Genomic DNA, 56900 nt, shown 5'->3' with positions numbered 1-56900 from the left:
TGATGACATGACGTTTCGAGCCGGTTTCGATGCTGCCGACCTATCGTGGGTCGCCCTTCTGATCCCACGCGTACGAATTGTCGAACAGCGCCTACAGCCAGTCGAGTATGTCCGCAGCATGCGGATCGACCGGCAGTACCTCGTGCAGGCCTTGCCGAACTCCCGCCTCGCGCCACTCGGCCAGTCGCCGGAAGCAGGCCATTCCGCAGCCGAAATCCTGCTCTTGTGGCACGAACCTCCAACGGTCCCCGCTCTACTGTCCGAACAGGAGGCAGCGCACCATCTGCCGGTCGTGTCACCATTTCGATCCCAGCGGGCGACACCACTGCGCGAGCCGGGCGACAGCGGCCCGATCTAGTCCCAGAACCCGTCCAGAATCATCCATAGCAGCTGGTGGCCCTTTCACATGGCAAATCAACTAGGGCCGCCGTCCACGAGAGACTGGTGATCCTAGATCGTCTTGTGAGGCGATCCATGAGATGCGGCAGATCCGCTAATTGCCTAGGCAGTCGTTCACATGAACCGCTTACCTCCCCCAGGAAGCGTTACTAAGGCCAGGCCCGACTTGGAGCAGCCGACTGCCCCAACCTGATTGGAAAGACACTTCGAGGTGAACCATGCAGCCCGCGATCAAGAAGCTCAGGGCTCTGCGTTCGGAACACGGTGAACCTGATGCTACGTAACGAAGGCAATGACGAGGTTGTGCAATTCACGACCGGGCTAACTCGCTGGGCCCTGGGAGCCGATGCCTAGAGCGGCGGCGGTCGAGGTAGCGTGACGAGCCGCCCGGCAATCAACGGCGATCCCACGGCCGAAGGGGCGAACGTGGACGAGGCATCAATGATCCTTCCCCGTGGGAGTTTTCTTCACCGGAACGACTTCTCCATACACGATTCTCAATCTCCGCGCACCCTGTCAAGGGCCCGGCGCAATGACCGCAATCATGAAGAAGTGGCGCGATGACGCGGCCCGGCTGGTCGTGTCGTTCGGCGACACCGGCGAGTTCGGCTGGCTTTGACCGCCGGTCCGGGTCAGCGGACAAAGCCGGTGGCGGCAAACGCCTCCGCGCCCGTCGCGTTCGCGGCGGACCCGCACGGGCCGGACCGACAACACTGTGACCGCCCCGACATGACCCGGTGCGGGATCCAGATCGACGATCTGCGCCGTCCCGACGAGGTCCGGGCGGTCGATGAAGCCGGTCAGCCGGGCCGGGCCGCGCGGCGCGGCGCCCACACTGTCAGGTTCGACATCGGGATCCGCAGCCCGTCGCCGGTCGCCTTCAGCACCGACTCCTTGCGCGTCCAACAGTGGAAGAATGCCTGGGTCCGGGCCGGCCGGCCGTGAACAGCGCGGAAGTCCGCGCGCTCGGCGTCGCTGAGCACCAGTCCCAGCATGCTGTCGACGTCGACGCCGGCGATCACCTGCACGACGTCTACTCCGACGGCTGCGTCCGCGCACAGCGCGACCGCCACCCGGTCGCCGGCATGCGTGAGGGAGACGTTGAGCGTGCTTCCGACGACTCCAGGGCGTCCGTGCGGCCCTCGGCAGTCCGGGCACTCGCGGCGAAGCTTGACCTTCCGCGGATCGTCATCGGCCGACTCGGCAACCGCGACCTTGAGGAACGCGGTGGCCGTCGTGAACCGCCGTCGCGCCGCGACCCGGCGGAGGACCCGGCGGTGCAGGCGACCGCCCAGACGATCGCCGCTAACCATTTCGGATAGATGAGGCCCGTACGGCCGTTCCGCGCCAGTTCTCGTCGATCGCGTCGGTCACCCATCGCAGCACACGATTAGCAGGTCGCCTAGCGTACGCCGGCACGTGGAGACCCGGGCCGCGGGAGACCAGCGAGGATGGACTGCTGCGCAGCCCATCAAGCGAGTCATCGGATCCGCATTGGTGGCGAAATTGCCAGCCATGTCGTTGGATGGACTCATGGGGCCCCTCCCCGAGGTGTGCGTGGCCCGCACTACCTGTCCTAGGGCGGCCGTAAGCCTACCGCCACGACGGTGCGCCCCACCGGCGCTGCGATCAATACCGCCGCTACGGGGCCCGACGGGCCGCGTTCAACCGGGTGCAGGACCGCCAGCGCCGAGCGTCGTCCCGGTGTGGGAACGCCTGGAACGGATTCGTACGGGTTCTCGGCCCGCAAGCCGACGTCGGCAAGGTCATTCGCACTCACGTTCTGCCTGCAGCGGCCTGAACCCGTGTCCGGGAGGCGTGCGACATGGTCTGGCTCAGAGTGGCCGCCCGCGCGTCCGTCCCTGGCGCCATGGATCCGGCGCCTTACCGGTTCGTCGCAGCTCCTTGATCCAGCCGTTGGCGATCTGCCGGGGAACCGAGTAGTGCTCGGCGACCCTCGCCGCACTCCCCATCTTCCAGTACTTGACGGGGAAGTCGGGCGGCATGTCGCTTACGTGCTTACCGACGCGTCTGGGCGGCACCTTGTCCGCAGGCGCCGACGTCCGCCCTCCGTCGATTGGCTGCGCAGGTTCGTCTCGTTCTATGTCATGTCTGTCAACGATGTCTGGCACCGAGCCAGGGGTTTCCGCCTCTCCGGATAGCCGAAACGCAATCTCGATAACCTGTCGAAAGTCCAGCTCAGCCAGCGTCTGCGGCACGGCGGAGCCACCGTCGTCAGGCCGTACCGAAATCTCCCGGAGGGTAGGGCCAGCTGAGGCCAGGTCCACAACGACCCTTATCTGCCCGCTGCCGCCAACCCGCTCAACTGTGATGAGGTACTCGCTCATCAAAGCTCTCCTTTATGCGGTGAGCCCGACCACGGGCAGCACACTGTTACGATGGTTTACCGTTCAGCTTCCGCAACCGGCCTATCCAACCCTTCGCGGTGTGCCGCGGAACCCCGTAGTGTTCGGCGACGCCGGTGACGGTACCAGCGGCCTCGTACACGGCCCTGAGCTCTTCCGCATCAGGCATGCGCCGGTAGGCGCGGCCCGACCCCGTCCCCTGATGGCGCGGCGCCTCTGCGGGTTGCACCGCGGCAAGCCGGCCATCATCCGCCGAACCGTCAACCGACTGCTGAGTGTCGGACCGCCTGCGAGTCGTAACCCGACCGCCAGCGGGCGCGCTGGGACCAACGACTCCAGCCGCCGCGCCGGCCCCCACTGCCGAACTACTGGCACGCGAGGCTCCCGCGCCCCCAATTAGTGCCTGCCCGATCGCCTCAAGATCTATCTCAGGCAGCGAGCTGACAGTCAAACCGGCCGGGCCACTGCTGCGCATCGTTATCTCAGCGATCCGGTACACGCCGCCGCTGGCTTCAACCCTGATCAGGAGTTGAACCGCACCAGCAGCTTCATCGTCATCCGTTGATATAGCGACACGAAAAACAGTCATCCCGACATATTAGTCCTTCGCCTTGCGGGTGCCGGAAATGACGTCCGCCCTGGTCATGGCGGTTTGACGGCCAGGACGAGATCTTGTGCACCTCGACCTGTCCAGGCTGCTCGTATCGGTGACCACCACTGGGCGAGGATGCCTGGTTGTGCTCCTACGACTGGCGTTCCTCGGCATGACCAACGCGCTGGCGATGCTGCGGCTGCTGCCTATGAGCGATCGGGCCAAGGACGCGGAAATTCTGGCCCTGCGACACCAGATCGCCGTCCTCGAACGGCAGATGCACGGCCACAAGGTCCGATTCGCTCTCGCTGATCGTGCCTTGCTCGCCGCTCTGCTGCACCGACTCCCCCGCGACGTGCTGCGCCGGATCCGGTTGTTGGTTCGTCCCGAGACCGTGCTTCGCTGGCACCGTGACCTGATCGCTGCCCGGCACGCCCGCATCTCCCGCCCGAGAAGGCTCGGCCGGCCGCCGACAGTCCGCTCGATCCGCGTGCTGGTGCTGCGCCTGGCTCGGGAGAACAACTCGTGGGGGTACCGGCGCATCCACGACGAACTGCTCGTCCTCGATGTCAAGGTCGGCGCGTCCACCGTCTGGGAGATCCTCAAGGAGGCCGGTATCGATCCGGCACCCCACCGCACCTCCCACACCTGGGCTGCGTTTCTGCGGTCCCAGGCCGAAGCGATCATCGCCGCCGACTTCTTCGAAACAGTGACGCTGACCGGCGCCAGGATGTACGTCCTGGCGACCATCGAGCACGTCACACAACGGGTTCGGATCCTCGGCGCGACCGACCACCCGACCGCCGCCTGGGTCACCCAAGCGGTCCGCAACCTCGGCATGGACCTCCACGACGCCGGCTGCCAGGCCCGTTTCCTGATCCGCGATCGGGACGGCAAATACCCGGCGCTGTTTGACACGATCCTCGCCGACAAGGGATCAGGGTCGTCCTCACCGGCGTCCAGATGCCCCGGATGAACGCGATCCTGGAACGCTGGATTCAGACCTGCCGCCATGAGCTGCTCGACCGCATGCTGAACTTCAACCAGCGCGACCTCCTGCACGCCCTTCGGCAATACGAGTGGCACTACAACGAGCACCGAGCCCACCGCGGGATTTCCAACGCACGGCCGCTGCGTCCGCTGCCCAGACCGATCACCAACCCAGACACGATCACGCACCTGACCATCCGCCGCCGCGACCGCCTCGGCGGACTCCTCCACGAATACGAGCATGCCGCCTGAACTGCACGGACAGGGTTTCCGGCACCCGCAGGGCGGGCGGCCGGAGGGCCGGCGGCCGGGTCAGTCGCGGGCGGTGAGCTCGACCCGCAGCGTGTTCAGGTGTTGCTGGAACGGCGAGCTGGCCTGCCAGTCCGGTGTCGCGTCGACCAAGCGCAGGTCCGGGAAACGATCAAGCAGGATGCGGAAACACTCGTCTGCTTCCATCCGGGCCAGCGCGGCGCCCAGGCAGTAGGACGCGCCCATGCCGAACGCGGTGTGCCGGTTGGGGGTACGGGTGATGTCGAAACGGTCGGGTTCGTCGAACACCTCGGGGTCGCGGTTGCCGGCCACCATGGCGAGGTAGATGATCTGGTGCGCCGCAATGGGCACGTCGCCGATCACCACCGGTTCGGTGGTCGTCCGCACGACGCTCCCGCCCGGGCCGTCGCAGCGCAGCATCTCTTCCACGGCTGACGGGGTCAGCTCTGGCTTCTCCTTGAGCAGGTCGAGCTGCTCGGGGTTCTGGAACAGCAGGAGCAGCCCGTTCGCGATGAGGTGGGCCGTCGTCTCGTGGCCGGCGAACAGCAGCAGCACGCAGTTGGCGACGATCTCGTCCTCGGTGACCAGGCCGTCCTTCTCGGCGGCCGCGAACGTGCTCAGCACGTCCTCGCGCGGCCGTTGCCGGCGCTCCGCCAGCAGTGGCCGCAGGTAGTCCTGCATCTCCAGGATGCTGCGCTGGCACTGGCGCAGCCGGGCCAGGTTGGCGATCTGGAAGACCGCGAGGACGTCCCGCGACCAGGCCTGGAGCAGCTCGCGGTCGCGGATCGGCATGCCGAGCATCTCGGCGATGACGTTCGCCGGCAGCGGGTACGCAAGGTCCTTGACCACGTCCATCCGGCCCTGCGGCGCCACGGCGTCGAGCAGCTCGTGGGTCAACTCCCGTACCCGCGGGCGCAGCGCGTCCACTGTGGCGCGCGTGAAGTACCGCTTCAACAGCTGCTGGAAGCGGACGTGGTCAGCGGTGTTGGTGTGCCCCATCCACATGTCGATCGAGGCGCGCAGCGGCAGCAGCTCGTCCTGCTCGGCGGGACTCAGCCGCCGGAGACCCTGGGCCATGTTCGCGTTGGCCAGGCGGCGGTCCTTCATTCCGGCGACGATGTCCGCGTGCCGGGTGACGAGGTACGCGTTGAGCTCCGGGACCCAGGTCACCGGGGTTTCCGCCCGAATCCGGTGGAACACGCGGGTCGGGTTTTTCCGCGCCTCGGGGGTGAACAAGCTGTTCTGCCGAATCGTCCTGTTCATATCCTCCATGCAGTGATTATGACGTGGGACGTACGCCGGCGCCATGCCCGCCAGCCGCGGGCCCCTGTCGCTCGACCGGCCGGAAAGTTCCCAGCAAAGCACAGGAAATTGGCGGGAACCAGGTCGCGGCGGGTATCGACTAGGGCCTTTCCTGCCGATCATGGAAGCCAGATGATGGCGGCGATCAGGACGAGGCTGGCCCGGTAGAGGGATGCGCGTTTGGCGTAGCGGGTGGCCAGGTCACGCCACTGCTTGAGGCGGTTGAAGCAGCGTTCCCCATCGCCGGAGGGCTTGTGCGCACGGCCTGATCTCTCTTCCAGCCACAGCGAGAAGCTAGGCCCCGACCATGACTGCGTGCCCTTCGTGGTCAAGTCGACGGTACGCCAGAGGTTCACCGGGGGGGTTGACGCAGTCCCATGAATGTGTCATCTCAGTCAGGAACTTCGCCGATCGGATCGTCTTGCCACAGACTGGTCAGGGTTGAAGGAGAAATAGGACCGGTAGACACCTGACTGATCCGGGTTGAGGCCAACTCGCGCGACTCCGTCATCTCTGGTCGCGTTGGTGGTGTTGGCGTAGCCCCACCGCACCCTTGTTGATCGTCGTCCACGGATCGATGACTACCGGATACGCCGCCTCTGACCCCCGCAGCAGCGACAGGTCGGGTCGGATCACGAGGTCCGCCCCCTCCATCCTCGTCGCCAACTCCGCCTTGCGCGCCAAATCCGGCGCCGCGCGCACCACCTCGCGCCTCTCCTGCGCGGCAACCTCCGACAGCTCAAGACTCTTCGCCGCCCGGGCGGCCGGAATCAGCCCCGACGAATCCCACATCAGCGCACTGCCGGTTGACACCACCGCCCGGCCTGACGCGTCTACGACGTCAAATCCGCCGCTGGGACGAGGACGCCTCGCCAGAGAGCCGGTGGTTCTCAGGCCGAACCGCAACTCGTCCAACGCGGGATTCTTCGCTGCCTGCGGTGACGTCACCACAAGCACCCAGGTGAAACCGTCGACCAACGCCCGCAGACGCAAGTCCACACCCGGCAGTACCGATCCGTAGACAGCCGTGTCACCCTCCAACCGCGGCGTCGGCAACGCGCCCGGCCACGCCAACTCAACATGTCCGCCCTCGATCGCTAGGCGTACAGCGGGGCCTGCCCCGCCCGCAGAGAACGCAACGGCGGCCAGTGTGGCCATCGGCGTCAACGTACCGTCAGCGGCCCGCTGCAGCCTGGTGTCGATCTTCTGCCAGCCACCGCCCCGACGGTCCTTCGTCCATTGCGGCACGGCGTACGACTCCATGGCCAGGGCGCCCCTTGGGTCCGCCATGACTCGCGAGGTCTCTGTCTTCAAGCTCGTGACTTCTACCGAGGAGCCCAATCGCTTCGCCGCAGCGAGTGCTTCGGACTCGTCCAGGCTGGCCACCTCCGTCGTGCAGGGCGCCGCAGCCGCAGCCGGCACCGTCTCGAACGGCACTGTCATCCCGGCGGCCAGCGCCATCACAACAGCGACACCACGCGCCTGCCATCTGAGACCTCCGACCATTCTTCGGGGACGCTTGTCTGACCTCCTACTTGTTCATAAAGATGACCGAGATCGTCCGACCACAGCGCGGCCGGCAATCGGCTGCGCCGGCGTGCCACATCCACGGACGGGTATGCGCCGATCGGGATGGGTGCAGCATCAGCTGCCAAGAGATCTACCGTCCGGGCGTGTCCCCGTCAGCGGACGCTGGTCTCGATAGGACTCGCCACGGGTCCCCCATCCGGAATCAGGACGGTCTCGTCTGCGCCGGAGATCAAGGTCGATCGCATGTAGTGAACCACAGTGATCCTTGCCAATGGGCCTGCGCGTCCCTTAGTCGACCGTGTCACGGGAAGCTGTCCGGCGTGCAGCGGGCGCCAGCCCTGGATCAGTGTGGGATATCGTGCGCCAGCGACCGGACGAAGGAAGTGGCGCATGGCGAGAACGAAGCTCATCGACCCGCGGCGCACCGTGCTTGTCGCGGTCCTGGCTGCGGCGGGGCTGCTTGCAACGACCGCGTGCTCACGACTCGCCGATACCGTCCCCGCGACCAGCGGAGACCCGTCACACTCCCCCGTTGCGATGCGACTCGACAAGCCGGAGAAGCTGTTGGGCAGCTGGAACGAGTCGGTCGACCGACGGCTGCGCAAGCCAGCCATGGAAGATACCGATGGCTTCAGGAAGTTACTGAAAGGTGAGCCGACCAGCGCCGTGGGCACCGCCTACACGCCGGTGGAGGAGCAGTACTCGCGAGAGCTGGGAGTGCACCGCCCTGGCGACAACCGCGTCATCCTGGTCAATGGGGTGTCCGGCACTGTCACCGCTCCAGACGCAGCACTGAGTCACGTGTTCGCCGCCCGGCCGGCCATCACCGACGTAGTACCGGTTCCCCCGGGTCCGCTCGGCGGCGTGGCGGGCTGCGGCAGCAGCCAAAGCAAGGACGGCCTCACCAAATTCTGCACATGGGTCGACGACCACACCATCGGCATGGTCACCTTCATAGGCTTCCCTCAGTCCGACGACCAGCACGACATGTTCCGGCAGATTCGGGCAGAGTTCGAACACCGGGCACCCTGACCCGTGGCACCGGCGGGTTCTCGACCATCACCCGCCCATCCGGCCGCAGGTGCGCGACGGCCGATCAGAACAAGCGCCGGCCGCACCCATCCCGTCAAACAACTCGCCGAGCAGCTCTGCCGGGACTGCGAAGATCGGGAAGGCAATCACACGCCCACGGGATGAATCACCAGGCTCGAAGGCCCGTCACCTGAGGAAGATCAGGACCAGAGCCAGCCGGTGATCCTGCCGCACACCGAGGGCTCGTCAAACCGCCCGCCGTAGCAACACTTGGCAACATCTACAGCGCTTGACGCGGAATCAAGAGACCACAATGCCGCTTCATCCGGGATGCAGATGAAACGGCAGGTCAGAGCGTTCCATAGTCAGCTGACCGGCGGCCCACGGTCCGCGCCGTTACCGCCAATAAAGATCATCCGTTACCGAATGTTACCGCCGCCACCTGAGAAGATCTTCATCTCCCCAGGTCAACCGGTCGGGACGGCCGGATTCGAACCGACGACCCCTTGACCCCCAGGACGATTTGGTAAGCGTTCCCGCACGTCACACACGCTATCCCCAAGATCAGGCCGTGCGGTCGACGTCGTGCCGCGCACCATCGCGCAGGCCGTGTGGTCCCCACTTGGTCCCCGGAACGCTGACACGCTCCAGCGACCGCAGCAGGCGGTTTAGGAAGTGTGGACACGGGCGGAAGCGGCTCGGCAAGGAGCTGGTCCGGCCTGCGCTGCCAGGCTGGCGGCCACCTCCAGGAGCCGACCGCCGTTGACCCTCGGCACCCGTGCCAACAGGCACGCAACGGGCACGGCGCGACCGGAGGATTATGAGATCAAGTTGCGTTCTCGACCCGCCTGCGGATACCGGGCTCTAGCAGCGGAAACGGCTCTCGACATCTCACACCACTTCCTCGCCTTCCGTCACCCTCTTGCGGACTGGATGCGGACCGTGCGAGAGCCGCCGGTTCCGCAATAGGTGCACTCCGGATCTCTGCCGTCTGAGGGCCACTGGTAAACGACCTCATCGCCGGTCTCTCGCGCCAAGCGTTCAGCGAGAATCCGGCCGTTGGCACGCCAACGCGCCTGATCTTCGTCGGTCGAGGGCTCCGGTTTGTCGCTCGGTCCACGCCATGCGGCGTGTTGGTGTTGGTCTTGCCAGCTCGCCCAGGCCTGCAGGTCGGCAGCCAGCTCGGCGGAGATCTGTAGGTGCTCGGGGCCAACGGAGGCACACACCTCTCTCGGCGGCCGGCCATGCACCGGGGGCAGCGTGACCCGGGTCCAGACCGGGAAGGCGCCGTAGTCGGTGTCGATGTCGAGCCGGCGCACCCCATCGGGCTGGCCGTGAGGGCAGTGGCGTGAATGAAGCCGGAACGCCTTCATGGGCTTTGACTCAACACGCTGGCAGGGCTGAACGCCAGACGGCACAAGGGCCTTCAGATTAGAAGGAGATCGTGGATGGCTGGTCAGGTGATGGCGCTCCTGGTCAGCCCGTCCGTCGTTGTCGGGCAACGTCGGCGTCAGTGGGCGGCCTTGGCTGCACGAAGGGCTGTACAGCCAAGGCGGCCCCTCATGATCTGCAATCGTTGCTGTCCACCGCTGCTAGAGGCAGATCCAGCAGTAGATGCTTTCCCCGCTCGTGCGTGCTCTGCGGGCCAGCCCAACGAACTCCCGCAAGCGCGACAGCATGACCTCCGGCTGCATGTCGCTGTAGTGGGACAGCTCCTCGATGTGTGACCACCGATCGGCTAGGCCCGGCATGCGGTCGTCCGGGATTTCGGCAAGCGCGTCCCGGGCGCGTTCGCTGAGTACGACGACCCAGGGTCCTTCGAACTCAGGGTCCTCACCGGCGCCGTCCGGCCAGATAAGTCGTTCCCCGATTAGGTGGGCGTCCCACGGCGCGTCGAGGGCGAACGAGACGACCTTGCCGAGGACGACGCGCGGATCGATCCCCTTGCCGTCTACGGCATCCACGACGGCAGAATCTCCCTCTCGCACCACCGGGCCGCCATCGGTAGCGGTCATCAGCTTTGCGACAGCCTCGTCGTCCGAAGCGCGGAAGTAGTCGTAAAGAACCCCCACAGGAGCCTCCCGGTTGGTTGCCATGCCGCCCACTTGTAGGGCGATCGAGAGAACATATAACCCGGCCGCCAGGGGAAGCGGATCTCCTCGTCGGGCAGTCGTCAGACCTTCCAGCCTCCCCGGACGGGGACAAGGTGGAGCGCCTCACCAGCCGAACGACCTTGGCCCCGTCCGGGGCCGCTGGTAGCCCTTGTGGTGCTCGACGAGGGGAGCCGCGGCGGCATCTCTGAGGAGGGCCGGGGTTCGGGGCGGAGCCCCGAGGTCTTCATGCTCTTGTCGCCATCAGCGTGGCCGGCCAGCCCGGCCGATGCCGGCCGAAGGTCGCCAGCAGGCCGGGGCCGGGCCGGCGCGGCCCGCTTGCGGGCCGCCTTGATGCAGATAGCGAACGATTCGGCAGGCATCCCGCATTAACGCTTCAAGACTTGACCAGCGGTCAAGATGCGCTACCGGCCCGACGCACTTGACCGACGTGGTCCCCAGGAAGCCAGAAAGGCCGGCCCGACGTCTCGGACCAGCCATCTGACCTGCGATAACACCTTGTCGGGACGGCCGGATTCGAACCGACGACCCCTTGACCCCCAGACCTCGGCAAGGCGGTCGGGTGAGGACGGCACCGCTGCACAGCGGCCTGATCGGTGTCGTAGTGGCACGGTCCGGTTCCGTCGGTTGCTGTACATCGCTGCTGTACTTCCGCCTCCGCACGACGTGCCATGAACAGGGCCAGCCCACTCCCCTGCCGCCCTCTCCCGACCCGTCCGCTAGAGCTGAGGAAATTTGAACCCCTCACACCTTCTGCCGGGAGAGATCAACGCGAGCCGGACACTTCTGCGGCGCGACCTGCGCAACCCTCACCAAGTCCTTCCAACGTTTGCCACGGCTTGTCGGTCGCGGTTGTGCCGGATCTGCGCCCGATGATCTTCGGCCGCCCCTTGCCCGGCTGCGCCCTCTAGCCATCCCGTCGGCCTTCGTCCGCACACCGTGGAGTGGGTGGGGCCTGCCCGGTCAAGGTGGAGCACCCACCGTCTGAACGACCTTGACCGGGCAGGCCCCACCCACTCGGCTCTGCCCGGACGAAGGTTGTCGGGGTGGCGCCAACCATCCCAGAGCGCCCGAGCGCCCCGCCGGAGGCGTCCGTCCAGACGCGGATCCGCCCTATGCCATGGGCGGCCATCTGCGGGATGCTTGGGGGGTGACAGCCTCCCACGAGCTTTTAGCCTTCCTAGAACAGGTTACGCGGGAGATGGAGGCCGAGTATCGCAGGATCTACAGACGCTCTACCGAGGACCCAGGCACGGCGGGCGACGAGGGCGAATCGAACTGGGCGGGCCTGCTCGCCGATTGGCTGCCTGCTGACCTGCATATTGCAACCAAGGGAAGGATTCTGGCCGCAGATGGAACGGCCAGCCCTCAAATCGACGTTGTTGTCCTTTCCGGCGACTATCCGCGCAAACTCCGCGACAAGAAGCTGTACCTCGCCCCTGGCGTGGTCGCAGCTTTCGAATGCAAGAACACTCTGAGGAAACCTCATCTAGAGAAGTTCTTCGCGAATTCGGTCGCGATAAGTAACTTGGAAACGCAGCACGGAAAGACGACATTGTACGAAAGTACGTGTAACCCGATTCTGTACGGCCTTCTAGCCCATAGCCACGAGTGGAAAAGCAGCGAGGAAGCGTTGGAGAAGATCGACTCTGAGGTCGGACGCCTACACCAGCTCGCTGAACATCCACGACACCTGCCCACACTCATATGCGTGAGCGACCTCCATACTTGGGAGAACCATATCCGCCCCCTCTCAATGAAGAGGGGTGCACACAACTCTCGCGTGGATGCCAAACAAATCGAATTGCGCAACATTGAGGCGGTGAGCTACTTCATGCGCTGGAAGTCATGGAAGGAGACTGGACGCATACGCCAGCGAGGAAAAAATGTGCAGCCAATACCAATAGGGGCGATGCTGTTCTTCCTGCTAAGCCACATGGCAGTCCTCAATCCTAAACGGCATTCAATGGCCAACTACTATTGGCGAGCAGGACTCGATAGCTCCCGGAATACCGTCTCAGCACATGGGTGGGATATCCAAGATATCTACAGCCAATACCTTTTGGGTCTAATCACGTCGGATGACTGGCAGGTTCAATCCGATCGCCGGAACAGCCCATTGATTCCCTGATTTTGCGCCCGACAAAGCCCCGGAACCGCCTTCGACCATGGCGGCCCGGGGCTTCGTCGTATGTCGCGCCGCCGGCGGGGCTGGAACCGCCGGGGTGCCGCCGGCGCTTGCGCCCGGGCGGCGGGGTCCCCGAGCGGCGACCCTCTGGGTCGGCCCCTGGTCGGCGGCGCGAGCGGCCTGCGAAGCGGGCCGCCTTGATCTCGTACAGAAAGTTCTCACAGTCGCAGTAGAGGTCGGAACCAACGTGTCGACATGCTTGGCGCTAATGAGCTAGAGTCCAATTAATCCACAGTCGACGGAGCGCTAGACCAACCCCACCGACCCTCATGACCTGCCATCTATGCCATTACACGCTCAACACCTCACCTTGATTGCGAATACGGACAGAAGTTGCGGAAACCACTTTCATCCGGCTCGTGGTTCAAACGCACGGGCTGGTCCTTAACCATCCTTTGCCTTGCCGGGCTAGCCATCTCTCTACCGGCCAACGCTTGGAACGTTCGCGCAGAAGACTCGGAATTCAACAATCGTGTCGGGTGGGCAAACATCCTCGCGCTATCTGTTGGCGCCATCGGTGTCATCCTGGTTATCGCGGACAGGCTTAGGACGGATCCCGAGCGGGACGCTTCCGACGTGAGGGTGACGCTAGATCGTCTGGCAACAGTCATTCTTCTTCAAGAGGGACGAAGGCTTGCCCATCTTCTAAGCACCGATAGCCTCGATTCACGCCCGGCGTGTGTTAGCTACATCCGGAGCAACTTACCGACACACTCCGCCCGCAGGAAGAACTTGGAAAGCCGCCATGAGGAAGGCAACCTAAACAACGTCGCCGAATTCTATTCGGGCAAAACAAGGGGCAGACTCGTCGTCTTGGGCGAACAAGGAACGGGGAAGACGGTACTTGCAATCACTTTGATTGTCGACCTCTTGAAGGCCCGACGAGCCTCTACGGAAGACCTAGCAGACGGCCACCCGATCCCAATTTATCTTAGTGCGGCTAGTTGGCCGGATGACGTCGACCTGCTGGAGTGGCTGACTAGCCAGGTATGTCAGCGTTTTGGAATAAGCCGTCGGATTTCTGACCAACTCGCTCTCAAGGGATGTCTTCTGCCAGTTCTAGATGGCTTGGACGAGCTTGACGGTGAAGGAGTGTCAGGGCGAGCCGAGAAAGCGACAGCGAGGATTAATGAGTATATTGCAGCAACACCGGGAGCTCGCATCGTCGTTCTCTGTCGGTCGGGAAGCGCCTACTATGAGCGTTTGAGCCGCAAAGTTCGTGACGCAGACGAGATAACTATTCAAAGACTGACTGTCGATCATGCGACCGCTTACATTCGCACTCACTGCCCTAGCGCAGAGGATCACCTTGCCTGGTCTCCCGTTATTGAACGCCTCCGAGCACCCAAGACGTCGCCTCTCGTGGTAGCCCTGTGTACTCCCTGGCGCCTTACTACCGCAGTTAGTTTCTATCTAAGGGGTGGCGACCCCAGAGATCTGTTGCCCCAGAAGCAGGTTGATGCCGCTGGTCGTAGGCCCCGAGCCGAGGCGAAGGCTGCCTACATCGAGCGGTTGGACGAGCTGCTTTATGGCAGCTTCGTAGCAGCAAGATGCGACCTCTACCAAACGCGGCGCTTCAAACCCGAGAAAGCTCAACGGTGGCTTCAGTCGATTGCCATCCTAATGGCACAGCCAGACGGTGGCGGCAAGCCACTCTCGGAGATTATTCTTCATAAGTGGCCGGACGTTTTGGAGGCGCGCAAGGTTGACAGGGCCGGAATGTGGATAATGTGGATGCTTCTCCATATGCCGTTTGCCCTGTACGGCATAGCAACCAATTTAGGATTCGACAGCGGCGACGATCGGCAGTGGTCAGGCTGGGACCAACTGTCATTCGCTGCCAACTGGTTGATGCTCATTATTCTGTCGGTCACCAATGCCCCTTGGCTAGGCAGAATTCCCGCCCGACTCAGTCTAAAGCAGCTACGCACCAGCCGGTCAGTGGTAATCGCAGGGACAGGATTGGTGATGGCGATCACCATGGGGGTATTTGCAATTAAGGCCGTCGGCCTATTCTTCGGCATGGCGATGGGAGTTCTCATCTGGGCGAACGCGCTCATGTTGGCCCTAAGTCGGAGGATTGATTCAGCTGACGCTCTACAGCCGTCCGATCCCGTCCGATACGATGCACTAACATCGCTAATTTCCGCAGTCGCTATCGGGCTCTTCTATGGCTTTTTCGTTTATGAGATGCTTGGACTAGATGCCGGCCTATTGCTTGGCGGCACCGCGTTCTTCGGCTGGTTGTGCGGCTCAACGGTTCCCCGCTACTTGGCTGGACTCTATATCGGCATGACGCGGCATGGGGTCCCCTTCTTCTTTGGGCACTTCCTCAAGTGGGCACATGCTGCAGGACTTCTGCGGATGTCGGGACTAGGTTATCAATTCCGGCATCACGACCTTCAAGCTTACTTGGAGAAGGGCTAGACGGTACAGTGTTCGGCGTGAAGCCCTTACTAGGCCAAGCTGCCGCCATCGCAGAGCAACATCTCGCTGGGGCGCTTCCTCGACGCTGGCAGCATGTCCGACACGTGGCGGCGAAGGCTCGCCGACTCGGCGTACTTGCAGAGTGTGACCAAGAGATGCTGGAGGCTGCGGCTTGGTTGCATGACATCGGACACTCGCCTGGCATCGCGGAAACGGGCTTCCACTCACTTGATGGTGCACGCTGGCTACTCCGCCAAGGTTTCGATTCACGGCTCGCAGGACTTGTCGCTCACCACTCGTGCGCTTCATTCGAGGCGAAGGAGCGAGGATTCGGCGAGACCCTCGATAGCGAGTTTGCCCGAGAAGAGTCTGCTACGGCTGACGCGCTCTGGTACGCGGATATGACAACTGGGCCAGACGGCCAAGAATTTACGATCGAGGAGCGGTTGGCTGAGATCCGGGAGCGGTACGGTCCTGACCATCTGGTGACTCGGTTTTGGCGCAAGGCTGAACCGGTGTTAGTGGAGGCCGCACGACGGACACAAGCCCGAATTTCGGCTCAACCGATGTAGGGCTGGTTCCGGCTTTCGAAACCATGGTCAATGCGAAGCCGCATCGAAGGGTGGATCTCAAGCTTACCCAGCTCTTGCTGCGCGACCCACCTAACGTCCGAGGATTCGTCGCTAGTCGTCGGCGTTCCGCTAACGTACTGGGCACGAAAGCAGATCGAGAACTGCTGCCGCACCTCACCATCGCTGTACTCCACCACGTGGTTCGGGTTGGTATAGATCCCCACCACGCCCGTCACCTCGACCTCGACGCCGGTCTCCTCGCGCGTCTCCCGGACCGCCGTCTCGGCGATGTACTCGCCGAAGTCCTGGGCGCCACCGGGCAGCGCCCACAGGCCGTTGTCGGTCCGCTGGATTAGCAGCACCCGGCCCTGCTCGTCCTGAACGAAGACGGTCACTGCTACGACGATGCTGTTCGGCTTCGGGGCGTTCGGGTTGTTGAAGTGCTCGATCCGGGCCATACCTCCAGCCTCCCACCGTCGGCGGCTCAGTGCTCGGGCCACACGGCCCGCTTCACGCCCAGGACCCGGTTAAAGCTGGCGACGTAGCTGTCGAACAGGTCGCCGCCGCCGAGCCGCCGCAGGTGCAGCACTGGGGCGTACGCGGCCGGCGTGCCGTAGAGGTGGGTGTTGACCAGCATCTCGTCATCGAAGCGGTAGATGGAGTTGTAGAGGATCGTGTCGTGGTAGTAGATCCCGACGTTGGGTAGGTCCCGCAGGTCCTTGTAGAACGCCAGCGCGTTGAGGATCTTGCTGGACATAGCGTGTCCGATGCCTTCGTCGTCCCCACGCTCCGCGATGTGCTTGCCCTCCGGGTCGCCGAATAGCAGCTCGACCTGGGCCCCGGCCAGCGCCTTCTCGCGTAGGGTCGGCACCCATCGGTGGTTGAACTCGGGCAGGAACAACCCGCCGTAGACCAGGACGCCGACCTGCCGGGCGGCCTTCTCCAAGAGCTGCTGCCAGAGGTCGGTCGGAACGGCCCCGCGGCGCGGGTAGATGTGGACGACCTCGGACTGGCTAACCTGCACGGCTCGCTGCGTCGGCAGGGCGTCCGGCCAGAGGTACGACTCGCTCTCGTCCAGCAGCTCCGCAATCGAGTGCCGGTAGCGCGGGTACGGATTCCGGCTCTGGGTGACCCATCGCTCCACGGTCTTCGGATCCACGCCAAGCTTGTCGGCCAGCATGGCCGGCGTCAGGCCCTTCTTGAGCAGCCCGCTGCGAAGACGGTCGTTCGGCATCTCGGCTCCCTGCTGGGCGATAGGACGACTGCGAGGGACGACTAACCCTAGCAAGGACGTCCCTAGTCGTCCATGCCTCGTGGTGAACTCGTCACTACCCATCGACGCACTCTGAACTCACAAGAGCTGCCGTCCAGATAGGACGCGCTTGGCCCGCCGATATGGGCCCTGCTCACGAGACGAAGGAGTCAGTCATGGGACGTCTGCTGCTGGACACGTCGAAGGTGTCGTACGAGGTCTCCGTCAACCCGGTGCCGAAGCTGGACCAGACCGGTCAGCAGAAGTTCGACCGCGAGACCAAAAACCCGATGTGGACGGTGCACCTGTACGCCCTGGCCGAGGGCAGCGCCGAGGTCATCAACGTGACGGTGGTCAGCCCGACGATGCCGCCGGTAACGGTGCGTCAGCCGGTCGTGCCGGTCGACCTGGAGGCGCTGCCCTGGGTCAACGACCGGGACGGCAAGGTCCGTTCGGGCGTGGCGTTCCGGGCATCGGCGCTGACGCCGCTGGACACCGCCGCGTAACGCGGCTCCCGGATCGGCTCTGCAGAAGCGAGAGGTGGACACGGGGTCGCCGTTGATTGGCGTCGGCTGCGACCCCGCGTCCTGTCCAACAACTCCTTGCCCCATCAGAGGGAGGACTTGTCGTGCGCAAGTCTAGTTCGCGGTCCCGGTTCGGCTGGTCGAACCGTGGGGGCAACAACACAGTCACCGTCATCGAAGCGCCGGTTGCCCGCTCGTACCGCCGCCGGGCCATCATCGCGTTCTGGGTCACGCTCGGGGTGGTCGGCCTGCTGGCGGCCACGGTGGCCTCGGAGTACATGCACCCGATCCTCGGTGGGCTGCTCGGCGGTCTTATCGGTGTCGTGGTCGGCGCGGTCGTGTTCGCTCTGATCGTGGCGTGGCCGGTCCTGCGCGTGTTCTGGCACTGGCTGCCGGAGATCGCGCTCGGTCTGGTCGCCGTCTACGGCTGGGTGGTGCTGATGCAGTCAACCCCGCTGTGGGGCTCCCTGCTCGTCGTGCTCCTGGTCGTCGGCGTCCCCGCCGCTATCGGTCCGGTCCGCCGGATGGCCGTCTCGTGGGCGTGGTGCCTGATCGTGCGGCACCGGCTGCGGCTGTGCTTCGCGGCGTTCATCGCCACAAACCGGCAGGGTTCGCTGCCGTTGATCCTGCCCGCTCGGCCGACCCCGGCCGGGGAACGCGTCTGGGTGTGGCTGCGGCCGGGCCTGTCCGTGCGGGACCTGGAACAGGACGGCCAGGTGCAGAAGCTGGCCGTGGCGTGCTGGGCCAACGAGGTCCGCGTCATGCGGGCCTCCCGCAAGTACGCGGCGCTGGTCCGCCTCGACATCACCCGCCGAGAGCCCCTGGCCGACACGATCGTGTCGCCGCTGCCGGACTACGTCACGGTCGACGTGCCGGCGAACGCTCCTACCTCTCCGGGCATGCCGCCTGTCGGCCTGGACCTGCCCGACGTGCCGGACGAGCCGGTCACCGTGCCGGCCGAGGTTACCCGGCCGCGCAAGCCGCGCAACCCCACCACGGCGAGCCCGAACGGGTTCGACCCCTCCGACTACGCCTGACCGACCGGGACGGCGCGGACAGAGCACCCGCCCACGGGTCCAGCGTCCGCGCCTCTCCCACCTCCCCTGCCCGCTTGACACGTACGTGTCAACCGATCCTCCGGGAGCCCTGTCATGGACCTCACCGACACCATCGAGCTACCCGCCCACACCGACCCGCCGGCGACGGTGCCGGTCGGCGCTGGCCTGTCCATCTTCGATCCGGTCTTCCTCGGTATCGATGAGTTCGGCCAGGCCGTGTACCTGCCGATGATCTACCGGAACATCCTTATCGGTGGTGAGCCCGGCGCGGGCAAGTCGAGCCTGCTGAACACGATCGTCGGCCACGCTGCGCTGTGCCCCGATGTGCGGCTGTGCCTGCTGGACGGCAAGCAGGTCGAGTTGGGGCTGTGGGAAGACGCTTGCGACGTCTTCGTCGGCCCGGACATCGACCATGCCATCCGCACCCTGCGGCGGGTGCAGACGGTGATGGACAACCGCTACACGTTCCTCAAGGCCCGTCGCCGCCGCAAGGTCGGCCCGAACGACGTGTTCGGTCAGATCCTCGTGGCCTGCGATGAGATCGCCTACTTTTCCGCCACCGCCGGCGACGAGAAGACGCAGAAGCTGTTCGCCGCGCTACTACGCGACATCGTGGCCCGGGGTCGCGCGGTCGGCATCATCGTCGCCGCCGCTACTCAGCGCCCGTCGTCGGACATCATCCCGACCTCGCTGCGGGACCTGTTCGCGTGGCGGTTCGCTGGCCGCTGCACCACCGACGTGTCCAGCGACATCGTGCTCGGGCACGGCTGGGCCGCCCGCGGCTTCTCCTCCAACAGCATCGACCCGAACAACCAGGGCGCCGGCTTCCTCATCGCCGAAGGCGGCATCCCCGCCCTGGTGAAGGCGGCCTACATGACCGACGCAGACATCATCCGCGTCGCGGACTACGCCGCCTGGACGCGCCACCGTAGCGGCCTCGTTGCCCCCGCCGAGCGGCACGCTGCGAAGGCTGCGGCATGAACCCCGCCGCCACCCAGACCCGGGTCCTGGACCTAGTGCTCATCGGCACCGGCGAGGACATCGCCATCCTGACCGCCATCGCCCGCGCATCGGGCTCGCTCGTCTTCCGCTCCGCACCCACCGCCGCCGGCCCTCATGACGACCGGCAGCGGGTGTTCCTCCGGCTCCACCTGCACCACCGATAGAGGAACGGCCGACGAACCGAGACCAGCCCTAGGAAAGCGAACTCGGCTCGCCGGCCACCAACCACCGCCCACGGAAGGACGTGGCCGTCATGAACCCTACCCAGAAACAGCCCGACACCCGCGCTGCACTGGCCGACCTGACTCCGGCCGACACCCTGCGCTGCGCCGCCCGCTACCTCGAAATCCGAGGCTGGACCCAGAGCCTCTACTTCGACCGCACCGATGAGGTTTGGTTCCCACCGGCCTGCGTCTCCGGCGCAATCGGCATGGCCATCTTCGGCAGCTGCATGCCGGTCCTGCTCAACGAGCAGATGAATCCCGACGTCCGCGACTACCTCCGGGCCGTCGACGTCCTGGTCGACTTCCTCGATCTCCACGACCCGCCGCCCTGGCACACCGACGAGGACTACACCTCGCCCTTCACCTGGAACGACCGCCCCGGCCGCACCGCCGAGCAGGTGGTCGCCATCCTGCGCGCCGCCGCCGACGACTACGACTGGACGCACGCCACCGAAGACCAGCTCGAAACTTACGCCGAACACGAGTACGACATCGAACGGCTGCCCACCCGTGAGGGCTTCATCGCCTGGCTCGGTGCCCGATGACTCCCCGCCTGCGCGCCCTGGCCACCGCCAGTGCCATCAGCGCCGCCGTGACCGCCGGCTACCTCACCGCCCGCCACAGCCTGCGGGCCGAACTCGCCACCGTCCGGCACGCCGCCACCCATGACCCGCTGACCGGCGTCCACAACCGCGCCGGCCTGTTCGCCGTCGCCGACTCGTTCATCACCACCGCCCACACCGCCAACCGGCCCGTCGCGGTCGTCCTGATCGACCTGGTGGGCTTCAAAAAGGTCAATGACACCCACGGCCACCTGGCCGGCGACCACATCCTCACCACCGTCGCCAACCGTCTTACCGGCATCGCCGGCCCGGCGTGCCTCGCTGCTCGCCTCGGTGGCGACGAATTCGTCGTCATCATCACCGGCCCCGCCCGGGGCCACGATGACGCCGGCACCTGGCTCGCCGGCTGGCTCACCCACACCCACACCCGCCTGACCACGCCGGTCACCTACGACGACCGGCCTCTGGCCGTAGGCGCGACCCTCGGCGCGGTCCTGGCCGACCCCAGCGAACCCGCCGCCGTGTGGCTGCACCGAGCCGACCTGGCCATGTACGCCGCCCGCGCCCGGCGCTGGTCAACCGCCGTCTTCACGGAAACCGCCGACACCCCCGCCGACTCGCGGCCGATCGACCGGCCCCGCGACCTGGCCCGTCCCACGAGTCCTCTCGCCGCCGCCCCAACCACCTGGAGGGCCGCATGACCACCGCTGTCCAGATCACTGACGTGACACGTACGTGTCAAAACCCCGCGTCCACTGCCGCGCTGATCACCGCGCTGGAATCCGCCTGGTCCGCGATCCGCGACCGGCACCCCGAAATCCCGGCCGCCGTCCTCGTAGTCGGCTCCGGCTCCCCGACGAAGCCCAACCAGGGCATGAAGTGGGGCCACTTCGCCGCCCTGCGCTGGCAGGCCGGCGACAACCAACTTCCCGAAGTCCTCATCTCCGGCGAGGGCCTCGCCCGCGAACCCGAAGCCGTATTCACCACGCTTTTGCACGAAGCAACCCACGCCCTCGCCGACGCGCGAGACATCCAAGACACCTCCCGGCAGGGCCGTTGGCACAACAAGAAGTTCGCCACCCTCGCCGCCGAACTCGGCATGTCCACCACCAAGGACGACAAGCTCGGCTACTCGCCCTGCACCCTCACCGACCTCGCCCGCGCCCGCTACCGGCCCGTCATCGCCGGCCTTGGCGACGCGCTGCGCTTCTACCGCCACCCCGAACCCACCGGGGAGGGCAAGACCCGCATGAACAACAACAACGGCGTCGCCTGTGAGTGCGAGTGCCCCCGCAAGCTGCGCATGTCCAAGTCGGCCTTCGAGGAAGGCCCCATCGTTTGCGCCGTCTGCGCTGCGGCGTTCCTGCCCGAGGACATCGACCGCGACACCTACCAACACCCCACCTTCGCCACCGGCACCAATCGCGCCGGCGACGACCAGGACGACGCGGACCCGGAGGACCCGATGGTGTTCTACGACCCGACCGGCGAGCGCTTCGGCCTGCCGACGTATCCGTTCAAGTTCGCCCCCCAAGGGCTGCTGACCCGTCGCCAGCTTCGCGCCCGCGAGCTGCGCCCCGGTGGCCAGGAACCGGCCGCCCAAATCATGTGGCGACGCGGCAAGCGCGTCGCCTACCTCTACCGCCTCGACCTCGCGATGCCCAAGCGCACCGCCACGCCCGCGCAACGCGCGGCCATCACCAAAGCGCTCACCGCGCGCCGCACCTGCCCCGACTGCCGACAGGTCCAGCCCTACTACATCCCCCGCCGTACCGGCTCCTGCCTCGACTGCACCGGAGGTGCCCAATGACCACCGCACTGTTCTTCGCTGTCTTGCTCGTCGCGCTCGCGGCCCTGCTGGTCGCCTACCGCCGCACCGACCGTTCCCCGGCCGCCCGGCCGGCCAACACCCGTACCCGCCGGCCCCGCCCGGCCACTCCGCGCGCCAAGCCGCGCAAGCCCATCCCCGGCCCGTTCAAGGGCACCGTCCTCGCCCACCGTCCCGGCAAGTGCGCCCGCTGCAAGGGCCGAATCCTCACCAACGAATACGTCTTCCCCACCCGCAGGGGCTGGATCGGCCCCTGCTGCCACTGACCCTCAACCGGAAGGGCACCCGCCATGTACCGCTACATGATCTCGTTCACCTACACCGCTCCCCAGGGCATCGGATTCCTGTCCACCGAATGGCCCTGCAAGCGGCCCATCCGCTCCATGGACGACATCGTCACCATCACCAACGACCTTCGTAGCCACGGCTACATCAAGGCCGTCGTCCTCAGCTTCTCCCTCTTCGCCGACCCCAACCCCGCCCCACAGGCGGCGTCATGACCACCACAAAGAACGGCCGCGTCTACGCCTACATCGGCGCTGTCTCCGGCGGTGCTGTCTCAGTCGCCGCCAACATCGCTCACTCGTTCATCGCCCCGAAAGGCGCCCCGGCCAACTGGAAGCCGGAACCCGGCGCGGTCATCTCCGCGATCGTCTGGCCGCTGTTCCTGTTCATCGCCATCGAGATCCTTGCCCGCACGCCCTGGCCGACCGGCTGGGGTTGGAACGTGCTGCGCTGGGTCGGGCTACCGCCCGTCGCCCTGGTCGCCGCGTTCGTGTCCTACCGGCACCTGTCCGGACTACTCGACCACTACAACGAGGAAACCCTCGTCGTCTGGTTCGGTCCCCTCGCTGTCGACGGCCTGATGCTCATGGCCACCGCTGCACTACTCGCCACCGGAAAACGCACCACCCGGCCGACCGAAACCGTCCCGGCACCCGCGCCGGCCACCACCGCCGAGGCGTCGTCATCCGACATCCCCGCCCCGCCGCTGGTCCGCCCGGCCGCCGCGACCCCGGCCACCAACCCCACACCCGTACCCGAACCGATGCCCGCACCTGTCCCCGAACCCATCAACCCGACCACCTCTGGCGAGGACACCGAACCCGCACCAACCGTCGAGCACACCCCGGACGCCACCGCCGACACCGACTCGACACCGGCACCTGCGGCGTCGCAGCCGACAACCACCGGCCTGCCGCCCGCGCTGCTGTCCAACGCCCGGCTCGTCGCCACCGCGCACGCCAAGACTCACGGTGAACCGATCAACCCCGGTCAGCTCGCCGTACGACTGCGCGTACCGACCGCTACGGCCGCCGACATCCTGACGGCTCTTACCACCGAACCGACCATCAACGACCGATCACACAACGGCACCACTGTCGGAGCCACCGCGTGACGTCCTCGACGTTGCCTCTCGCGCCCGAAACCACCACGGTTTCGGGCACGGGAGCCTGCGCTGAGTCCGCCGCCGGCTACTGGCCCTGGGCGACCCCGACCAGCACCCGCCCCGCCGATGACGGCTGGGTACGCGGCCACGACCCCCGCACCGTCGCCTCCGGTCGCGCCCGCGCCCAGGATCCCGACTACCCCGAATGGCTCGGCCACGTCCGGGCCGCCTCCGCGTGCAAGCACCCCATCCGGCTGGCCGGGCAGATCCACGTCAACGACGCCGACGGCAACCGCATGGTCACCGTCGACACCGAGGACATGCCCGACGGCGCGATCTACACCCCGTGTGGCAACCGCCGCGCCTCGGTGTGCCCGTCCTGTGCCGAGGTCTACCGCCGCGACACGTTCCACCTCATCAAGGCTGGCTTACAGGGCGACCGGTGGGGCCTGCCGCCCTTGCACGAGCACATCGCCATCTTCCTCACCGCCACCGCCCCGTCGTTCGGTCCGGTCCACCACCGGGTCGTGAAGGTCCACGCCGCGGACTGCCGGAAGAAAGACGGCTGCACCTGCCGCCCCTCGCCGTGCCACCCCTTCGGGCGCACCTGCCCGCACGGCGTCGAGCTACGCTGCGGCCAGCGTCACAAGGCCGGCGACACCCACCTCGGACAGCCGTTGTGCCTGGACTGCTACGACCACACCAGCCAGGTCGTCTGGAACCACGAAGCACCCGAACTGTGGCGCCGCACCATCCAACAGGTAGACCGCGAGCTGCGCCGCCTCGGCCGCGCTCACGGCGTGGAGCTGCGCCGCCGCTACATCAAGGTCTACGAGTTCCAGGTACGCGGCGTCATCCACTACCACGCCCTGATCCGCCTCGACGGCCACAACCCCGACTGCCCCGCCGCGATCGTGCCCCCGCCCGGGGTGGTCACCCGGGACATGTTCGAAGCCGCCGTCCGGACGGCGTTCGTGAAGACCGCCTACACCTCCGCGTCACACCCCGCCAACGGCGGGCAGGGCTGGCACATCGCCTGGGGTGACAAGGGCCTGGACCTCAAGCACGTCAACGCCCCCGGCAGCGAAGTCAACCTTGCCCAGATCACCGGCTACATCGCCAAGTACGTCACCAAGAGCACCGAGGTAACCGGCCTGAACCTGCGCCGCGTCGACGACCTCTCCGTCCAAGTCCACGGCGACCCCGCAACCCACCTCGGCCGGCTCATCCGCGCCTGCTGGGACATCGGGGAGCACCCCCACTACACCCGCCTACGACGGTGGGCGCACCAGTTCGGCTACGGCGGCCACATCACCACCAAGAGCCGCGCCTTCTCCGCCACCCTCGGCTTCATCCGCATGCAGCGCACCATCTGGCGGCGCACCGAGGGCCACCCCCACACCTGGGACGACGAACAGACCGAGCGGGTCATCTACGAACTCGGCTACCAAGCCACTGGCTGGATCACCACCGGAGACGCCCTGCTCGCCAACACCGCCGCCGCCCTCGCCCGCGCTCGGCACCAAGCCGGCCTCGACGCTCTAGCCGACGAGGCCGCCACTCATCGCACGGGCCGACCCGTGGCCGCTTGACACGTACGTGTCAACCGCAGTCCGCCGTGACGCTGTTTTTTGACAACTCCACAGTGACAACCAAGGACGGGCTACCGTCCGATAACTCAGGTAAGGCCACACCTGGAGCCGCAGACCGGGCAGTGTCCGCGCTTGGCGTTCGAAGTCACGGTCGTATTGCACTTCGCACAGTCGCCTTCGTTCCAAAGGCCCTGGTCGGCTCCGAGGCCACCCTCGTAGTAGTCCCGGTCAGGCCATGCGACGAGTGCAAGGTCAGGCACGTCTGGGGCGTCCTCGTGAATGGTCGCGGTAGCCAGGAGCAACACCGATCGAAGGCCGTCCTCGTCCTCGGTGTAGTGCGGCAAGACCCGCCGCATGACATCCACGAGTTCATGGACCGGGAGCGCCACGAGCTGCTCGGCGAGTCGGTCTCGATCTTCATCAGTGCTCACCAAGTCACCGTACGCAGCTCCTGCCAGCTGCGGTCGCACCGCCCATCACCGCACCACTCCCTCTCAGTCAGTCCACCGGCGAAAGCCGGGCCCATAGGCCACCTCGAAGGAGGCACCACATGACCAGGAGTCCGGCCCCCATCGTGCCCAAGTGGCACTCCCCGGCCGAGGTCGCCGCGATCCTCGGCTACGGCCTGTCGAAAGTGAAGATGAAGATTGCCACCGGGGAACTGCGCTCGATCAAGGACGGCAAGTACCGCCGCATCCTGCCGGAATGGATCGATGAGTACATCCAAGCGCAGATCGACCGACAGGACGCGGCCTGATGCCCGGCAAGCGCGCCAACGGCGAAGGCTCCATCTTCCCGTACCGAAACGGGTTCGCGGCCTACGTCTGGGTCACCAAGCCGGACGGCAAACGCGCCCGCAAGTACGTCTACGGCAAGACCCGCGACGAGGTCCACGACAAGTGGGTAAGGCTGCACCAGCAAGCCAAGGCCGGCCCCGTTGCCACGAACGTCCCCACCGTGGCGAACTACATGACGTACTGGCTCGGCGAAATCGTGGAGCCGAACCTCGCCCCGCTGACCTACGCCACCTACGAGACTCTGAGTCGCCTCTACATCATTCCTGGACTCGGCGCCAAGCGACTCGACGGCCGGCTGTCCGTGCGCGAGGTGCAGAGCTGGCTCAACAAGGTCGCGAAGACGTGCCAGTGCTGCGCCCAGGGGAAGGACGAACGCCGGCCACCGAAGAACCGGAAATGCTGCGCGGTTGGCCGGTGTTGCCAGGATCTCCCCTCGGCCCGCACCGTCAAGGGAATCCGCGCCGTTCTCCGCTCGGCACTTTCTCAGGCCGTCGTGGAGGAACTGGTCGTCAAGAACGTCGCGGCTCTCGTGAAGCTTCCGCCGATCCGCGCTCGAAAGGGCAAGTCGTGGAGCAGTGAGGAGGCCCGCGCGTTCCTGGAATCGTCCCGTGACGGCGACGACTACCTGTACGCCGCCTACGTCCTGGTCCTCGTGCTCGGCCTACGCAAGGGCGAAGTCCTCGGTCTCACCTGGGACCACATCGAGTGGGACGGCTGGGACAAGCCCTGCACCCCACACGGCGAGCACTTCTGCGAGCACTGCCGCGACAACCACGACATCAGCCTCGTCATCGACAAGCAGCTCCAGCGAGTACGCGGCCAGCTGCTGCACCGGGCCACCAAGACCGAGGAGTCCGACGCTCCCCTCCCGCTGCCGGCCATCTGCGTCACCGCGCTGCGACATCGCTACCAGCAGCAGAAGGCGGCCAAGGAGAAGACCGGCGACGCGTGGCACGACACCGGCATGGTCTTCACGACCCGGTACGGACTGCCGGTCGAGCCGCGGAACTTCAACCGGTCCTACGACAGTCGCATCGCCCGCGCTGGCGTCCCAAAGATCACCGTCCACGACGCCCGCCGCACCTGCGGTTCGCTCCTGGTCGACTTGGACGTGCATCCCCGGATCGCGATGGCGATCCTGAGACACGCGGACTTCTCGATCACGATGGAGATCTACAGCCAGGTCTCGTCCAAGGCCACCCGCGAAGCCCTGCGAAAGCTCGGCGAGAGCCTCGGTCAATGAGCCGTTGCTGTACTTTGCTGCTGTACAAGATCAGAAAAGGCCATCCGGAAGATCCCGAATGGCCTCTGACCTGCGTCGGGACGGCCGGATTCGAACCGACGACCCCTTGACCCCCAGTCAAGTGCGCTACCAAGCTGCGCCACGTCCCGATGCTCCCGCGCGGATCTCCCCGCGACAGCCGGTACAGCTTAGCGCAGGATCTTCGTGCCGTCCGCATTGGCCCCCTCCCGCGCCGAACGCGTCGTCCCGCCCACCTCCCCTAGAGCGTCCTAGGAGGATAGGGGAATTGGGGGCAGCAAAAAGCCGGGTGGGAACGTGCTCCCACCCGGCCTTCAGGTCCGGCGGATCAGCCGTGCGCCTTGCCCCGGCCGCCCGGGCCGAGCTTCTTGCGGGGGCGTACGGAGATCTCGATCGGGCTGCCCTCGAAGCCGAACTCCTCGCGCAGCTTGCGCTCGACGAACCGCTGGTAGCCGGCGTCGAGCGGCGCGGTGGTGAAGAGCACGAAGCGCGGCGGCGCCACCCCCGCCTGGGTGGCGAAGAGGATCTTCGGCGCCCGCCCGCCCCGCACCGGGTGCGGGGTCGCCTGCACCAGCGCGGTCAGCCACGAGTTGAGCTGCGCGGTCGGTACGCGGGTCTCCCAGCTGGCCAGGGCCTTGCGCAGCGCCGGCGCGAGCTTGTCGACCGCCCGGCCGGTCTGCGCCGACAGGTTGAGCCGGATCGCCCACGGGATACGGCGCAGCTCGCGCTCGATCTCCTTGTCCAGGTAGTACCGGCGGTCGGCGTCGACCAGGTCCCACTTGTTGAAGGCGATCACCAGCGCCCGGCCGGTCTCGGTGACCATGGACAGGATCCGCTGGTCCTGCTCGCTGATCGGCTCGCTGGAGTCCAGCAGCACCACGGCGACCTCGGCGGCCTCGATCGCCGAGGCGGTCCGCAAGCTGGCGTAGTACTCGGTGCCGCTGGCCTTGCCGACCCGCTTGCGCAGGCCCGCCGTGTCGACCAGCTGCCAGGTCTCCCCGCCGATCTCGACCAGGCTGTCGACCGGGTCCACGGTGGTGCCGGCGACCGAGTCGACGACCGCCCGCTCCTCGCCCGAGAAGCGGTTGAGCAGGCTGGACTTGCCGACGTTCGGCCGGCCGACGAGGGCCACCCGGCGCGGGCCGCGCGGGCGGTTCTCGACGATCTTCGGGGCCTCCGGCAGCGCGTCCATGATGGCGTCGAGCAGGTCGCCGGAACCACGCCCGTGCAGCGCCGACACCGGGTACGGCTCACCCAGGCCCAGCGACCACAGCGAGGTCGCCTCCATTTCGATGGCGGTGTTGTCGGCCTTGTTCGCGACCAGGATCACCGGCTTGGCGCTGCGGCGCAGCATCCGTACGGCCGCCTCGTCCACGTCCGTCGAGCCGACCATCGCGTCGACCACGAACAGCACCACGTCGGCGGTGGCGACCGCCGTCTCGGCCTGCGCCGCGATAGCGGCCGCCCGGTCCTTGGCGTCGGGCTCCCACCCGCCGGTGTCCACCACGGTGAACTGCCGGCCGGCCCACTGCGCGTCGTACGGCACGCGGTCGCGGGTGACGCCGGGGACGTCCTCGACGACCGCCTGGCGGCGGCCGATGATCCGGTTGACCAGGGTCGACTTGCCCACGTTGGGGCGGCCGACCACGGCCACGACCGGCTGCGGACCGGTCGGCTCCTCGGTGTCGACGTCCGGTTCCCGCAGCTCGATCCACCCGTCGGTGTCGGTCATGCCACTCCCCGATCGGTCAGCAGGTCGCGCAGGCGCCCGACGACCTCGTCGATGCCCAACTCGGTGGTGTCCAGCACCACGGCGTCGGCGGCCTGGGTCAGCGGGTCGGCCTTGCGCGTCGAGTCGAGCCGGTCCCGCCGGGCCAGGTCGGCCGCCGTCGCCGCCACGTCGGTGGCGTCCTCGGCGCTGCGCCGGGCGGCCCGGGCCGCCTCGGAGGCGGTGAGGTAGACCTTCAGGTCGGCGTCCGGAGCCACCACGGACCCGATGTCGCGGCCCTCGACCACGATCCGGCCGGCGTTGGCGATCATCTCCTGCTGCCGGGTGACCAGCAGCGCGCGCACCGCCGGCACGGCGGCCACGGCGGAGACCGCCCCGGTCACCTCCGGCCCGCGGATCTCGGCGTCGACGTTCACGCCGTCGGCGGTCACGCCGTACCCCTGGGGGTCGGTGCCGATGCGCAGGTCCACCTCGCCTGCGACCTTGGCCACCGACTCGGCGTCGGTCAGGTCGACCCCCGAGCGCAGCACCGCCCAGGTGATGGCCCGGTACATGGCGCCGGTGTCGAGATAGCGGGCACCGATTCCGACGGCGAGCCGCCGGGAGACGGTGGACTTACCCGAACCGGACGGTCCATCCACAGCGACCACGCATCGCCCGGCCCGTTCGTTTTCCTCCACCGTCGTCCTCCTCAGCCCGTACCTCACGAAACACCGGATGTGCCGCGAGCGGTTGTCCAAACGTTCTCAATCATGCCCGGCGTCGCGCCGCCCGACGGGCGCCGCCGGCGCCGGGCCGCCAGGGAGCCTACCGGCAGCCGTACCCCGAACTCGGGGGTCAGTCACCCACGGCCTTGAACAGGGCGGCGACCTCCGCGTTGGTCAGCCGCCGCGTCCGCCCGGCGCGCAGGTCGCCCAGCCGGATCGGCCCGATCGCGGTACGCACCAGCCGGCTCACCGGATGACCGGCCTCGCCGAGCAGGCGGCGGACGATGTGCTTGCGCCCCTCGTGCAGGCTCAGCTCCACCTGGGCGGTCCGTCCCAGCGTGTCCACCACCCGGAAGGAGTCGACCTTCGCCGGCCCGTCCTCGAGCTCCACGCCGGCCATCAGCCGCTTGCCGAGGTTGCGCGGGATCGGCCCGGACACCTCGCAGAGGTACGTCTTCTGCACCCCGTACGACGGGTGCATCAGCTTGTGCGCGAGGGTGCCGTCGTTGGTGAGCAGCAGCAGGCCCTCGCTGTCGGCGTCGAGCCGCCCGACGTGGTAGACCCGCTGCTCCACCCGGTTGCCGAGGAAGTCGGCGAGCGCGGTGCGGCCCTTCTCGTCGGCCATCGTGGAGACGACCCCGCGAGGCTTGTTCATGGCCAGGTAGACCAGTCGGGTGTCGGCGACGAGGCGCTCGCCGTCGACGTGGATCACGGCCGTGGCGGGGTCGACCTTGTCGCCGAGCTGGGCGACCCGGCCGTCGACGGTGACCCGGCGGCGGAAGATCAGGTCCTCGCAGGCGCGCCGGGAACCCACGCCGGCGGCGGCCAGCACCTTCTGCAGGCGCTCGGCCCCCTCGAAGGCGGGCGCGTCGGGGCGGGGCGTGCGGTCATCGCGTGGCATCGGCAAGCTCTTCTACGTCGTCGGGAAGGAACGGGGCCAGCGGCGGGAGGTCGTCGACGCTGTTCAGCCCGAGCTTCTCCAGGAACATCGTGGTGGTCCGGTAGAGGAACGCCCCGCTGTCCGGTTCGGTGCCGCACTCCTCGACCAACCCGCGGGAGACCAGGGTACGGATCACCCCGTCGCAGTTGACACCCCGGATGGCGGAGATCCGCGACCGGGTCACGGGCTGCTTGTAGGCGACCACGGCCAGTGTCTCCAGCGCGGCCTGGGTCAGCCGCACGGACTGCCCGTCCAGTACGAACCGCTCGACATAGGTGGCGTATTCCGGCCGGGTGTAGAGACGCCAGCCACCCGCGGCCCGGCGCAGCTCGAAGCCGTGTCCGGCGGCCGTGTAGCCCGCGGCGATCTCGTCCAGCATCGGCCCGATCCGCTCGGCGGGCTGCTCCAGCACCTGGGCGAGGACCAGCTCGCTGACCGGCTCGTCCACCACCAGCAGGATCGCCTCCAGCGCCCCGCGCAGCTCCGCGTCGTCGAGTTCCGGCGCCGGCTCGGGTGCCGGTGCCGCGCGCCGTCGCCCCGCAGCTCCCTTCGCCGATACGCCCCGACCGCCCTTACCCTCCTCAGCCCCGCGGGCCCCACCGGCCTCCCGGGCCTCCACCGGCGCGTCCGCCACCGCAGACTCTGCCGCACCCCCGACGTCTCCGGACATCTCGGTAGGTTCAGGCCCCGCTGGGGGCGTGGAGTTACCAGGATCTCCGGTTTCGGGAGCCGCGGAGGGGGCTGTGGGGCGCTGCCAGGGCGGCACCCAGGCGGCGGCCTGGTCGGCCAGGGAGTCCCGACGCTCCTCGCTGCTCATCCCGCTCGCTCCTCCGTCGTCGCCGTCCCGTTCCCGTCCGCCGCCACACCCGGCGCCGTCCCGCTGTCCTCCGCCGAGCCCGTGTGCGCCGGAGCCGAGCCCGTGTGCGCCGGAGCCGAGCCGGTGTCGTCCGCCGCCACACCTGCCACCGCGGCTGGGCCGATCTCGTCCGCCGTGCCGTCCGGCACCGGCAGCCGCCCGGCCGAGGCCGCCGGAAGCGGGCCCGGGCCCGCCGGTTCGGGCACCGTCGGGGCCGGCTCGGGCGGGGTGCCGGCGTACTCGTCGACGTGCAGGTCGGGGCCGCCCTCGGCGGGACCGGTCCAGCGTACGGTCAGCTCCTCCAGGGCCTGCTCCTGGACGAAGGCGACCAGGCCCTCCCGGTAGAGCTCCAGCAGGGCCAGGAACCGGGCCACCACCTCCAGGGTCGCCTCGCAGTCGGCGCAGAGCAGCGAGAAGGTGGCCGTGCCGGCGCGGCGCAGCCGCTCGGCGAGGATGCCCGCGTGCTCCCGGACGCTGACCCGGACCATGTGCACGTGGGCGATGGAGACCTCGGGCACCGGCTTCGGCGTCATCGCCCTGACCGCGAGCTTCAGCAGCCGCTCCGGGCCGATGCCGAGCACCAGGTCGGGCAGCGCGTCGGCGTACCGGGCCTCCAGGGTGACCGCGCGCGGGTAGCGCCGGCCGCCGACCTCCTCCAGCGCGGCGATGTGCGCCGCCGCCTCCTTGTACGCCTTGTACTGCAACAGCCGGGCGAAGAGCAGGTCGCGCGCCTCCAACAGCGCGAGGTCCTCCTCGTCCTCGACCTCGGCGGCGGGCAGCAGCCGGGCCGCCTTCAGGTCGAGCAGCGTCGCGGCGATGAGCAGGAACTCGCTGGCCTCGTCCAGGTCCCACTGGTCGCCCATCGCGCGGATGTAGGCGATGAACTCGTCGGTGACCCGGTGCAGCGCCACCTCGGTCACGTCGAGCTTGTGCTTACCGATCAGCTGGAGCAGCAGGTCGAACGGGCCGGTGAAGTTCGCCAGCCGGACGGTGAACCCGGCGCTCTCCGCCGCTTCGGGCACGCCGGCCGGGTCCGTCGGCACCTCGGCGACGGCATCGGCGGCCCGTACGGGCGGCTGCTCCGGCGTCGTCGGAGGGTCGAGGGGTGGCGCGGTCACCGGAAGACCGTAGTCCACGCCCCGGCCGGCTCGGCGCGAAGGTGCATCCCGGTCTACCGCTCGGCCTGGGCGGCGATCACCTCGCGGGCCAGCTGACGGTAGTTGCGGGCACCGGACGAGGCCGGGTCGAGCGTGGTGATCGGGGCACCGGCGACGGTGGACTCGGGGAACTTGACGGTCTTGGTGATCACCGTCTGGTAGACCTTGTCGCCGAACGCCTCCACCACCCGCTGGAGCACCTGCCGGCAGTGGGTGGTGCGGCTGTCGTACATGGTCGCGAGGATGCCCTCGAGCTCCAGGTCGAAGTTGAGCCGCTCGCGCACCTTGTCGATGGTGTCGAGCAGCAGGGCCACCCCGCGCAGGCTGAAGAACTCGCACTCCAGCGGGATGAGCACGCCGTGCGCCACGGTCAGCGCGTTGATCGCCAGCAGGCCCAGCGAGGGCTGGCAGTCGATCAGGATGTAGTCGTACTCCTTGCGGACCGAGCGGAGCACGCGGGCCAGGGCCATCTCCCGGGCGACCTCGTTGACCAGCTGGATCTCGGCCGCGGAGAGGTCGATGTTGGCCGGCAGCAGGTGCAGCCCCGCCACGTCGGTCTTGATCAGGACGTCCTCGGCGGTGACGTCGTCCTGCATGAGCAGGTTGTAGACCGACAGGTCGAGGTTGTGCGGGTTGACCCCCAGCCCGACCGAGAGGGCGCCCTGCGGGTCGAAGTCGACAAGCAGCACCTTGCGGCCGTACTCGGCCAGCGCGGCGCCCAGGTTGATGGTCGTGGTGGTCTTGCCCACGCCACCCTTCTGGTTGGCCATCGCGATGATCCGGGCCGGGCCGTGCCGGTCGGTCGGCATCGGCTCGGGAATCGGCTTACGCATCGTGTATGCCGCCGGATCCGCCGGACCGAGATCCGCCCCGAGCGTGGCCTGCTGCTCGCGGAGCTCCGACGTCCAGGTCTCGGCACGGTCACCGTTGCCAGCCATGTGCTCGTTGCCCCCTCCCGACGACCACCCGGCGTCGGAGCCGTCCGACGTCCTTCGCGGCGCCGCTGCGCACCCCGGTCCGCATCACCATCGCCCCCAGGAGGTCCGCGCCGATGCCGACTGTACGCCACCGCCCGGCGGGCCGGTCGCACCCGCTCGGCGTGTCGCCGCCCCGCCGACCAGGCCAGCCGTCGGCGGCGTACACCGCGCACCGCCCCGGGCACCCGTCGCGCCGCGCGAACCGGCCGGCGGCCACCGGAGCGGACGGGCGTCCGGCCGCCCCGGCGGCCGGCCCCTCGCCCGGGCGGCGGCAGTGCGGGGTCAACCCCGCGCCCGGGGATGGGCGGTGGCGTACACCTCGCGCAGCCGCTCGACCGTGACCAGGGTGTAGACCTGGGTGGTGGTCACCGAGGCGTGGCCGAGCAGTTCCTGCACCACCCGTACGTCCGCGCCGCCGTCGAGCAGGTGGGTGGCGTAGGAGTGGCGCAGGGTGTGCGGGGAGACCGCCTCCGGGCCGTCCACCGGCAGCCCGGCCCGCTCGGCGGCGCGACGCAGGATCGTCCACGCGCCCTGCCGGGTCAGCGCGCCGCCCCGGGCGTTGAGGAAGACCGCCGGGGTGCCCCGGCCGGCGGCGGCGAGCCCGGGCCGGGCCCGCACCAGCCAGGCCCGCACCGCCTCGACGGCGTACCCCCCGATCGGGACGAGCCGGGTGCGGCCGCCCTTGCCGCGCAGCAGCACGGTGCCCTCGTCGACGTCCAGGTCGTCCACGGCGGCGCCGACCGCCTCGGAGATCCGCGCCCCGGTGCCGTACAGGAACTCCAGCAGCGCCCGGTCGCGCAGCGCGAGCGGCGCCTGATCGCCGGCGGCGGTCACCGACCCCGCGGTCTCCAGCAGCCGCACCACGGCGTCGACCGGCAGCGCGCGGGGCAGCCGGCGTGGCGGCGTGGGCGGGCGGACTTCCCGGCTCGGGTCGGCGCCGGCCAGCCCCTCGCGCAGCGCGAACCGGTGCAGGCCGCGCACCGCGCTGGCCGCCCGCGCGGCGGAGGAGACCGCGAGCGGCGGGTGCTCCTCGTCGCCGGCGCGCAGCCGGGCCAGGTGCGCCTCGACCTGCCCCGGGCCGACGGCGGCCAGGTCCGCGACCCCGGCCGCCGCCAGGGTGGCCAGGTAGCGCTCCAGGTCCCGACGGTACGACGAGAGCGTGTTCGCCGACAGTCCCCGTTCGACGGTGAGGTGGTCGAGGTAGCCGCGCACGGCACGACGCAGGGCCGGCGCGGGCTCCACGCCCGCGCCGGCCCCGTCCGGTGTGCCGGTCAGCCCGCCACCCCTCAGGCCAGCGCGTCGGCCAGCGCGAGGCTCGCCATGCCGTGCGCCTCGGCGACCGGGCCGTAGGTGACCTGCCCGTCGTGGGTGTTCAGGCCCAGCGCCAGCGCCGGGTCGCGACGCAGCGCCTCGCGCCAGCCGTGGTTGGCCAGCTCCAGCGCGTACGGCAGGGTGACGTTGGTCAGCGCGTAGGTGCTGGTGTGCGGCACCGCGCCCGGCATGTTCGCCACGCAGTAGAAGATCGAGTCGTGCACCTGGTAGGTCGGCTCGGCGTGGGTGGTGGGACGCGAGTCCTCGAAACAGCCGCCCTGGTCGATGGAGATGTCGACCAGCACGCTGCCCGGCTTCATCCGGGAGACCAGCTCGTTGGAGATCAGGGTCGGGGCCTTCGCGCCGGGCACCAGCACCGCGCCGATGACGAGGTCCGCGTCCAGCACGGCCCGCTCGATCTCGTACGCGTTGGAGGCGACCGTCTGCAGGTGGCCTCGGTAGATGGCGTCGGCCTGGCGCAGCCGGGCCACGTTCTTGTCGAGCAGCAGCACCTCGGCCTGGAGGCCGAGCGCGATCGCGGCGGCGTTCATGCCGGAGACGCCGGCGCCGATGACCACGGTCTTCGCGGCGTAGACGCCGGAGACGCCGCCCATCAGGATGCCGCGCCCGCCGCCCTGCCGCTGGAGGTGGTAGGCGCCCACCTGCGGGGCGAGGCGACCGGCCACCTCGGACATCGGGGCGAGCAGCGGCAGCGACCGGTCGGGCAGCTCGACGGTCTCGTACGCGATGCCGGTGACCTTGCGGTCGACCAGCGCGTCCGTGCAGGCCTTCGAGGCGGCCAGGTGCAGGTAGGTGAAGAGCACCTGCCCCTCGCGCATCCGGTGGTACTCCTCGGCGATCGGCTCCTTGACCTTGAGCACCAGCTCGGCGGTCTCCCACACCTCGTCGGCGGTGGCCAGGATCTTGGCCCCGGCGGCGGCGAACTCGTCGTCGCCGATGCTGGACCCGACGCCGGCGCCGGACTCGACGAAGACCTGGTGACCGCCGCGGACGAACTCGTTGACGCCCGCCGGCGTGATCGCCACGCGGTACTCGTGGTTCTTGACCTCGCGGGGGATTCCGACCTTCACGATGCAGACACCTCTCTTCGGGGCTGCGCTCCCCCGACTGCGCGGTGCCACGACGGCCCCTTTGCCGCCGCGGTCCACCGGTCCCGCCGGCGGCAGTCTAGGCGCGTCGCCGCCCCCGATGAGGCAGCACAGTGACATCCGGTGCCCGCACCCGCTGACGATGTGTCAGGCGTGAACCGGGCGGCGGTGGGACCCGCACCTCAGCCGTCAGGACAGTGTTCATCCATTATCGTCCCACTCTTCGGGTGCCGCTGCGGACAGGAGACGAGTGGATCACTAGGGTGTCGCCTCATGACCACACCTCCTTACCAGCCCGGCTTCCCCAACCAGCCCGGGTACCCGTCGGGTGTCTCCGACAAGAGCAAGGTCGTCGCGGGCGTCCTGCAGATCGTGCTGGGCACCTTCGGCATCGGCCGTTTCTACATGGGCGACACCAAGACCGGCGTCATCCAGCTCATCGTGTCCCTCGTGACGTGCGGCATCGGCGGCCTCTGGGGCTTCATCGACGGCATCCTGATCCTGATCAACGGTGGCGTCGACGGGCAGGGCCGGCCGCTGCGCGACTGACCCACCCGGAACGACGAAAGGGGCCGTGCGGACGTACCGCACGGCCCCTTCACGTTCTCTTCCCCGGCTCAGCCCGGCAGGGGCGCGTCGGCCCGGCGCAGCGCCGACCAGCCGGTGTCGCGGGCCCGGGCGGCGGCGAGCAGCCCGGTCACGCAGGAGGCGTTGGTGATCTCGCCGGCGAGGACCATACCGACCGCCTCGTCCAGGTCGATGCGGACGACCTGGAGGTCGGCCTCCTCCTCGCGCCGCTCGTGCCGCTGCTCCGCCGGCACGTCGGCCAGGTCCCGGGCCAGGAAGACCCGGACCAGCTCGTTGGTGAAGCCCGGCGAGCTGTGCAGGTCCACCAGGACGTCGATCCGCCCGGCGGTCAGGTCGACCTCCTCGGCCAGTTCCCGGACCGCGGCGGCGGCCAGGTCCTCGCCGGAGACGTCGGTCAGCCCGGCGGGCAGCTCCCACAGGTGCCGCCCGACCGGGTGCCGGTACTGGCGGATCAGCACCACCTGACCGGCGGCGTCGAGCGCCACCACGGCGACCGCGCCGACGTGCCGGACGAAGTCGCGGACCCCCGTCCCGCCGCCCGGCATGGTCACCTCCTCGCTGACCACGTCGAAGATCCTGCCCCGGTAGCGTTCGGTGCGGGAACGCACCTCGTAGCGGTGCTCGACGGCACTCACGAGGCCGACGTCGCCTTCGCGGCGGCGCCGCCGTTGCGGGCGGCGTTCTGCGCCGCCGCGCTCTCGGCGGCGTCCAGGTCGACCGGGAGCTGGTCGGCCTCCGAGTAGGTCACCGCCGCCTTCACGAAGGAGGCGAACAGCGGGTGCGGCCGGGTCGGCCGGCTCTTCAGCTCCGGGTGCGCCTGGGTGGCGACGAAGAACGGGTGCAGGCCGCGGTCCAGCTCGATGAACTCGACCAGCCGCCCGTCCGGCGAGGTGCCGGAGATGTGCAGGCCCGCCTTGGCCAGCGCGTCACGGTAGGCGTTGTTCACCTCGTACCGGTGCCGGTGCCGCTCGCTGACCTCGGTGCTGCCGTACGCCTCGGCGACCAGCGAGCCCTCGGCGAGCGCCGCCGGGTACGCCCCCAGCCGCATGGTGCCGCCCAGGTCGCCCCTGCCGGCCACGATGTCCTCCTGGTCGGCCATGGTGGCGATGACCGGGTGCGCGGCCTCCTCGTCGAACTCCAGCGAGTTGGCGCCCTCCAGGCCGGCCAGGTGCCGGGCCACGTCGATGGTCATGCACTGCAGACCGAGGCAGAGGCCGAGCAGCGGGATGCCGTTCTCCCGGGCGTACCGGGCGGTGCCGATCTTGCCCTCGATGCCGCGCACCCCGAAGCCGCCCGGGATGACGATGCCGTCCACGCCGGCCAGGGCGGCCGCCGCGCCGGACGGGGTGACGCACTCGTCGCTGGGCACCCAGCGCAGCTGCACGCGGGCCCGGTGGCCGAAGCCGGCGGCCCGGATCGCCTCGCTCACCGACAGGTACGCGTCGGGCAGGTCGACGTACTTGCCGACCACGGCGACGGTGACGGTGTGCCGGGGCTGGTGCACCCGGTCCAGCAGGTCGTCCCAGCTGGTCCAGTCCACGTCGCGGAAGGAGAGGCCGAGCCGGCGCACCACGTACGCGTCGAGGCCCTCGCGGTGCAGCACCTTCGGGATGTCGTAGATGCTCGGCGCGTCCGGGGCGGCGGTGACGGCCTCGCGGTCGACGTCGCAGTAGAGCGACAGCTTCTGCTTGACCTTGTCGGGGATCTCCCGGTCGCAGCGCAGCACCAGCGCGTCGGGCTGGATGCCGATGCTGCGCAGCTGGGCCACCGAGTGCTGGGTCGGCTTCGTCTTCAGCTCGCCCGACGGCGCCAGGTAGGGCACCAGAGAGACGTGCAGGTAGAAGCAGTTGTCCCGGCCGAGGTCGTGGCGGACCTGGCGGATCGACTCCAGGAACGGCAGCGACTCGATGTCGCCGACGGTGCCGCCGACCTCGGTGATCACCACGTCCGGCACCTGGCCGTCGTCGTCCGGGTCGGCCATCGCCAGGATCCGCGACTTGATCTCGTTGGTGATGTGCGGGATGACCTGGACGGTGTCGCCCAGGTACTCGCCGCGCCGCTCCTTGGCGATCACCTCCGAGTAGATCTGGCCGGTGGTGACGTTCGCCTTGCCGGAGAGCGCCCGGTCCAGGAACCGCTCGTAGTGCCCGACGTCGAGGTCGGTCTCGGCGCCGTCCTCGGTGACGAAGACCTCGCCGTGCTGGAACGGGTTCATCGTCCCCGGGTCGACGTTGAGGTAGGGGTCGAGCTTCTGCATGACCACGCGCAGACCGCGCGCGGTGAGCAGGTTGCCGAGGCTGGAGGCGGTGAGGCCCTTACCCAGCGAGGAGGCGACTCCCCCGGTGACGAAAATGTGCCTGGTCGTCCGTGCTGAAGGGGCCAAGGCCTGCTCCCGTGTCGTCCGTCGCGGTCGTGCAGACCGCCGTGCCGATCAGCCAAGTGATCACGCGATCCACGGGATTCCACGGTAACACCTCTGTCGGCCCGCCCGCCCGGCGCACCCGCAGCGGGCTGCGGGGCGTGCCGCCCCCGACTCAGGTGGCGGTGACCTCGATCGATGCCCGACCGGCCGGCGCGCGCTCCCCCGCGCCGGTCCCGGCCGTCGGCCCGGACGCCCCGGTAGCCGGGCCCGGGGCGCGCGGTGCCGGGGGCGCCGGCGCCGCGGCCGGTCCCGCGCCCGCATCCGCGGTACGGGCGGCGCCCGGCCCCGCACCGGTCGGTGCCGGCCGGTCCGGGCCGTCGCCGTCCGGCCCTCCGCCGGCGTCACCGCCCGAGCCGTCGCCCGTACCGCCGGACCCCTCGTCGCGCGGGCGGCCCGCGTCGGGCAGCGTGCGGTCGGTGGAGTGGTCGAGCACCCGCAGCGCGGCCAGCGCCGCCATCGGCACCACCAGGGCCGCGGCCGCGCCGGCCACGTCCAGGGCATCGCCGCCCAGCACCCCGCCGATCACCGCGGCGACGGCGGTGCCGGCCATCGCCGCCCGCATCGCCGGATAGATGCCGAACAGCCGCATCAGCCCACCCCACGGCTGGAGCAGGGCGAACCAGACCAGCAGGGCACCGGCCAGGGCCAGCACCGTCAGCGGGCTGTTGACCAGGGTCTCGAAGTTGGCCGTGCTGGAGCGGTGCACGGTGAGCCCGCCGGTGCCGTCGCCGACGGCGGCCAGGAACCGGCCGAGGCTGCCCCGCTCGGCGGCGGGCCGGCGCAGGTCGAGCACCGCGAAGCCGATGGTGAGCGCGAGCCCGGCCATGGTGGCCCAGGCCAGCCTGCTGATCGTCAGCCAGCCACCGGCGCTGATCGCCGCGGCGACGCTCAGCCCGGCGGTCAGCGCGATCGCGCCGATCGGGTCGGACCCCAGGTACGGGCTGCCGACGACCAGCACGGCGGCGCCGCCGACGGCCACCATCACGGGCGGCCGCCAGGACCGGCGGACCCGCTGGGCCAGCCACCCCGCGCTCAGCAGGGAGCCGGCCAGGAACACCCCGAGCCCGACGGTGCCCAGCCCGGCGTACCGGCCGCCCTCCAGGGCGGAGTAGCCGACCACCCCGTTGAGCTGGAGGCGGGCGCCGGTGAGCACGTCCAGTCCCACGGCCACCGTGGTCAGGCCGGCCACCGCGCCGAGCGGGCCGAGGGTGCTCGCGTGCCCCGGCGCGAGCCGCACCACGGCGGTCGCGGCGACCAGCAGCAGCACGGTCACCCCGGCGAAGTAGACGCCCGCGTGGTCCCCGCGCCACCAGGGCACGGCGTCGGCCAGCAGGGCGGCCGGGACGGCGAGGGCCGCCGCGATCAGCAGCAGCTCCACGACCGCCACCACCCGCCGCGAGACCGGCTCCGGGCCGTACGGGCCGGCGTGCCGGCGGGCCCGGCGCAGCAGCGGCAGCACCGCCACGGCCAGCAGCACCTGGGCGCCGGCCAGCAGGGTGAAGAACCAGTCGGCCACCCGGCGCTGGGCGGCCGCCTCCCGGTCGGCGTCCGCCGGCGCGGCGATCGCGGCGGCGAGGTCCGCCGGCCGCCCGCCGACCGACTCGGCCGGCCGGCCGAGGAAGAGCCGCTCCGGCATCGGCCGGCCCAGCGCGGTGAGCGCGGTCGGCGCGAGGTCGACCAGTTGCAGGTAGCCCTCGCGGCCGGTGCTGGCCGAGGTGAGCCACCCGCGTTCCCAGCCCGGCCCGTCGGCGACGGCGACGTGCAGCCGGGACGGGGCGTCGGTGTCGGAGACCCCGGCGACGATCACCAGCGAGCGGGGCGGCCGGGCGGCCAGCACCCGGGCCAGGCGGGCGTCCGCCTCGCGCGCGACCGCGGCCCGGGCCGCCGGATCCTCGCCGGTGACCGTGCCGAGGTCGACGATGCTCAGCACGCAGGAGCCGAGCAGGCCCGCCGGGTCCGCCGGGAGCGCCGGCGCGTACCGGTCGACGCGGCCGAACGGTCGGGCGGCGGCCACGGCCGCGCCGGGCCCGACCGCCACCGAGCAGCGCACCGACTCCGACAGCGCGCCGGGCACCGTGCCCCAGGGCAGCCGCTCCTGGTTGTGCAGGACGACGCTCTCCTGGTCGGGCAGGTTCGCCCCGATGCCGTCGGGCTGCTCGACCGTCACCTGGGCCGGTGGACAGCCCCCGGCCTGGCGGCTGCCGTTCCAGGCGGCGTAGCTGCCGGCCCCGAGGGTCAGCCAACCGTCCACCGGGCAGGTCGGCCGGTGCGCGGAACGGACCGACAGGGAGCCGATCGAGCCGTCCCGGGCCATCCGCCACAACGTCGGCGTGCTCTGCGGGTCGACGTCGTCCCAGCGCAGCCCGGCGACCCCGACCAGCACCACGAAGTCGGCGGTGCGCCCGGGGGGCGCCGCCTCCCGTTCGGGGCGGGCGGTCAGCGCGGTGATGCCCAGCGCCACCACGACCAGGGTCAGCAGGATCGGGGCGATTCTGCGCCGCATCACCGGCGTCCCGTCGACGGGGCGTCCGCGCCGGGAGCGGCCGGCCCGGCGCCGTGCGGGGCCAGTTCGGCGTAGAGCGCCGCCAGCTGGGCCAGGGTGTCCGCCTCGCTGGGCCAGGTGGCGGCCCGGGCGGCGCCGCGCCGCCCCAGCTCGGCCCGCCCGGCCTCGTCGTCGAGCAGGGCGCGCACGGCCGCGTCGACGGCGTCCACGTCCGCCGGCGGCACCAGCACCGCGGCGTCGCCGACCAGCTCCGGCAGGCCGCCGACCGCCGTCGCCACCAGCGGTACGCCGGCCCGCATCGCCTCCTGCGCGAAGAGCTGGCGGGCCTCCCAGTCGCTGGTCACCACCGCCAGGTCGGCCCCGGCGAGCAGGTCGGCCACGTCGGTGCGGTGCCCGAGCAGGGTCACCGGGGCCCTGGCTGCGGAGATCCGGGCGGCCAACGGCAGGTACGCCGGACCGCTGCCGGCGATCACCACGACCGGCGCCGGGGCCCTGGTACGCCACCGGGCGGCCGCGTCGACCAGCACGTCGTACCGCTTCTGCGGGTGCAGCCGGCCCACGGAGAGGATCAGTGGCCGGTCCTGGCCGACGCCGAACTCGGCGCGGACGGCGGCCCGGCGGCGGCGCGGCGCGGGCAGTGCCGGCGCGGCGACCGGGGCGAGCCGGGCGTCCACCGCGCCCAGCGCGGTGGCCCGCTCGACCAGGTCGGTGGAGGCGCCGAGCGCCACCCGGGCGCCCCGGGCGACGACCCGCTCGACGAGGCGGGACACGCCACCGCGCAGGCCGCCGGCGAGCACCGCGTTGTGCCAGGTGACCACGAGCGGGGCGGTCGGGCGGGCGAGCACCGCGACGAGCCCGGCGCGCAGGCCGTGGGCGTGCAGCACGTCGACCGGTTCCGCGGCGAGGGCCCGGCGCAGCGCGGTGACCGCGCGGGCGTCGGCCGGGGTCGGGCTGGCCGGGATCTCCACCGGCAGGAACCGGGCGCCGACGCCCGTGAAGTCGAACTGCTCCTGGGTCGCGGCGGGGCCGCAGACCAGGACGGAGGCGCCCGCGGCGGTCAGGCCCCCGGCCAGCGAGCGGACGTGCTGCCCGACGCCACCGGTGCTGGAGGCGAGCAGCAGGGCCACCGTGCCGCGCCAGCCGGGAAACGGTGCCGGCTGCGTCACCGCGACCACCCCCGTTCGTCGGTAGTCGTCGGCCGGTCACCCGTCCTGCACCCGCTCACCGGGACACCGTCTCCTTCCCGCCACCCCGTTCCGGGGGGATGTCGCCCTCGCCCGTCCCATCGGCGGGGGCCGCCGGCCCACGCCGGCCCGCCCTGCCCAGCCGCCGGAGCACCCCGGCGAGCAGCGGCGTCACGTCCCGCCGGTCGACCAGCCAGACGACGGCGAGGAACACGACGCCGACCAGGACTCCGGACAGCATGCCCTGCACGAGTGCGCCCGGTGTCGTCGGGGTGCCGCCGGCGGCCGCGTCGAGCCAGCGGGCGACGGCCGTTCCGGTGAGCGCGGCCACGGCCCCGGCAAGCAGTCCGGCGGCGCCGGCCCGGCCCGCTCCGGCGAGCGCGGGGCGCCCGGCCGAGCGCAGCACCGCGACGAGCAGCAGCCCGCCGAGCAACACCATCCCGACCGAGTTGGCCAGGGCGACCGCGAGCACCCGGTCCGCCACCGGCAGGAGGACCGCCAGCGGCACCGCCACCACCGGCACCGCCAGCCAACCGGCGGTGATCGCGAAGGTCGCCGGACGGGTGTCGCCCCGTGCGTAGAGGGCGCGGGAGAGCACCGCGAAGAGGCCGTAACCGAGCAGGCCGGGGGCGAAACCGACGATGGCCGCGGCGGTGGAGCCCGGGTCGCCCGGGTAGAAGAACGCGGCGACCGGCGCGGCCGTGCCGACCAGTGCCGCCGCGCCGAGGCAACTGAACAGCAGCACCCCGCGCACGGTCGAGGAGAGCGTGCGCCGGTAGTCCTCGTCCCGCCCCGCCGCGGCGGCGGTCGCCAGCGTCGGGTACGCCGCCACCGCCAGGGGCACCGCCAGCACCGCCCAGGGCAGCAGGTACATGGTCTGGGCCAGGTTGAACACCTGCGGCGAACCGGTCGGGCCGCCGGAGACGCGGTTGAGCAGCACCAGCAGCGCGAGCTGCTGCGCGGTGACGGTGACGGCCCCGGCCATCGCCAGCCCGCCCACCCGCGCCCGGGCGTCGGGCGGGAACGCGTAGCCGGGGCGCGGCCGCAGGCCCAACCGGCGCAGCGGGATCAGCAGCGACAGTGACAGCACCACCACGCCCAGCGTGGTGCCGGCGGACAGGATCAGCTCACTGCCGCGGCTCACCTGTGCCACGCTCGCGCCGCGTCCCTCGGCGCCGCCGAAGGCGAGGTAGACCACGATCACGGTGAGGCTCGACAGCAGCGGCGCGATCACCGGCCAGGCGAAGCGGCGGTGCGCCTGGAGCACCCCGGTGAGCACGATGCCGACGCCGTAGAGCGGCAACTGCGGGGCGAAGACCCGCAGCATCCGCGCCCCGGCCGCCAGCTCGGCCTCGGGGCGCCCCTCGCTGAGCAGCGACACGATCGGGCCGGCCGCCACCGCGACCAGGACGGCCAGCGGCACCAGCAGGGTCACCGTCCAGGTGAGCAGGGCCCCGGTGGTGGCGGACACCGCGCGCCGGTCGCCGGCCGCGACCGGCCCGGCCAGCAGCGGTACGACCAGGCTCGCCAACGCGCCACCGGCCACGATCTCGAAGATGATGTTCGGCGCGGTGTTGGCGATGACGTACATGCCGCCGAGGTCGCTCTTCTGCACGACCCAGGTGAAGACGGCGGTGCGGCCGAAGCCGGCGAGCCGGCTGAGGACGGTGAGTACGGCGATGAGCGCGGCCGCTCCGGCGACACGGCCGGCGCCGGCGAGGGGTGCCGGGGTCGTCACGTCAGTCGGCGCGCCGGCCCAGTGCGTCGAGCTCGCGCAGCCCGGGGGTGCGCTGGATGACCTGGGTGAAGCTGACCTTCTCGCTGGCCGCGGTGAGGCCGGCGAGCACGGCGAGCAGCCCGGCCCGCCCGAGAGGCCCGGTACGCGCGGCGAGCGCCACACCGAGCAGCGCGCCGAGCGCGTTCGCGCCGCTGTCGCCGAGCATCACGTCCTCGCCGAGGTCGGCGGGGAGCAGTCCGGCGGCGGCGCCGACGGCACCGGCGGCGATCCCGCCGTGCGGGCCGCCGGTCAGCGGGGCGCCGAGCAGGAGGCCGGACTTCAGCGCCCGGCCGGGCCGCAGGTCCAGCAGGTTGAGCAGGTTCGCCGTGCCGGCGATGACACCGGCGCCGAGCAGCACGTCGACGCCCCGGCCCAGCGGGCCCTGCCGCTGGCGGCGCCGGTGCGCGGCGACCCGGGGGTCGGCGGCGAGCAGCGCGGCGGCGCCGAGGCCCGCGGCCCCCACCCCGACGACCTTGACCATTCCGGCGGTGACCCGGCCCTCGCGCAGCGCGGCCAGGTGCCCGGCGAAGCCCTTGGCCGCCTTCTGCTCCGGCCGGGCGCCGACCACGTCGTCGTAGAGGCCGACCGCCCCGGCGCCCACCCCGGCGACCAGGGCCGCGGCTCCGGACGGGCCGCTGGAGGCACCGAACGCGCCCGTCGCGGCGGCGCCGGCCGCGAGTGCGGGGCCGGCGGCCAGGGTCACCGTGCGACCGCGGAAGTTGGTCCGGTCGAGCGCGGGCCCGGCCGGTGAGGTGCGCACCTCGCGCAGCGCGTACCGGGCGGCGGCGGCGCCCGCGCCGGCGATCAGCAGTCGACCGAGCAGGCTCACGCGCGTCCCTCCCGCCGTACGTGCGAGGACAGTGATCCGGACACCGGGGTAAGTCGTTCGCTCACTGGGGCAGTCTAGGCAGCAGGGTGGCGTTGTCGGCGACACCGTACTGACCGGCCTTCTTCTCGGTGACCTGTTGCACCAGCGCGAGGGCGGTGACCAGCTGGCCCTGGACGGTGTTGGCGTTGTCGACGGTCGAGATGGTCTGCACCAGCACGGGGTCGCTCCGGACGGCGGCCACCAGGTTGCCCCCGGCCGAGCCGTTGCCGCCGACGACGATCGTTCCGGCCTGGTCGAGCTGCTCGGCGACCATGAGCACCGACTCGTCCTTCTTCGCCGAGTCCTTGTCCACGTACGGCTGCCCGCTGACCAGCACGACGGCCTCCGCCGACGCGGTGACCGGCTTCTCGGTGGTCAGGTAGTTGGCGTTGTTGTAGGCGGCGAGCACCGCCCGCCGGTCGGCCTCGCTGACCGGGGTCGCGCCGGGCGCCCGGTCGAGCAGCACGCTGGCCAGCAGGGCGGTCGACGTCTCCACCCCGTGCCCGTTGCCGGGCAGCCCGGCGGTCGGTGCGCTCGTGGGGCGCGCCGCGGTGACCGCCAGCTCCAGCAGGTTGTTGTTGTTGTCCGGGTTGATGAACTTGTCCTGCAGATCGATGCGACCGGTCACCTGGGCCCCCGCGAGCTGGAGCATCTTGACCACGCCCTCGGTGTGGTCGCGCCCGGTGGGCAGGCTGACGACCAGCACGCGCTTGCCGGTGAGTTTGCCGGGCAACAACAGCTCCGCCGTCTGGGCCGCGAACTCCTCCTCGAGCTCCAGCTCCTTCTCCATGTTCTGGACCGCCTGGCGCATCAGCTGGTTGTCCTTGCGCAGCCCGTTGACGTTCTCCTTGAGCGAGTCGGCCACCGGGCCGTTCAGGGCGGCGGTGCCGACCACCAGGCCGATCGCCAGCGCGAGGAAGACCGCGGTCAGGGACACCACGTGGTACCGGAAATTGATCACACCTGCAGCCTCTTGATCGGTGGGACGCTAGAAAAGCTGTTCAAGCTGGAACACGAAATTGTTCCACCACTCGGAGACCACGCCCAAATACGCCTTGCCGACGGTGGAGACCGCCACCGCCGAGGCCATCGCCGCGATCGCGGAGAGCACCAGCAGCAGCAGTGACGACCCGGAGATGCTCTGCCGGTAGAGCCGGCTCACGCCCTTGGCGTCGACCAGCTTGCCGCCGACCTTGAGCCGGGTCAGGAACGTGGAGGCCATCCCGCCGCGCCCCTTGTCGAGGAACTCGACGAGGGTGGCGTGGGTGCCGACGGCGACCAGCAGCGAGGCGCCCTTCTCGTCGGCCAGCAGCATGGCCAGGTCCTCACTCGTCGCCGCCGCGGGGAAGGTCACCGCGGGGACGCCGAGGCCGTTGACCCGGGCCAGACCGGGGGCCCGGCCGTCCGGGTAGGCGTGCACGATCACCTCGGCGCCGCAGCGCAGTACGTCGTCGGTGACCGAGTCCATGTCGCCGATGATCATGTCCGGCGTGTAGCCGGCCTCCACCAGCGCGTCGGCGCCGCCGTCGACACCGATCAGGACCGGCTTGAACTCGCGGATGTAGGGGCGCAGCACGTCCAGGTCGGCCTTGTAGTCGTAGCCGCGCACCACGATCAGGCAGTGCCGCCCCTGCATCTCCGTCTGGATCTCGGGCACGCCGACGCCGTCGAGGAGCAGGTCGCGCTCCTGGCGCAGATAGTCCATCGTGTTGGCGGCGAACGCCTCCAACTGCACAGACAGCCCCTCTCGGGCGTCGGCCATCGACTTGGCCACCGTCTCGGCGTCCTGGAGGCTGCCGTGCGCCACCGGCTCGTCGCCGAGGAAGACGGTGTTGCCCTCGATCCGGACGGTGTCGCCCTCGCGGATCCGCTCGAAGACCCCCTCCCCCAGGTCGTCCAGGAGCGGGATGCCGGCGGCGACCAGCACCTCGGGCCCCAGGTTGGGGTAGCGGCCGGAGACCGACGGCTTCGCGTTGAGCACGGCGCCGACACCGACGGCGACGAGCGAGTCGGCGGCGACACGGTCGAGATCGACGTGGTCGATGACCGCGATGTCACCGGGGCGGAGCCGGCCGACCAGGCGTTTCGTCCGGCGGTCGAGGCGTGCGGTGCCGAGGATCCTGCCCGGTTCCGCGTTCCGGGTCCGGCGCAACGTGGGTAGACGCATCGTGACCATCCTGGCATGTGAGGCAGGCAATTCTGTCGCGACATGCCTGAGCAGGGCCGCCTACCCAGGGAAGCACACTAACGCGCAGGCCGGTGTGCCTGTGCTCACAATCGCCGGCCTCACGGGCGCCTTTCGCGGGCCGCCACGGCGAGAAGCTCCTCGGCGTGGGCGATACCCAGGTCGGAGTCGGGCAAACCCGCGAGCATGCGGGCGAGTTCCCGGGCGCGCTCGGTGTCCTCCACCACCCGGACCCCGCTCGTGGTGACCGCCCCGCCCGTGTCCTTCGCCACCACCAGGTGCCGGTCGGCGAAGGCGGCCACCTGCGGCAGGTGGGTGACGACCAGCACCTGGTGGCTGCGCGCCAGCCGGGCCAGCCGCCGGCCGATCTCCACCGCGGCCTGGCCGCCGACCCCGGCGTCGACCTCGTCGAAGACCAGCGTGGGCGGACCGCCCGAGCCGGCGAAGACCACCTCGATGGCGAGCATCACCCGGGACAGTTCGCCGCCGGAGGCGCCGCGCTGCAACGGCAGCGAGGGCGCGCCCGGATGGGCGAGCAGCCGCAGCTCGACCTCGTCGCCGCCGTCCGCGCCGACGCCGACCTCGGTGCCGTTGACCGTCAGGGTCGGCTCGGTGCGGCCGGCCGCGCGGGGCAGCACCGCCACCTCGATCCGGGCGTGCGGCATGGCCAGCCCGGCCAGCTCCACGGTGACCTGCTCGGCGAAGCGGGTCGCCGCCTCCTGCCGCGACGTCGACACCCGGCCGGCCAGGTCGGCCACCTCACCGGCCAGCCGGGAGGCCTCCCGGTCCAGCTCCTCCAGCAGGTCGTCGGAGGTGTCCAGGTCGGACAGCCGGGTGCGGGCGTGCTCGGCCCAGGCGATCACCCCGTCGACGTCGTCGGCGTACTTGCGGGTGAGCGCGCGCAGCGCCGCCCGCCGCTCGTAGACGGTCTGCAACCGGGCCGGGTCGGCGTCCAGCGCGGCGAGGTAGGCCGACAGCTCGGCGGAGACGTCCGTGACGAGGGTCGCCGCCTCCTCCAGCCGCCCCGCCAGCTCACCCAGCGCCGGGTCCGTGCCGGCCTGCGCCTCCAGGGTGCGGCGGGCGGTGCCGAGCAACGCCGCCGCGTCCGGGGTCTCGTCGGTCGCCTCCACGCCACCGGCCACGCACTGGTGGGCCACCTGCGCCGCGGTGCGCAGCCCCTCGGCGTGCTCCAGCCGCTGCGCCTCCGCCTTCAGCTCGTCGTCCTCGCCGGGCTGCGGGTCCACCCGGGTGATCTCGTCGAGGCCGAGCCGCAGCAGGTCCGCCTCCTGGTTGCGCTCGCGGGCGTTGCGCCGCCGGTCGGTCAGGTCGTCGACCACCGCGCGCCAGCGGGCGTACGCCTCACGCAGCGCGTCGAGCAGCTTCTCGTGCTCCGGCCCGGCGAAGCGGTCCAGCGCGGCCCGCTGCTCGGCCGGCCGCAGCAGCCGCAACTGGTCGGACTGGCCGTGCACGGCCACCGCCTGCTCGCCCACCTCGCCGAGCATCGACACCGGCATGCTCCGGCCGCCCAGGTGCGCCCGGGAGCGGCCCTCCACCGTGACGGTGCGGCTCAGCAGCACCGAGCCGTCCTCGTCGGGCTCGCCGCCCGCGTCGGTGATCCGCGCGTGCACGGTGGCGGCGACGCGGCCCTCGAGCCGCAGCCGGCCCTCGACCACCGCCCGGCCCGGCTGGGCGCGCACCCGCCCGGCGTCGGCGCGCCCGCCGAAGAGCAGGCCGAGGCCGGTGACCACCATGGTCTTGCCCGCACCGGTCTCGCCGGTGATGACGTTCATGCCGCCGGTCAACGGCAGCGTGGTGTCCTCGATGACGCCCAGTCCGGTGATGCGCAGCTCTTCCAGCACAGCACCCGACAGTAGACGCGGCCCCCGACACTTGACCAGCCGGCGTGGCCGCGCCGGTGCGTCCGTCCGCCGACACCCCGCCGGGGCGGCCCGGGTGCGGTCCGTCGGCGCCGCCCGGCCCCCGGGTCACCGGCGGTTGCCGCGCCAGCCGTGCACGGGCAGGTCGAACTTCGCCACCAGCCGGTCGGTGAACGGGCGGTCCCGCAGCCGTACGACGCGCACCGGCAGCGCGCCACGCCGCACGGTGACCCGCGCCCCGGGCGGCAGGTCGTAGACCCGCCGGCCGTCGCAGGACATCACGGCGAGGGTGGTGAACGGGTCCACCGTGATGGCGAACGTGGAGGTGGGCGCGGTGACCAGCGGCCGGCTGAACAGCGCGTGCGCGCTGATCGGCACCAGCAGCAGGGCCTCCACCTCCGGCCAGACCACCGGCCCGCCGCCGGAGAACGCGTACGCCGTCGAGCCGGTGGGGGTCGCGCAGACCACGCCGTCGCAGCCGTAGCGCGACAGCGGGCGACCGTCCACGTCGACGAGCAGCTCCAGCATCTGGGCGCGCTCGCCCTTCTCGACGCTGATCTCGTTGAGCGCCCAGGACTCGATGGTCGGGCCGCCGTCGAACTCGGCGGTCACGTCGAGGGTGAGCCGCTCGTCGACGGTGTAGTTGCGCTCGACCACGTCGCGTACCGCGCTGTCCAGGTCGTCGATCTCGGCCTCGGCGAGGAAGCCGACCTTGCCGAGGTTGATGCCGATCAGCGGCACCTTCGCCGGGCGGGCCAGTTCCGCCGCCCGCAGGAAGGTGCCGTCCCCGCCGAGCGCGAAGACGATCTCGGCGCCCTCGGCCGCCTCCAGGCCGGTCATCGGCACCACCCCGGGCAGGTCGAGGTCGTCGGCCTCCTCGGCCACCACCCGCACCTCGAAGCCGGCCGAGATCAGGTCGGCGGCGACGGCGCGGGCGTGCTCGGTGCTGCGCCGGCGACCGGTGTGCGTCACCAGCAGGGCCGTGCGGCTCACCGGGACGGCCGTCCCGTCACGCCCGCGCGCGGCACGCCCGCGACCGCGGGGCTCGCCAGCTCGCTCACCCGGCCACCTCCTCCGTCGCCGCGTCCGGCCGGTCGCCGGACGGGACCGGACCACCCGGCCCGGCCGTCACCACCGCGCGCACCCGCTCCGGGTCGGCCGGCGGTGCGCCCCGGCGTAACCATACGAAGAACTCGACGTTGCCGCTCGGCCCCGGCAGCGGACTCGCGGCCACGTCGGCCAGGCCGAGGTCGAGCCGGGCCGCCGCGGCGGCCACGTCGAGCACGGCCTCCGCGCGCAGCGCCGGGTCCCGGACCACCCCGCCGGCGCCCACCCGCTCCCTGCCGACCTCGAACTGCGGCTTCACCATCAGCGCCAGGTCACCGTCGGGCCGGGTGCAGCCGGCCAGCGCCGGCAGCACCAGCCGCAGGGAGATGAACGACAGGTCGGCGACCGTGAGGTCGACCGGGCCGTCGACGACCTCCGGCGTCAGCGTACGGACGTTGGTGCGCTCGAAGACCCGCACCCGGGGATCGTTGCGCAGCGGCCACGCGAGCTGCCCGTAGCCGACGTCGACCGCGACCACCTCGGCCGCGTCGGCGCGCAGCAGCACGTCGGTGAAGCCACCGGTGGAGGCGCCCGCGTCCAGGCACCGCCGGCCGGCCACCGTCAGCCCGCCCGGGGCGAAGGCGGCCAACGCGCCGGCCAGCTTGTGCCCGCCCCGGGAGACGTACTCCGCGCTGGGGTCCTCGCCGGTGACCAGGAGCGGATCGGCGGGGTCGACCATCGCGGCGGGCTTGCGGGCCGGTACGCCGCGCAACTGGACCCGGCCGGCCTCCACCAGCGCGGCGGCCTGTTCCCGGGACCGGGCCAGCCCGCGGCGGACGAGTTCGGCGTCCAGCCGGTTACGACGTGCCATGCGTGGTTCTTCTCCGGTCGGGTCAGGTCTGGTCGATGGTGGCGAGGGTTTCCCGCAGCGTCTCGTACGCCGCCTCGTACTGCGCGATCTGGTCGGCCGGGGCGAGCGTCGCGGCGTTGGCCATCGCCCGTACGGCGGCGTCCACCGCGGGATGCCGGTCCTCGCCGAGGTCCTCGACGGACTCCGGCAGCGACGCACCGGGGCGCGGGCCCGGCCGGGCACCGGGCGGCGGGCCGGGGCGGAAGGCGCCGGTCGCCGGGCCGTGGCCGGCACCCGGCGGGCCGGGGCGGGCGCCTGGCGGCGGGCCGGGCCGGAAGGGGTCGCTCACGATCCGCTCCCGGCGAGGGCCGGGCGCGTCACGCCTCGCCCTCCGGCGGCCGCTTGCGGGCCGGTGCCTTCTTCGCCGGCCGGACCGGCTCGGCGGCGCCCTCGGTCGGGGCGAGGGCCGACGGCGTCCGCTTGGCCACCGCCTTCTTCGCGACCGCCTTCTTGGCCAGCGCCTTCTTCGCGACGGCCGGCCTCGCCACCGGGGCGGGGGCCGCCGAGGTCGGTACGGCCGGCTCGGCGGCGCCCGGGGCGGGCGACGGCCCGGCACCGGCGGGCACCGGGTGCGCCGGCTCCGCGCTGCCGGCGGGTACGGGCGGCGGGGCGCCGAGGGTCGCCCTGGCGTCCCGGAGCTGACGCTCCAGTTCGTGCACCCGTCGGGTCAGCTCGGCGACCTCGTCGGCGGTGGCGAGCCCCACCGCGCCGAGGGCCCGGTCCACTTCGAACCGCACCAGCTTGGTCAGCGCCTCACGGTTGGCCGCGCCCGTGGAGACCAGCTCCTCGGCGAGGGTCTGCAGCTGGGCGGCGGTCGCCCCGCCCGAGCCGACGACCCGGCGAACCGCGTCCTGGGCCTTCTTCCGGGGCGCCTCCGTCAGGCCCATGGCCAGCTCGAGGTAGGCGCGCCACGCGTCCTGCATGCCTGATTCCTTCCGCGGGGCGGGGGTGTGCAGGTGCCACGCTACCGGGCACCTCGCGACGCCCTGTGCGGTACGGTGCCGGGGACGGCGTGGCGAGCGGTGAGGGGGCGATCGTGGCCAGCGTGGACGAATGCCGGCAGGCGTTGCGGGATCTGGCGGCCCGGCTGGACCGCAACGCGGAGACGGTGCGGGAGAAGGTCGACTTCGACCGGACGCTGGCCTGCCGGATCACCGACCTGGAGACGGCCTTCCACGGCCGGCTCTCCGGCGGCCGCCTGGTCGACCTGGCCGACGGCGACGACCCGAAGGCCAAGATCGCGCTGAGCACCAGCAGCGACGACCTGCTCGCGCTGGTCCGCGGCGAACTCGACATCACCCGCGCGGTCACGTCCCGACGGGTCTCGATCAAGGCCAACCCGCTCGACCTGATGAAGCTGCGCAAGCTGCTCTGAGGTCACCGGTGCGGGCGGTCCCGCCGACGCGCGCAGCGCTTTTCCGGCCGGTGGCGCCGGGGGCCGTCAGCCGGACAGGCCGAGTTCGGCCAGTGCCTTCTCCGCCTCGATTGAGCCGGGACGGATCCGCGCCGGCCGCGTCGACCAGGCGGCCGCGCAGAGCGCCGCGAGGGCGTCCAGCGGGCGGCCCGACCCGGACAGCTCCAGCGCGTCGTCCCGCGAGGCCACCGACCATCCGCCGGCGTCCGCCGGGCCCGGGACCCGCACCACGGCCGCCGGGTCGAAGAGCCCCGCCAGGTCCATCGAGACGTACGTCGGCCTGCGGTGCGCCGGGGCGGCGAGCAGCTCGGCCGCGTCACTCACGCCGGTGAGCACCAGCAGGCTGTCCAGGCCGGCCCGCCGGGCGCCCTCGATGTCGGTGTCCAGCCGGTCGCCGACCAGCAGCGTCCGGCCCTCGCCGGCACGGCGGGCCGCCGTGGTGAACAGCGCCGGCTCGGGCTTGCCGACGACGACGTCGGGATCGCGGTTGAGCGCGGTGCGCAGCACGGCGACCAGGGCGCCGTTGCCCGGCAGTGGTCCGCGACCGCTGGGCAGGGCCGGGTCGGTGTTGGTGGCGACCCAGGTCGCGCCGCCGCGTACGGCCACCGACGCCTCGGCCAGGTCCGCCCAGCAGACCTGCGGGCCGAACCCCTGCACCACCGCGACCGGCGACTCGTCGGCCCGCGACACCGGGGTAAGCCCGACCGCGCGCACCTCGGCCCGCAGCGCCTCGGTGCCGACGACCAGCACCGGGGCGCCGGCGGGAAGCTGGTCGCGAAGCAGTTCGGCGGCGGCCGCCGCGGAGGTGAGCACCTCCTCGGGCCGGGCGGGCACGCCCATCCCGGTGAGAAGGTCGGCCACCTCGCTGGAGCGGCGCGAGGCGTTGTTGGTCGCGTACGCCACCGACCGGCCCTCGGCGTGCAGCCGACCGACCGCCTCGACCGCACCGGGGACCGGCCGGTCGATCAGGTAGATCACGCCGTCCAGGTCGAAGACGACCAGGGCGTACCCGTCGACCAGCCGTTCCCCGGCACCCGTCGTCATTGCCGCGCGGTCTCCGACTCGCCGGAGGCGGTGGGCTCGCCACCGCCGGTGGCGGTCCCGCTGTCGTCGCCGGGGGTCCCGGCGGCGACGGCGCCCGCCTCGTCGTCGGTCAGCTCGTCGTCGGCCAGGTCGTCCGTCGGCACCGCCGCAACCGCGGCCTCATCCTGCTCGTCCTCGCCCTCGTCGTCCTCGTCGTCGTCCTCGTCGTCGTCCTCGAGGTCCTCGTCGTCGTCCTCGCCTTCGAGGTCCTCGTCGTCTTCGTCAGCGTCGACGTCGACGTCCTCGTCCTCGTCCTCGTCTTCGTCTTCGTCTTCGTCTTCGTCGACGGTCGGCTCCGTGTCGCCGGCGAGGTCGGCGTCCGGTCGGGCCGGCACCGCACCCGGGGCGCCGGGGCCGGCGGCGACCGCCTCGGCGGACTCCTCGTCCTCCTCGTCGCCCTCGATCACCACACCGTCGAGTTCCAGCAGCCGCTCGGCGGCGTCGGTCTCGCCCTCGGTGTCGACGTCGGCGGCCCGGGAGAACCACTCGCGGGCCTCGTCGCGACGACCGACCGCGAGCAGCGCGTCGGCGTACGCGTACCGCAGCCGGGCCGTCCAGGGCTCGGCCGTCTCGGCCGTCAGCTCGGGAACCTGGAGCATGGCCACGGCGGCGTCCTTCTGGCCCAGGTCGCCGCGCGCCCCGGCCGCCACGATCAGCAGCTCGGTCGCCACGGCCTGGTCCAGCTTCTCCCGGTCCGCGCCACGGAACAGGTCGATCGCCCGCTCGGGCCGGCCCAGCGCCCGCTCGCAGTCCGCGAGCACCGCCAGGTGGCTCTGCAGCCCGCTCATCCGGTGGTACGTACGCAGCTCCGCGATCGCGGTCTGCCACTCCCCCGCGTGGTACGCGGCCAGGCCGACCGCCTCGCGGACGGCAGCGATCCGCGACGCCAGCCGACGGGCCGCCAGCGCGTGCGCCAGCGCCTCGGCCGGGTCCTCGTCGATCAGCTGACCCGTCGCCACCAGGTGCCGGGCGACCGTCTCGGCGACCGGCTTCGCCAGCGAGAGCAGCTCGGCCCGGACGTCCTTGTCGAGGTCGGTCGCGACGATCTCGTCGGGCAGCGCGGGGGCCGCCGTACGCTCCCCCTCCGCCGCCGGACGCTCCCGTCGCTCGTCGCGACGTTCTCCGCCCCGGTAGCCGCCCTCACGACGGTCATCCTGCCGTTCTCCGCCCCGGTAGCCGCCCTCGCGGTCACCGCTCCGGTAGCCACCCGGACGGTCGCCACCTTCGCGACGGTCGCCACCGCGGTAACCGCCCTCGCGGTCACCGCCACGGTAACCACCCGGACGGTCGCCACCCTCGCGACGGTACCCGCCCTGGCGGTCGCCGCCCTCGCGGCGATCCCCACCACGGAAGCCACCCTCGCGGTCACCCCCACGGAAGCCGCCCGGGCGGTCGCCACCCTCGCGGCGGAAGCCACCCTCACGCGGCGGGCCCGAACGGAAACCACCCTCACGACGGTCACCACCACGGAAGCCACCCGGACGATCGCCACCCTCACGACGGTCACCACCGCGGTAACCGCCCTCGCGGTCACCACCACGGAAGCCACCCGGACGATCGCCACCCTCACGACGGTCACCACCGCGGAAACCGCCCTCGCGGTCACCACCACGGAAACCACCCGGACGATCGCCACCCTCACGACGGTCACCACCGCGGAAACCACCGTCTCGGTCACCACCACGGAAGCCACCCGGACGGTCGCCGCCTTCACGACGCTCGCCACCGCGGAAGCCGCCCTCGCGGTCACCACCACGGAAGCCACCCGGGCGGTCGCCACCCTCGCGGCGGAAGCCACCCTCACGCGGCGGGCCCGAACGGAAACCACCCTCACGACGCTCGCCGCCACGGAAGCCGCCTTCGCGGTCACCGCCCTCGCGACGCTCACCGCCACGGAAGCCGCCCTCACGCGGCGGGCCCGAGCGGAAACCACCCTCACGGCGATCGCCACCGCGGAAACCGCCCTCGCGGTCACCACCACGGAAACCACCCGGACGATCGCCACCCTCGCGACGCTCGCCGCCGCGGTAGCCACCCTCGCGACGCTCGCCGCCGCGGAAACCGCCCTCGCGGTCACCGCCACGGAAGCCACCCGGGCGGTCGCCACCCTCGCGGCGGAAGCCACCCTCACGCGGCGGACCCGAACGGAAACCACCCTCACGACGCTCGCCGCCACGGAAGCCGCCCTCGCGGTCACCGCCACGGAAGCCGCCCGGACGATCGCCACCCTCACGACGGTCACCGCCACGGAAGCCGCCCTCGCGGTCACCGCCACGGAAGCCGCCCGGACGGTCACCGCCCTCGCGACGCTCACCGCCACGGAAGCCACCCTCACGCGGCGGACCCGAACGGAAACCACCCTCACGACGCTCGCCACCGCGGAAACCACCGTCGCGGTCACCGCCACGGAAACCGCCCGGACGATCGCCACCCTCACGACGGTCACCGCCGCGGTAGCCGCCGGATCGCTCGTCACCGTCCCGACGGAAGCCACCTTCGCGGCGGTCTCCGCCCCGGAAGCCCTCACGGTCGCCGCGGAAGCCGCCCTGGCGGTCGCCGGCGTCGCGACGAGGGGCGCCACCAGCGCGGGAGTCGCCGTCACGCGGACCGGACCGGAAGCCGCCCTCTCGGCGGTCGCCACCACGGGAGTCGCCGTCACGACGGTTGCCGCCGGCGTACCCGCCGCGCTGGCCGCCCCGGTCCTCCCGGTACGGGGGCCGGTCGTCCCGGCGCGGTGCTCCCTCGCGCCCACCCGAACGGTCTTCGTAGCGACGGGGACGATCTCCGCCCTGCGATCCTGAACTCACAGGTACATCCTTCCTCATTGCGTCACCCACGACGCTAACGCAGTCGAGGGCCGACCCGGATGGGGCGGCCCTCGACTGGAAAAGTTGTCCGGCGGTGTCCTACTCTCCCACACCCTCCCGAGTGCAGTACCATCGGCGCTGGAGGGCTTAGCTTCCGGGTTCGGAATGTAACCGGGCGT

The 56900-nt window shown here is 70.5% G+C and carries 55 protein-coding genes, 1 tRNA gene, 1 rRNA gene and 2 pseudogenes; 24 read left to right on the top strand and 35 right to left on the bottom strand.

Annotated features, from left to right (window positions below; translation table 11 throughout):
- The first annotated feature begins 853 nt into the window (after nt 1–853).
- Nucleotides 854–1018 carry a hypothetical protein gene (locus AB0883_RS29785; RefSeq protein WP_366644595.1) on the top strand — a complete coding sequence of 55 codons (165 nt, stop codon included), beginning with the start codon at nt 854–856 and terminating at the stop codon, nt 1016–1018.
- A gap of 181 nt (nt 1019–1199) precedes the next feature.
- Here AB0883_RS29785 and AB0883_RS29780 read toward each other — a convergent pair whose 3' ends face one another.
- Nucleotides 1200–1712 carry a 4'-phosphopantetheinyl transferase superfamily protein gene (locus tag AB0883_RS29780; protein ID WP_366644594.1) on the bottom strand — a complete coding sequence of 171 codons (513 nt, stop codon included), beginning with the start codon at nt 1710–1712 and terminating at the stop codon, nt 1200–1202.
- A gap of 522 nt (nt 1713–2234) precedes the next feature.
- The gene (locus AB0883_RS29775) at nt 2235–2747 is read right to left on the bottom strand and encodes a hypothetical protein (protein ID WP_366644593.1); all 513 of its coding nucleotides are present in this window, start codon (nt 2745–2747) and stop codon (nt 2235–2237) included.
- A gap of 782 nt (nt 2748–3529) precedes the next feature.
- On the opposite strand from AB0883_RS29775, the gene AB0883_RS29770 reads away from it, so the two are divergent.
- Nucleotides 3530–4333 carry a transcriptional regulator gene (locus AB0883_RS29770; protein WP_366644592.1) on the top strand — a complete coding sequence of 268 codons (804 nt, stop codon included), beginning with the start codon at nt 3530–3532 and terminating at the stop codon, nt 4331–4333.
- On the top strand, nt 4330–4599 hold the full coding sequence (locus tag AB0883_RS29765) for an integrase core domain-containing protein (protein WP_366644591.1): 270 nt from the start codon (nt 4330–4332) through the stop codon (nt 4597–4599). Before AB0883_RS29770 ends, AB0883_RS29765 begins: the two co-directional genes overlap by 4 nt.
- 60 nt (nt 4600–4659) lie before the next feature.
- On the opposite strand, the gene AB0883_RS29760 is transcribed toward AB0883_RS29765, so the two are convergent.
- The 3 genes and pseudogenes from AB0883_RS29760 to AB0883_RS29750 form a co-directional block, all read right to left on the bottom strand.
- Nucleotides 4660–5787: a cytochrome P450 gene (locus AB0883_RS29760; RefSeq protein ID WP_366644590.1), complete on the bottom strand. Its 1128-nt coding sequence runs from the start codon at nt 5785–5787 to the stop codon at nt 4660–4662.
- Between the two features lie 251 nt (nt 5788–6038).
- A pseudogene (locus tag AB0883_RS29755) lies at nt 6039–6155 on the bottom strand (IS5/IS1182 family transposase); the annotation flags it as partial.
- Between the two features lie 271 nt (nt 6156–6426).
- The gene (locus tag AB0883_RS29750) at nt 6427–7380 is read right to left on the bottom strand and encodes a hypothetical protein (RefSeq protein WP_366644589.1); all 954 of its coding nucleotides are present in this window, start codon (nt 7378–7380) and stop codon (nt 6427–6429) included.
- Between the two features lie 459 nt (nt 7381–7839).
- Between AB0883_RS29750 and AB0883_RS29745 the strand changes: the two genes are divergently transcribed.
- Nucleotides 7840–8481 (top strand): hypothetical protein, encoded by a 642-nt coding sequence (locus AB0883_RS29745; protein WP_366644588.1) that lies wholly within the window; start codon nt 7840–7842, stop codon nt 8479–8481.
- Nucleotides 8482–9395: 914 nt separating this feature from the next.
- On the opposite strand, the gene AB0883_RS29740 is transcribed toward AB0883_RS29745, so the two are convergent.
- Together AB0883_RS29740 and AB0883_RS29735 are read right to left on the bottom strand one after the other, a co-directional pair.
- Nucleotides 9396–9854: a hypothetical protein gene (locus tag AB0883_RS29740; protein ID WP_366644587.1), complete on the bottom strand. Its 459-nt coding sequence runs from the start codon at nt 9852–9854 to the stop codon at nt 9396–9398.
- A gap of 219 nt (nt 9855–10073) precedes the next feature.
- Nucleotides 10074–10577 carry a hypothetical protein gene (locus AB0883_RS29735; RefSeq protein ID WP_366644586.1) on the bottom strand — a complete coding sequence of 168 codons (504 nt, stop codon included), beginning with the start codon at nt 10575–10577 and terminating at the stop codon, nt 10074–10076.
- Between the two features lie 1165 nt (nt 10578–11742).
- Here AB0883_RS29735 and AB0883_RS29730 point away from each other — a divergent pair.
- The 4 genes and pseudogenes from AB0883_RS29730 to AB0883_RS29715 all read left to right on the top strand — a co-directional run bounded on the left by AB0883_RS29730 (nt 11743) and on the right by AB0883_RS29715 (nt 15779).
- Nucleotides 11743–12723: a DUF6602 domain-containing protein gene (locus AB0883_RS29730; RefSeq protein WP_366644585.1), complete on the top strand. Its 981-nt coding sequence runs from the start codon at nt 11743–11745 to the stop codon at nt 12721–12723.
- Between the two features lie 633 nt (nt 12724–13356).
- Nucleotides 13357–14058 (top strand): annotated as a pseudogene (locus tag AB0883_RS29725) (NACHT domain-containing protein); the annotation flags it as partial.
- 234 nt (nt 14059–14292) lie between these two features.
- On the top strand, nt 14293–15207 hold the full coding sequence (locus tag AB0883_RS29720) for a hypothetical protein (protein ID WP_366644604.1): 915 nt from the start codon (nt 14293–14295) through the stop codon (nt 15205–15207).
- Nucleotides 15117–15779: an HD domain-containing protein gene (locus AB0883_RS29715; RefSeq protein ID WP_366644584.1), complete on the top strand. Its 663-nt coding sequence runs from the start codon at nt 15117–15119 to the stop codon at nt 15777–15779. Before AB0883_RS29720 ends, AB0883_RS29715 begins: the two co-directional genes overlap by 91 nt.
- Here the strand turns inward: AB0883_RS29715 and AB0883_RS29710 are convergent.
- Nucleotides 15767–16237: an NUDIX domain-containing protein gene (locus AB0883_RS29710; protein ID WP_366644583.1), complete on the bottom strand. Its 471-nt coding sequence runs from the start codon at nt 16235–16237 to the stop codon at nt 15767–15769. The genes AB0883_RS29715 and AB0883_RS29710 overlap by 13 nt on opposite strands.
- Nucleotides 16238–16263: 26 nt before the next feature.
- On the bottom strand, nt 16264–17013 hold the full coding sequence (locus AB0883_RS29705; RefSeq protein ID WP_366644582.1) for a helix-turn-helix transcriptional regulator: 750 nt from the start codon (nt 17011–17013) through the stop codon (nt 16264–16266).
- Between the two features lie 194 nt (nt 17014–17207).
- Between AB0883_RS29705 and AB0883_RS29700 the strand changes: the two genes are divergently transcribed.
- From AB0883_RS29700 to AB0883_RS29650, 11 genes are all read left to right on the top strand, one after another.
- A complete protein-coding gene (locus AB0883_RS29700) occupies nt 17208–17537 on the top strand; it encodes a hypothetical protein (RefSeq protein WP_366644581.1) in 330 nt (109 codons plus the stop codon).
- Nucleotides 17538–17659: 122 nt separating this feature from the next.
- A complete protein-coding gene (locus tag AB0883_RS29695; RefSeq protein ID WP_366644580.1) occupies nt 17660–18592 on the top strand; it encodes a hypothetical protein in 933 nt (310 codons plus the stop codon).
- A 114-nt stretch (nt 18593–18706) separates the two neighbouring features.
- Nucleotides 18707–19594 (top strand): FtsK/SpoIIIE domain-containing protein, encoded by an 888-nt coding sequence (locus AB0883_RS29690; RefSeq protein ID WP_366644579.1) that lies wholly within the window; start codon nt 18707–18709, stop codon nt 19592–19594.
- The gene (locus AB0883_RS29685) at nt 19591–19779 is read left to right on the top strand and encodes a hypothetical protein (RefSeq protein ID WP_366644578.1); all 189 of its coding nucleotides are present in this window, start codon (nt 19591–19593) and stop codon (nt 19777–19779) included. Before AB0883_RS29690 ends, AB0883_RS29685 begins: the two co-directional genes overlap by 4 nt.
- Before the next feature lie 89 nt (nt 19780–19868).
- Entirely contained in the window at nt 19869–20384 is a 516-nt protein-coding gene (locus tag AB0883_RS29680) for a hypothetical protein (protein WP_366644577.1), read from the top strand.
- Complete coding sequence (locus tag AB0883_RS29675) at nt 20381–21103, top strand: GGDEF domain-containing protein (RefSeq protein WP_366644576.1); 723 nt, start codon at nt 20381–20383, stop codon at nt 21101–21103. The genes AB0883_RS29680 and AB0883_RS29675 overlap by 4 nt, the downstream gene beginning before the upstream one ends.
- A 764-nt stretch (nt 21104–21867) precedes the next feature.
- Nucleotides 21868–22212, top strand: coding sequence for an RRQRL motif-containing zinc-binding protein (locus AB0883_RS29670; RefSeq protein ID WP_366644601.1), 345 nt, complete (start codon nt 21868–21870; stop codon nt 22210–22212).
- Nucleotides 22209–22496 carry a hypothetical protein gene (locus AB0883_RS29665; protein ID WP_366644575.1) on the top strand — a complete coding sequence of 96 codons (288 nt, stop codon included), beginning with the start codon at nt 22209–22211 and terminating at the stop codon, nt 22494–22496. The genes AB0883_RS29670 and AB0883_RS29665 overlap by 4 nt, the downstream gene beginning before the upstream one ends.
- Before the next feature lie 24 nt (nt 22497–22520).
- The gene (locus AB0883_RS29660) at nt 22521–22730 is read left to right on the top strand and encodes a hypothetical protein (RefSeq protein ID WP_366644574.1); all 210 of its coding nucleotides are present in this window, start codon (nt 22521–22523) and stop codon (nt 22728–22730) included.
- Complete coding sequence (locus AB0883_RS29655) at nt 22727–23629, top strand: hypothetical protein (RefSeq protein ID WP_366644573.1); 903 nt, start codon at nt 22727–22729, stop codon at nt 23627–23629. The genes AB0883_RS29660 and AB0883_RS29655 overlap by 4 nt, the downstream gene beginning before the upstream one ends.
- Complete coding sequence (locus AB0883_RS29650; RefSeq protein ID WP_366644572.1) at nt 23626–25212, top strand: replication initiator; 1587 nt, start codon at nt 23626–23628, stop codon at nt 25210–25212. The genes AB0883_RS29655 and AB0883_RS29650 overlap by 4 nt, the downstream gene beginning before the upstream one ends.
- An 86-nt stretch (nt 25213–25298) precedes the next feature.
- Here the strand turns inward: AB0883_RS29650 and AB0883_RS29645 are convergent, their stop codons facing one another.
- On the bottom strand, nt 25299–25643 hold the full coding sequence (locus AB0883_RS29645) for a hypothetical protein (protein WP_366644571.1): 345 nt from the start codon (nt 25641–25643) through the stop codon (nt 25299–25301).
- 119 nt (nt 25644–25762) lie between these two features.
- Between AB0883_RS29645 and AB0883_RS29640 the strand changes: the two genes are divergently transcribed.
- Both AB0883_RS29640 and AB0883_RS29635 read left to right on the top strand, forming a co-directional pair.
- Nucleotides 25763–25969: an excisionase family DNA-binding protein gene (locus AB0883_RS29640; protein WP_366644570.1), complete on the top strand. Its 207-nt coding sequence runs from the start codon at nt 25763–25765 to the stop codon at nt 25967–25969.
- On the top strand, nt 25969–27252 hold the full coding sequence (locus AB0883_RS29635) for a tyrosine-type recombinase/integrase (RefSeq protein ID WP_366644569.1): 1284 nt from the start codon (nt 25969–25971) through the stop codon (nt 27250–27252). The genes AB0883_RS29640 and AB0883_RS29635 overlap by 1 nt, the downstream gene beginning before the upstream one ends.
- Nucleotides 27253–27327: 75 nt before the next feature.
- Here the strand turns inward: AB0883_RS29635 and AB0883_RS29630 are convergent.
- From AB0883_RS29630 to ald, 9 genes are all read right to left on the bottom strand, one after another.
- Nucleotides 27328–27401, bottom strand: a tRNA-Pro gene (locus tag AB0883_RS29630).
- Nucleotides 27402–27598: 197 nt separating this feature from the next.
- Nucleotides 27599–29002: a ribosome biogenesis GTPase Der gene (gene der, locus AB0883_RS29625; protein WP_121397675.1), complete on the bottom strand. Its 1404-nt coding sequence runs from the start codon at nt 29000–29002 to the stop codon at nt 27599–27601.
- Nucleotides 28999–29679, bottom strand: a complete 681-nt coding sequence (cmk, locus tag AB0883_RS29620; protein ID WP_366644568.1) for a (d)CMP kinase — start codon at nt 29677–29679, stop codon at nt 28999–29001. Before cmk ends, der begins: the two co-directional genes overlap by 4 nt.
- A 157-nt stretch (nt 29680–29836) precedes the next feature.
- Nucleotides 29837–30607: a pseudouridine synthase gene (locus AB0883_RS29615; protein ID WP_121397673.1), complete on the bottom strand. Its 771-nt coding sequence runs from the start codon at nt 30605–30607 to the stop codon at nt 29837–29839.
- Nucleotides 30594–31463, bottom strand: a complete 870-nt coding sequence (scpB, locus tag AB0883_RS29610; protein ID WP_366644567.1) for an SMC-Scp complex subunit ScpB — start codon at nt 31461–31463, stop codon at nt 30594–30596. Before scpB ends, AB0883_RS29615 begins: the two co-directional genes overlap by 14 nt.
- Nucleotides 31460–32638 (bottom strand): ScpA family protein, encoded by a 1179-nt coding sequence (locus tag AB0883_RS29605; RefSeq protein ID WP_366644566.1) that lies wholly within the window; start codon nt 32636–32638, stop codon nt 31460–31462. The genes scpB and AB0883_RS29605 overlap by 4 nt, the downstream gene beginning before the upstream one ends.
- A 35-nt stretch (nt 32639–32673) precedes the next feature.
- Nucleotides 32674–33597 carry an AAA family ATPase gene (locus tag AB0883_RS29600; RefSeq protein ID WP_121397670.1) on the bottom strand — a complete coding sequence of 308 codons (924 nt, stop codon included), beginning with the start codon at nt 33595–33597 and terminating at the stop codon, nt 32674–32676.
- Between the two features lie 321 nt (nt 33598–33918).
- Nucleotides 33919–34911, bottom strand: a complete 993-nt coding sequence (locus tag AB0883_RS29595; RefSeq protein WP_366644600.1) for a site-specific tyrosine recombinase XerD — start codon at nt 34909–34911, stop codon at nt 33919–33921.
- Nucleotides 34912–34922: 11 nt separating this feature from the next.
- Entirely contained in the window at nt 34923–36038 is a 1116-nt protein-coding gene (gene ald, locus AB0883_RS29590) for an alanine dehydrogenase (protein WP_366644565.1), read from the bottom strand.
- 225 nt (nt 36039–36263) lie between these two features.
- Between ald and AB0883_RS29585 the strand changes: the two genes are divergently transcribed.
- Complete coding sequence (locus AB0883_RS29585; RefSeq protein ID WP_366644599.1) at nt 36264–36605, top strand: TM2 domain-containing protein; 342 nt, start codon at nt 36264–36266, stop codon at nt 36603–36605.
- A 68-nt stretch (nt 36606–36673) separates the two neighbouring features.
- On the opposite strand, the gene AB0883_RS29580 is transcribed toward AB0883_RS29585, so the two are convergent.
- The 13 genes from AB0883_RS29580 to AB0883_RS29520 form a co-directional block, all read right to left on the bottom strand.
- The gene (locus AB0883_RS29580; RefSeq protein ID WP_121399198.1) at nt 36674–37279 is read right to left on the bottom strand and encodes an NUDIX hydrolase; all 606 of its coding nucleotides are present in this window, start codon (nt 37277–37279) and stop codon (nt 36674–36676) included.
- Nucleotides 37276–39027, bottom strand: coding sequence for a CTP synthase (locus AB0883_RS29575; RefSeq protein WP_366644564.1), 1752 nt, complete (start codon nt 39025–39027; stop codon nt 37276–37278). The genes AB0883_RS29580 and AB0883_RS29575 overlap by 4 nt, the downstream gene beginning before the upstream one ends.
- 151 nt (nt 39028–39178) lie before the next feature.
- On the bottom strand, nt 39179–41569 hold the full coding sequence (locus tag AB0883_RS29570) for a hypothetical protein (protein WP_366644563.1): 2391 nt from the start codon (nt 41567–41569) through the stop codon (nt 39179–39181).
- Entirely contained in the window at nt 41569–42735 is a 1167-nt protein-coding gene (locus AB0883_RS29565) for a glycosyltransferase family 4 protein (RefSeq protein ID WP_366644562.1), read from the bottom strand. The genes AB0883_RS29570 and AB0883_RS29565 overlap by 1 nt, the downstream gene beginning before the upstream one ends.
- A 55-nt stretch (nt 42736–42790) precedes the next feature.
- Nucleotides 42791–44491 carry a lipid II flippase MurJ gene (locus AB0883_RS29560; RefSeq protein WP_366644561.1) on the bottom strand — a complete coding sequence of 567 codons (1701 nt, stop codon included), beginning with the start codon at nt 44489–44491 and terminating at the stop codon, nt 42791–42793.
- 1 nt (nt 44492) lies between these two features.
- A complete protein-coding gene (locus tag AB0883_RS29555; RefSeq protein ID WP_366644560.1) occupies nt 44493–45359 on the bottom strand; it encodes a hypothetical protein in 867 nt (288 codons plus the stop codon).
- 61 nt (nt 45360–45420) lie between these two features.
- Nucleotides 45421–46359, bottom strand: coding sequence for a copper transporter (locus AB0883_RS29550; protein WP_366644559.1), 939 nt, complete (start codon nt 46357–46359; stop codon nt 45421–45423).
- A 27-nt stretch (nt 46360–46386) separates the two neighbouring features.
- Nucleotides 46387–47565: a putative cytokinetic ring protein SteA gene (gene steA, locus AB0883_RS29545; protein WP_121397662.1), complete on the bottom strand. Its 1179-nt coding sequence runs from the start codon at nt 47563–47565 to the stop codon at nt 46387–46389.
- A gap of 119 nt (nt 47566–47684) precedes the next feature.
- Nucleotides 47685–49442 (bottom strand): DNA repair protein RecN, encoded by a 1758-nt coding sequence (recN, locus tag AB0883_RS29540; RefSeq protein ID WP_366644558.1) that lies wholly within the window; start codon nt 49440–49442, stop codon nt 47685–47687.
- A 126-nt stretch (nt 49443–49568) separates the two neighbouring features.
- The gene (locus tag AB0883_RS29535; protein ID WP_366644557.1) at nt 49569–50453 is read right to left on the bottom strand and encodes an NAD kinase; all 885 of its coding nucleotides are present in this window, start codon (nt 50451–50453) and stop codon (nt 49569–49571) included.
- 64 nt (nt 50454–50517) lie between these two features.
- Nucleotides 50518–51378: a TlyA family RNA methyltransferase gene (locus AB0883_RS29530; protein WP_366644556.1), complete on the bottom strand. Its 861-nt coding sequence runs from the start codon at nt 51376–51378 to the stop codon at nt 50518–50520.
- A gap of 22 nt (nt 51379–51400) precedes the next feature.
- Nucleotides 51401–51706, bottom strand: a complete 306-nt coding sequence (locus AB0883_RS29525; protein WP_366644603.1) for a hypothetical protein — start codon at nt 51704–51706, stop codon at nt 51401–51403.
- A gap of 28 nt (nt 51707–51734) precedes the next feature.
- On the bottom strand, nt 51735–52340 hold the full coding sequence (locus AB0883_RS29520; protein ID WP_366644555.1) for a hypothetical protein: 606 nt from the start codon (nt 52338–52340) through the stop codon (nt 51735–51737).
- 113 nt (nt 52341–52453) lie between these two features.
- On the opposite strand from AB0883_RS29520, the gene AB0883_RS29515 reads away from it, so the two are divergent.
- The gene (locus AB0883_RS29515) at nt 52454–52792 is read left to right on the top strand and encodes an SCP2 sterol-binding domain-containing protein (protein WP_121399196.1); all 339 of its coding nucleotides are present in this window, start codon (nt 52454–52456) and stop codon (nt 52790–52792) included.
- Between the two features lie 66 nt (nt 52793–52858).
- Here the strand turns inward: AB0883_RS29515 and AB0883_RS29510 are convergent, their stop codons facing one another.
- Together AB0883_RS29510 and AB0883_RS29505 are read right to left on the bottom strand one after the other, a co-directional pair.
- On the bottom strand, nt 52859–53875 hold the full coding sequence (locus tag AB0883_RS29510) for an HAD-IIA family hydrolase (protein WP_366644554.1): 1017 nt from the start codon (nt 53873–53875) through the stop codon (nt 52859–52861).
- Nucleotides 53872–54912 (bottom strand): Replicase polyprotein 1ab, encoded by a 1041-nt coding sequence (locus tag AB0883_RS29505; protein WP_366644598.1) that lies wholly within the window; start codon nt 54910–54912, stop codon nt 53872–53874. Before AB0883_RS29505 ends, AB0883_RS29510 begins: the two co-directional genes overlap by 4 nt.
- On the opposite strand from AB0883_RS29505, the gene AB0883_RS29500 reads away from it, so the two are divergent.
- Nucleotides 54877–56715 carry a hypothetical protein gene (locus AB0883_RS29500; protein WP_366644602.1) on the top strand — a complete coding sequence of 613 codons (1839 nt, stop codon included), beginning with the start codon at nt 54877–54879 and terminating at the stop codon, nt 56713–56715. The two genes, AB0883_RS29505 and AB0883_RS29500, sit on opposite strands and share 36 nt — an antisense overlap.
- A 92-nt stretch (nt 56716–56807) precedes the next feature.
- On the opposite strand, the gene rrf is transcribed toward AB0883_RS29500, so the two are convergent.
- Nucleotides 56808–56900, bottom strand: a 5S ribosomal RNA gene (gene rrf, locus AB0883_RS29495); the annotation flags it as partial.

Origin of the sequence: Micromonospora sp. NPDC047812, from assembly GCF_040704175.1 — a bacterium.
In the GTDB taxonomy this organism is placed as follows: domain Bacteria; phylum Actinomycetota; class Actinomycetes; order Mycobacteriales; family Micromonosporaceae; genus Micromonospora.
This window is presented reverse-complemented; position numbering and strand designations above follow the sequence as displayed.

Excerpts from the sequence above, each read along its gene's own strand:
- AB0883_RS29780 (WP_366644594.1), bottom strand. The coding sequence starts at position 1,712 with ATGGTTAGCGGCGATCGTCTGGGCGGTCGCCTGCACCGCCGGGTCCTC.
- AB0883_RS29775 (WP_366644593.1), bottom strand. The coding sequence starts at position 2,747 with ATGAGCGAGTACCTCATCACAGTTGAGCGGGTTGGCGGCAGCGGGCAG.
- AB0883_RS29770 (WP_366644592.1), top strand. The coding sequence starts at position 3,530 with ATGACCAACGCGCTGGCGATGCTGCGGCTGCTGCCTATGAGCGATCGG.
- AB0883_RS29765 (WP_366644591.1), top strand. The coding sequence starts at position 4,330 with ATGAACGCGATCCTGGAACGCTGGATTCAGACCTGCCGCCATGAGCTG.
- AB0883_RS29750 (WP_366644589.1), bottom strand. The coding sequence starts at position 7,380 with ATGGCGCTGGCCGCCGGGATGACAGTGCCGTTCGAGACGGTGCCGGCT.
- AB0883_RS29745 (WP_366644588.1), top strand. The coding sequence starts at position 7,840 with ATGGCGAGAACGAAGCTCATCGACCCGCGGCGCACCGTGCTTGTCGCG.
- AB0883_RS29740 (WP_366644587.1), bottom strand. The coding sequence starts at position 9,854 with ATGAAGGCGTTCCGGCTTCATTCACGCCACTGCCCTCACGGCCAGCCC.
- AB0883_RS29735 (WP_366644586.1), bottom strand. The coding sequence starts at position 10,577 with ATGGCAACCAACCGGGAGGCTCCTGTGGGGGTTCTTTACGACTACTTC.
- AB0883_RS29710 (WP_366644583.1), bottom strand. The coding sequence starts at position 16,237 with ATGGCCCGGATCGAGCACTTCAACAACCCGAACGCCCCGAAGCCGAAC.
- AB0883_RS29705 (WP_366644582.1), bottom strand. The coding sequence starts at position 17,013 with ATGCCGAACGACCGTCTTCGCAGCGGGCTGCTCAAGAAGGGCCTGACG.
- AB0883_RS29700 (WP_366644581.1), top strand. The coding sequence starts at position 17,208 with ATGGGACGTCTGCTGCTGGACACGTCGAAGGTGTCGTACGAGGTCTCC.
- AB0883_RS29690 (WP_366644579.1), top strand. The coding sequence starts at position 18,707 with ATGGACCTCACCGACACCATCGAGCTACCCGCCCACACCGACCCGCCG.
- AB0883_RS29685 (WP_366644578.1), top strand. The coding sequence starts at position 19,591 with ATGAACCCCGCCGCCACCCAGACCCGGGTCCTGGACCTAGTGCTCATC.
- AB0883_RS29680 (WP_366644577.1), top strand. The coding sequence starts at position 19,869 with ATGAACCCTACCCAGAAACAGCCCGACACCCGCGCTGCACTGGCCGAC.
- AB0883_RS29675 (WP_366644576.1), top strand. The coding sequence starts at position 20,381 with ATGACTCCCCGCCTGCGCGCCCTGGCCACCGCCAGTGCCATCAGCGCC.
- AB0883_RS29670 (WP_366644601.1), top strand. The coding sequence starts at position 21,868 with ATGGTGTTCTACGACCCGACCGGCGAGCGCTTCGGCCTGCCGACGTAT.
- AB0883_RS29665 (WP_366644575.1), top strand. The coding sequence starts at position 22,209 with ATGACCACCGCACTGTTCTTCGCTGTCTTGCTCGTCGCGCTCGCGGCC.
- AB0883_RS29660 (WP_366644574.1), top strand. The coding sequence starts at position 22,521 with ATGTACCGCTACATGATCTCGTTCACCTACACCGCTCCCCAGGGCATC.
- AB0883_RS29655 (WP_366644573.1), top strand. The coding sequence starts at position 22,727 with ATGACCACCACAAAGAACGGCCGCGTCTACGCCTACATCGGCGCTGTC.
- AB0883_RS29640 (WP_366644570.1), top strand. The coding sequence starts at position 25,763 with ATGACCAGGAGTCCGGCCCCCATCGTGCCCAAGTGGCACTCCCCGGCC.
- AB0883_RS29635 (WP_366644569.1), top strand. The coding sequence starts at position 25,969 with ATGCCCGGCAAGCGCGCCAACGGCGAAGGCTCCATCTTCCCGTACCGA.
- der (WP_121397675.1), bottom strand. The coding sequence starts at position 29,002 with ATGACCGACACCGACGGGTGGATCGAGCTGCGGGAACCGGACGTCGAC.
- AB0883_RS29615 (WP_121397673.1), bottom strand. The coding sequence starts at position 30,607 with ATGCCACGCGATGACCGCACGCCCCGCCCCGACGCGCCCGCCTTCGAG.
- scpB (WP_366644567.1), bottom strand. The coding sequence starts at position 31,463 with ATGAGCAGCGAGGAGCGTCGGGACTCCCTGGCCGACCAGGCCGCCGCC.
- AB0883_RS29600 (WP_121397670.1), bottom strand. The coding sequence starts at position 33,597 with ATGGCTGGCAACGGTGACCGTGCCGAGACCTGGACGTCGGAGCTCCGC.
- AB0883_RS29570 (WP_366644563.1), bottom strand. The coding sequence starts at position 41,569 with ATGCGGCGCAGAATCGCCCCGATCCTGCTGACCCTGGTCGTGGTGGCG.
- steA (WP_121397662.1), bottom strand. The coding sequence starts at position 47,565 with ATGCGTCTACCCACGTTGCGCCGGACCCGGAACGCGGAACCGGGCAGG.
- AB0883_RS29530 (WP_366644556.1), bottom strand. The coding sequence starts at position 51,378 with ATGGCACGTCGTAACCGGCTGGACGCCGAACTCGTCCGCCGCGGGCTG.
- AB0883_RS29520 (WP_366644555.1), bottom strand. The coding sequence starts at position 52,340 with ATGCAGGACGCGTGGCGCGCCTACCTCGAGCTGGCCATGGGCCTGACG.
- AB0883_RS29510 (WP_366644554.1), bottom strand. The coding sequence starts at position 53,875 with ATGACGACGGGTGCCGGGGAACGGCTGGTCGACGGGTACGCCCTGGTC.